This window comes from Haladaptatus sp. AB643, from assembly GCF_024136975.1.
Classification (GTDB): domain Archaea; phylum Halobacteriota; class Halobacteria; order Halobacteriales; family Haladaptataceae; genus Haladaptatus.
This window is the reverse complement of record NZ_JAMYJW010000015.1, coordinates 1-57,671: the sequence shown is the minus strand read 5'-3', so window position 1 is coordinate 57,671 and position 57,671 is coordinate 1. Positions and strand designations below refer to the sequence as shown.

The 57,671-nt window shown below is 58.8% G+C and carries 52 protein-coding genes and 1 pseudogene (1 of these 53 running past the window's edge); 28 read left to right on the top strand and 25 right to left on the bottom strand.

Going from position 1 to position 57,671, the window contains the following annotated elements:
• The 3 genes from NKF25_RS21870 to NKF25_RS21860 form a co-directional block, all read left to right on the top strand.
• A protein-coding gene (locus NKF25_RS21870; RefSeq protein WP_253228755.1) for an O-antigen ligase family protein crosses the window boundary here: on the top strand, positions 1–181 show its final stretch. Its footprint begins 1,247 nt before the window's first position; 181 of the gene's 1,428 nt are visible here — the last part of the coding sequence; the start codon falls outside the window, past its left edge; its stop codon occupies positions 179–181.
• 390 nt (positions 182–571) lie between these two features.
• Complete coding sequence (locus tag NKF25_RS21865) at positions 572–1,396, top strand: undecaprenyl-diphosphate phosphatase (protein ID WP_253228754.1); 825 nt, start codon at positions 572–574, stop codon at positions 1,394–1,396.
• Positions 1,397–1,959: 563 nt separating this feature from the next.
• Positions 1,960–3,405 carry a sugar transferase gene (locus NKF25_RS21860; RefSeq protein WP_253228753.1) on the top strand — a complete coding sequence of 482 codons (1,446 nt, stop codon included), beginning with the start codon at positions 1,960–1,962 and terminating at the stop codon, positions 3,403–3,405.
• A gap of 282 nt (positions 3,406–3,687) precedes the next feature.
• Here the strand turns inward: NKF25_RS21860 and NKF25_RS21855 are convergent, their stop codons facing one another.
• Positions 3,688–5,238 carry an aryl-sulfate sulfotransferase gene (locus NKF25_RS21855; protein WP_253228752.1) on the bottom strand — a complete coding sequence of 517 codons (1,551 nt, stop codon included), beginning with the start codon at positions 5,236–5,238 and terminating at the stop codon, positions 3,688–3,690.
• A gap of 310 nt (positions 5,239–5,548) precedes the next feature.
• Positions 5,549–6,841 (bottom strand): UDP-glucose 6-dehydrogenase AglM, encoded by a 1,293-nt coding sequence (gene aglM, locus NKF25_RS21850; protein WP_253228751.1) that lies wholly within the window; start codon positions 6,839–6,841, stop codon positions 5,549–5,551.
• An 86-nt stretch (positions 6,842–6,927) separates the two neighbouring features.
• Between aglM and aglF the strand changes: the two genes are divergently transcribed.
• Both aglF and NKF25_RS21840 read left to right on the top strand, forming a co-directional pair.
• Positions 6,928–7,662 carry a UTP--glucose-1-phosphate uridylyltransferase AglF gene (aglF, locus tag NKF25_RS21845; protein ID WP_253228750.1) on the top strand — a complete coding sequence of 245 codons (735 nt, stop codon included), beginning with the start codon at positions 6,928–6,930 and terminating at the stop codon, positions 7,660–7,662.
• Between the two features lie 127 nt (positions 7,663–7,789).
• The gene (locus NKF25_RS21840; protein WP_253228749.1) at positions 7,790–8,704 is read left to right on the top strand and encodes an NAD-dependent epimerase/dehydratase family protein; all 915 of its coding nucleotides are present in this window, start codon (positions 7,790–7,792) and stop codon (positions 8,702–8,704) included.
• A 17-nt stretch (positions 8,705–8,721) separates the two neighbouring features.
• Here NKF25_RS21840 and NKF25_RS21835 read toward each other — a convergent pair whose 3' ends face one another.
• The 3 genes from NKF25_RS21835 to NKF25_RS21825 all read right to left on the bottom strand — a co-directional run bounded on the left by NKF25_RS21835 (position 8,722) and on the right by NKF25_RS21825 (position 12,296).
• Positions 8,722–9,873 (bottom strand): glycosyltransferase family 2 protein, encoded by a 1,152-nt coding sequence (locus NKF25_RS21835; RefSeq protein ID WP_253228748.1) that lies wholly within the window; start codon positions 9,871–9,873, stop codon positions 8,722–8,724.
• A gap of 53 nt (positions 9,874–9,926) precedes the next feature.
• Positions 9,927–11,069 carry a glycosyltransferase family 1 protein gene (locus NKF25_RS21830; protein WP_342766350.1) on the bottom strand — a complete coding sequence of 381 codons (1,143 nt, stop codon included), beginning with the start codon at positions 11,067–11,069 and terminating at the stop codon, positions 9,927–9,929.
• A gap of 87 nt (positions 11,070–11,156) precedes the next feature.
• Positions 11,157–12,296 (bottom strand): glycosyltransferase, encoded by a 1,140-nt coding sequence (locus tag NKF25_RS21825; RefSeq protein WP_256487789.1) that lies wholly within the window; start codon positions 12,294–12,296, stop codon positions 11,157–11,159.
• Positions 12,297–12,612: 316 nt separating this feature from the next.
• On the opposite strand from NKF25_RS21825, the gene NKF25_RS21820 reads away from it, so the two are divergent.
• From NKF25_RS21820 to NKF25_RS21805, 4 genes are all read left to right on the top strand, one after another.
• Positions 12,613–13,926 carry a sulfatase-like hydrolase/transferase gene (locus tag NKF25_RS21820; RefSeq protein ID WP_253228747.1) on the top strand — a complete coding sequence of 438 codons (1,314 nt, stop codon included), beginning with the start codon at positions 12,613–12,615 and terminating at the stop codon, positions 13,924–13,926.
• Positions 13,927–14,227: 301 nt separating this feature from the next.
• A complete protein-coding gene (locus NKF25_RS21815) occupies positions 14,228–16,018 on the top strand; it encodes an O-antigen ligase family protein (RefSeq protein ID WP_253228746.1) in 1,791 nt (596 codons plus the stop codon).
• Positions 16,019–16,260: 242 nt separating this feature from the next.
• On the top strand, positions 16,261–17,094 hold the full coding sequence (locus NKF25_RS21810) for a hypothetical protein (protein ID WP_253228745.1): 834 nt from the start codon (positions 16,261–16,263) through the stop codon (positions 17,092–17,094).
• Between the two features lie 138 nt (positions 17,095–17,232).
• Positions 17,233–18,774 carry a flippase gene (locus NKF25_RS21805; RefSeq protein WP_253228744.1) on the top strand — a complete coding sequence of 514 codons (1,542 nt, stop codon included), beginning with the start codon at positions 17,233–17,235 and terminating at the stop codon, positions 18,772–18,774.
• Between the two features lie 141 nt (positions 18,775–18,915).
• Here NKF25_RS21805 and NKF25_RS21800 read toward each other — a convergent pair whose 3' ends face one another.
• Positions 18,916–19,827: a hypothetical protein gene (locus NKF25_RS21800; protein ID WP_253228743.1), complete on the bottom strand. Its 912-nt coding sequence runs from the start codon at positions 19,825–19,827 to the stop codon at positions 18,916–18,918.
• 224 nt (positions 19,828–20,051) lie between these two features.
• Between NKF25_RS21800 and NKF25_RS21795 the strand changes: the two genes are divergently transcribed.
• From NKF25_RS21795 to NKF25_RS21780, 4 genes are all read left to right on the top strand, one after another.
• Positions 20,052–20,975, top strand: coding sequence for an NAD-dependent epimerase/dehydratase family protein (locus NKF25_RS21795; RefSeq protein ID WP_253228742.1), 924 nt, complete (start codon positions 20,052–20,054; stop codon positions 20,973–20,975).
• A gap of 280 nt (positions 20,976–21,255) precedes the next feature.
• Positions 21,256–21,561, top strand: coding sequence for a hypothetical protein (locus NKF25_RS21790; RefSeq protein WP_253228741.1), 306 nt, complete (start codon positions 21,256–21,258; stop codon positions 21,559–21,561).
• Positions 21,562–21,630: 69 nt separating this feature from the next.
• Entirely contained in the window at positions 21,631–22,167 is a 537-nt protein-coding gene (locus tag NKF25_RS21785; RefSeq protein ID WP_253228740.1) for a metal-dependent hydrolase, read from the top strand.
• A 135-nt stretch (positions 22,168–22,302) separates the two neighbouring features.
• The gene (locus NKF25_RS21780; RefSeq protein WP_253228739.1) at positions 22,303–23,298 is read left to right on the top strand and encodes a DUF1616 domain-containing protein; all 996 of its coding nucleotides are present in this window, start codon (positions 22,303–22,305) and stop codon (positions 23,296–23,298) included.
• A gap of 8 nt (positions 23,299–23,306) precedes the next feature.
• Here the strand turns inward: NKF25_RS21780 and NKF25_RS21775 are convergent, their stop codons facing one another.
• The 4 genes from NKF25_RS21775 to NKF25_RS21760 are packed head-to-tail and all read right to left on the bottom strand — an operon-like array spanning position 23,307 to position 26,995.
• Positions 23,307–24,275, bottom strand: coding sequence for an NAD(P)-dependent oxidoreductase (locus tag NKF25_RS21775; protein WP_253228738.1), 969 nt, complete (start codon positions 24,273–24,275; stop codon positions 23,307–23,309).
• A gap of 6 nt (positions 24,276–24,281) precedes the next feature.
• On the bottom strand, positions 24,282–25,280 hold the full coding sequence (locus NKF25_RS21770; protein ID WP_253228737.1) for an NAD-dependent epimerase/dehydratase family protein: 999 nt from the start codon (positions 25,278–25,280) through the stop codon (positions 24,282–24,284).
• Complete coding sequence (locus tag NKF25_RS21765) at positions 25,277–26,449, bottom strand: DegT/DnrJ/EryC1/StrS family aminotransferase (RefSeq protein ID WP_253228736.1); 1,173 nt, start codon at positions 26,447–26,449, stop codon at positions 25,277–25,279. Before NKF25_RS21765 ends, NKF25_RS21770 begins: the two co-directional genes overlap by 4 nt.
• Before the next feature lie 60 nt (positions 26,450–26,509).
• Positions 26,510–26,995 carry a DapH/DapD/GlmU-related protein gene (locus NKF25_RS21760; RefSeq protein ID WP_253228735.1) on the bottom strand — a complete coding sequence of 162 codons (486 nt, stop codon included), beginning with the start codon at positions 26,993–26,995 and terminating at the stop codon, positions 26,510–26,512.
• A 142-nt stretch (positions 26,996–27,137) separates the two neighbouring features.
• On the opposite strand from NKF25_RS21760, the gene NKF25_RS21755 reads away from it, so the two are divergent.
• From NKF25_RS21755 to NKF25_RS21740, 4 genes are all read left to right on the top strand, one after another.
• Entirely contained in the window at positions 27,138–28,139 is a 1,002-nt protein-coding gene (locus tag NKF25_RS21755) for a glycosyltransferase (protein WP_253228734.1), read from the top strand.
• A 20-nt stretch (positions 28,140–28,159) separates the two neighbouring features.
• Positions 28,160–29,200 (top strand): lysylphosphatidylglycerol synthase transmembrane domain-containing protein, encoded by a 1,041-nt coding sequence (locus tag NKF25_RS21750; RefSeq protein ID WP_253228733.1) that lies wholly within the window; start codon positions 28,160–28,162, stop codon positions 29,198–29,200.
• A gap of 64 nt (positions 29,201–29,264) precedes the next feature.
• On the top strand, positions 29,265–30,599 hold the full coding sequence (locus NKF25_RS21745; RefSeq protein ID WP_253228732.1) for a glycosyltransferase family 4 protein: 1,335 nt from the start codon (positions 29,265–29,267) through the stop codon (positions 30,597–30,599).
• Positions 30,600–30,682: 83 nt separating this feature from the next.
• On the top strand, positions 30,683–31,723 hold the full coding sequence (locus NKF25_RS21740; protein WP_253228731.1) for an SDR family NAD(P)-dependent oxidoreductase: 1,041 nt from the start codon (positions 30,683–30,685) through the stop codon (positions 31,721–31,723).
• Between the two features lie 37 nt (positions 31,724–31,760).
• On the opposite strand, the gene NKF25_RS21735 is transcribed toward NKF25_RS21740, so the two are convergent.
• Positions 31,761–33,443 carry a hypothetical protein gene (locus NKF25_RS21735; protein WP_253228730.1) on the bottom strand — a complete coding sequence of 561 codons (1,683 nt, stop codon included), beginning with the start codon at positions 33,441–33,443 and terminating at the stop codon, positions 31,761–31,763.
• Between the two features lie 197 nt (positions 33,444–33,640).
• Here NKF25_RS21735 and NKF25_RS21730 point away from each other — a divergent pair, with 197 nt between their 5' ends.
• The 3 genes from NKF25_RS21730 (at position 33,641) to NKF25_RS21720 (ending at position 36,573) form a co-directional block, all read left to right on the top strand.
• Complete coding sequence (locus NKF25_RS21730) at positions 33,641–34,744, top strand: glycosyltransferase (protein WP_253228729.1); 1,104 nt, start codon at positions 33,641–33,643, stop codon at positions 34,742–34,744.
• A 100-nt stretch (positions 34,745–34,844) separates the two neighbouring features.
• Positions 34,845–35,783: a polysaccharide deacetylase family protein gene (locus tag NKF25_RS21725; RefSeq protein WP_253228728.1), complete on the top strand. Its 939-nt coding sequence runs from the start codon at positions 34,845–34,847 to the stop codon at positions 35,781–35,783.
• 1 nt (position 35,784) lies between these two features.
• Positions 35,785–36,573, top strand: a complete 789-nt coding sequence (locus NKF25_RS21720) for a formyltransferase family protein (RefSeq protein WP_253228727.1) — start codon at positions 35,785–35,787, stop codon at positions 36,571–36,573.
• 16 nt (positions 36,574–36,589) lie between these two features.
• Here the strand turns inward: NKF25_RS21720 and NKF25_RS21715 are convergent, their stop codons facing one another.
• The 4 genes from NKF25_RS21715 to NKF25_RS21700 form a co-directional block, all read right to left on the bottom strand.
• The gene (locus NKF25_RS21715; RefSeq protein WP_253228726.1) at positions 36,590–36,850 is read right to left on the bottom strand and encodes a hypothetical protein; all 261 of its coding nucleotides are present in this window, start codon (positions 36,848–36,850) and stop codon (positions 36,590–36,592) included.
• Positions 36,851–36,927: 77 nt separating this feature from the next.
• Positions 36,928–38,151, bottom strand: a complete 1,224-nt coding sequence (locus tag NKF25_RS21710) for an NAD-dependent epimerase/dehydratase family protein (RefSeq protein ID WP_253228725.1) — start codon at positions 38,149–38,151, stop codon at positions 36,928–36,930.
• Complete coding sequence (locus NKF25_RS21705; protein ID WP_253228724.1) at positions 38,148–38,303, bottom strand: hypothetical protein; 156 nt, start codon at positions 38,301–38,303, stop codon at positions 38,148–38,150. Before NKF25_RS21705 ends, NKF25_RS21710 begins: the two co-directional genes overlap by 4 nt.
• Before the next feature lie 196 nt (positions 38,304–38,499).
• Positions 38,500–40,632, bottom strand: coding sequence for a hypothetical protein (locus NKF25_RS21700; RefSeq protein WP_253228723.1), 2,133 nt, complete (start codon positions 40,630–40,632; stop codon positions 38,500–38,502).
• Between NKF25_RS21700 and NKF25_RS21695 the strand changes: the two genes are divergently transcribed.
• The 4 genes from NKF25_RS21695 (at position 40,619) to NKF25_RS21680 (ending at position 43,733) form a co-directional block, all read left to right on the top strand.
• Positions 40,619–40,798: a hypothetical protein gene (locus NKF25_RS21695; protein ID WP_253228722.1), complete on the top strand. Its 180-nt coding sequence runs from the start codon at positions 40,619–40,621 to the stop codon at positions 40,796–40,798. The genes NKF25_RS21700 and NKF25_RS21695 overlap by 14 nt on opposite strands.
• Positions 40,799–40,978: 180 nt before the next feature.
• Positions 40,979–42,424 (top strand): DUF58 domain-containing protein, encoded by a 1,446-nt coding sequence (locus tag NKF25_RS21690; protein ID WP_253228721.1) that lies wholly within the window; start codon positions 40,979–40,981, stop codon positions 42,422–42,424.
• Positions 42,424–42,870: a hypothetical protein gene (locus NKF25_RS21685; RefSeq protein WP_253228720.1), complete on the top strand. Its 447-nt coding sequence runs from the start codon at positions 42,424–42,426 to the stop codon at positions 42,868–42,870. Before NKF25_RS21690 ends, NKF25_RS21685 begins: the two co-directional genes overlap by 1 nt.
• Positions 42,867–43,733 carry a hypothetical protein gene (locus NKF25_RS21680; protein ID WP_253228719.1) on the top strand — a complete coding sequence of 289 codons (867 nt, stop codon included), beginning with the start codon at positions 42,867–42,869 and terminating at the stop codon, positions 43,731–43,733. The genes NKF25_RS21685 and NKF25_RS21680 overlap by 4 nt, the downstream gene beginning before the upstream one ends.
• A 1-nt stretch (position 43,734) precedes the next feature.
• On the opposite strand, the gene NKF25_RS21675 is transcribed toward NKF25_RS21680, so the two are convergent.
• Positions 43,735–44,748, bottom strand: coding sequence for a MoxR family ATPase (locus tag NKF25_RS21675; protein WP_253228718.1), 1,014 nt, complete (start codon positions 44,746–44,748; stop codon positions 43,735–43,737).
• The gene (locus NKF25_RS21670) at positions 44,741–45,817 is read right to left on the bottom strand and encodes a DUF4350 domain-containing protein (protein WP_253228717.1); all 1,077 of its coding nucleotides are present in this window, start codon (positions 45,815–45,817) and stop codon (positions 44,741–44,743) included. Before NKF25_RS21670 ends, NKF25_RS21675 begins: the two co-directional genes overlap by 8 nt.
• A 766-nt stretch (positions 45,818–46,583) precedes the next feature.
• Between NKF25_RS21670 and glmS the strand changes: the two genes are divergently transcribed.
• A complete protein-coding gene (gene glmS, locus NKF25_RS21665; RefSeq protein ID WP_253228716.1) occupies positions 46,584–48,383 on the top strand; it encodes a glutamine--fructose-6-phosphate transaminase (isomerizing) in 1,800 nt (599 codons plus the stop codon).
• Between the two features lie 98 nt (positions 48,384–48,481).
• Positions 48,482–48,865 carry a hypothetical protein gene (locus tag NKF25_RS21660; protein ID WP_253228715.1) on the top strand — a complete coding sequence of 128 codons (384 nt, stop codon included), beginning with the start codon at positions 48,482–48,484 and terminating at the stop codon, positions 48,863–48,865.
• 10 nt (positions 48,866–48,875) lie between these two features.
• On the opposite strand, the gene NKF25_RS21655 is transcribed toward NKF25_RS21660, so the two are convergent.
• From NKF25_RS21655 to NKF25_RS21635, 5 genes and pseudogenes are all read right to left on the bottom strand, one after another.
• A complete protein-coding gene (locus NKF25_RS21655; protein WP_253228714.1) occupies positions 48,876–50,072 on the bottom strand; it encodes an MFS transporter in 1,197 nt (398 codons plus the stop codon).
• Positions 50,073–50,233: 161 nt separating this feature from the next.
• A complete protein-coding gene (locus NKF25_RS21650; RefSeq protein ID WP_253228713.1) occupies positions 50,234–51,316 on the bottom strand; it encodes an outer membrane lipoprotein-sorting protein in 1,083 nt (360 codons plus the stop codon).
• Positions 51,317–51,611: 295 nt separating this feature from the next.
• Positions 51,612–52,394 carry an IclR family transcriptional regulator gene (locus NKF25_RS21645; protein ID WP_253228712.1) on the bottom strand — a complete coding sequence of 261 codons (783 nt, stop codon included), beginning with the start codon at positions 52,392–52,394 and terminating at the stop codon, positions 51,612–51,614.
• A 78-nt stretch (positions 52,395–52,472) separates the two neighbouring features.
• Entirely contained in the window at positions 52,473–52,865 is a 393-nt protein-coding gene (locus tag NKF25_RS21640) for a Gfo/Idh/MocA family oxidoreductase (protein ID WP_253228711.1), read from the bottom strand.
• A 130-nt stretch (positions 52,866–52,995) separates the two neighbouring features.
• Positions 52,996–53,544, bottom strand: a pseudogene (locus NKF25_RS21635) (Gfo/Idh/MocA family oxidoreductase); the annotation flags it as partial.
• A gap of 153 nt (positions 53,545–53,697) precedes the next feature.
• Between NKF25_RS21635 and NKF25_RS21630 the strand changes: the two are divergent.
• Positions 53,698–54,429: a sugar phosphate isomerase/epimerase gene (locus NKF25_RS21630; RefSeq protein ID WP_253228710.1), complete on the top strand. Its 732-nt coding sequence runs from the start codon at positions 53,698–53,700 to the stop codon at positions 54,427–54,429.
• 25 nt (positions 54,430–54,454) lie between these two features.
• Here the strand turns inward: NKF25_RS21630 and NKF25_RS21625 are convergent, their stop codons facing one another.
• Positions 54,455–54,913 carry a universal stress protein gene (locus NKF25_RS21625; RefSeq protein WP_253228709.1) on the bottom strand — a complete coding sequence of 153 codons (459 nt, stop codon included), beginning with the start codon at positions 54,911–54,913 and terminating at the stop codon, positions 54,455–54,457.
• 132 nt (positions 54,914–55,045) lie between these two features.
• Between NKF25_RS21625 and NKF25_RS21620 the strand changes: the two genes are divergently transcribed.
• Positions 55,046–56,152: a Gfo/Idh/MocA family oxidoreductase gene (locus tag NKF25_RS21620; protein ID WP_253228708.1), complete on the top strand. Its 1,107-nt coding sequence runs from the start codon at positions 55,046–55,048 to the stop codon at positions 56,150–56,152.
• Positions 56,153–56,191: 39 nt separating this feature from the next.
• Here the strand turns inward: NKF25_RS21620 and NKF25_RS21615 are convergent, their stop codons facing one another.
• Together NKF25_RS21615 and NKF25_RS21610 are read right to left on the bottom strand one after the other, a co-directional pair.
• Complete coding sequence (locus tag NKF25_RS21615) at positions 56,192–57,325, bottom strand: oligopeptide/dipeptide ABC transporter ATP-binding protein (protein ID WP_253228707.1); 1,134 nt, start codon at positions 57,323–57,325, stop codon at positions 56,192–56,194.
• Positions 57,322–57,671: oligopeptide/dipeptide ABC transporter ATP-binding protein (locus NKF25_RS21610; RefSeq protein WP_342766349.1), on the bottom strand; the 350-nt coding region annotated here is incomplete at its 5' end. The genes NKF25_RS21610 and NKF25_RS21615, both read right to left, overlap by 4 nt.

Sequence of the window (57,671 nt, the reverse complement as noted above, 5' to 3'; positions counted from 1 at the left end):
CGGGGGAAGCATCCTCGAAGGAATCGTCCGGCGGGACAGCGTCGACGTTGCGATGCTCGCGTTCGCGTTCGGATTCGCGGTCCATCAGATGTTCGAAGCGTACACGCTATTCAACACCGAGATCGGGTCGGTCCTCTCGGCGCTCGTGTTCGGCTATCTCATCTGCGGCTATCGAGACTGAGCGAATTCAAACCACGATCTTGTTTATTCGATACTTCTCCGAAACCAACACCAATTCAAGATTGGTAAAAGGATTAGAGTAATCGAAATATTACGGCCCACAGGAACAGGGAAACGAGTACCGAAAGGAGGAATGCGGTCCAGAAACCGGCGGATTCTGGGAGTTCTAACTTAGGGCCTGCGATCGCCATCTATAGTACCAATTTACGTTCACAGACTTATCTCTTGTAGGGTTAACATGGACAGTCATTAAGTAGACAGATGGCACGCTCGACCCACACTGAAGTTTTAATCGAACAGGTAATCAGTATATCATTGTGTATCTTCGTCGAACTAACGGGAAACGACAGAAACCGAATCGCCTATAGTCCTCGACAAATATTCCCACGTAATGGTCGATACCTCCCTCGTAATTGCATTTGTAACGGGTATTCTGCAGGGAATTTTCGAATGGCTACCAATATCGAGCGAGGGTAATATCACTCTGTTTCTCCGTGCGATGGGAAAACAACCGGAAGCGGCCCTTCAGTTTTCGCTCTTTCTGCACCTCGGAACGGCTATCGCGGCGACCGTGTACTATCGCGGCGAGATACAACGCGTCCTCGAATCGCTTCCGACGTGGCGTCCGCGTTCGGCGTTCGATGAACGGCAAGCCGAACTGTCGTTTATCGTCGTCGGAACGTTCGCGTCGGGTATCGTCGGCATCCTCGCGTACGCAACCCTCGACGCAGTCGTCTCGGACCTCGCTGGCGGCGGATTCGTGGCGCTCATCGGCGTCCTGCTGATCGGAACCGGTATTCTGCTTCGCACCGCCGACCGATTCGAACTGGGGAACCGAGAAACGCCAACGCTGCGGGATGCAGTGCTCGTCGGAAGTATGCAAGGCCTGTCCATCCTTCCGGGCGTTTCACGGTCGGGGACGACCGCCGGAACGCTCCTCTTCCGGGGATACGACGGCGTGAACGCATTTCGCCTCTCGTTTCTGCTGAGCATTCCGGCGGCGGCGGGTGCCGGAATGTTGATAGTCCTCAAGACGGGGGCGCTCCCGACCGTTTCACTGAAAGCCGCGGTCATCGCTATCGGAACCAGTGCCGTTATCGGCTACCTCACCATCGATGCCCTACTACGGGTCGTCGAACGAGTGTCCTTCTGGGCCGTGTGCGTCGGTATCGGAACGCTCGCAGTCCTCGGTGGCGTGTTCCTCTTTACCCTGTGATTCTCAAATTCCGATTATCGTATACCCGAGTCCGAACACGCCGAGAATGATTCCGATGGCAATCAACGCTTCATCCCTCGTCATCGTTTCGTTGTAGTATCTCGGTTCATCCAAGATAGTATTTATGTAATATCTAAATCACGATTTTCGTCCGACGGTCCACCCGCTTCCACGCCCCTAGAGAACGAGGAGACCAATGAAGGGAAGCCACAAAACGATTGACAAGATCCCTGCAAGGAGGTATCCCTTCCAGAACGGGTAATACCCCGAAGACCGAGTAGTATCCACGTTCGCGTTCATGTCTTAATTATGATGAACGCTGATGATCACTATTGTAATGATTCCTCTACGGATGTGTAGGGAGAGATTACCGAGTACATCCGACCTCCCGTTTCGTGACGCTGATAAAGCCGACGAGAGTCAACCCGTCCAATCATAACGAAGAATAACATATGAATATCTATCAAATAACTACTCTATTTATTATAATAGATCCAAAAATGATTACAAGCGTTAATTGGACGTAGCATTTATGACTTTGTAATACCTACGTCAGTTAAATAATGCCCTCCGGATTTCGTTATCGTTTCACGAGTATCACGGGAACGATCCTTTTCGTCTCCGTTGCGGTCATCGTCGCCAATAGCTCCTCGATACAGGGGTTCGTAACGACCACGTTCCCGATAATCGACCAGCTCCAGGCGGTGCAACTGCCACCGACGCAGATCGGTATCGCCGGGGTCCTCACGGTCTTCGTCGTTACGGCGTGCCTTGCCCCGATGTACAAGCCGCGTCCGCGGCGGATACTCGACACCCTTTTCGTCACCGAAAAACGGCTCCTCATCGCAGTTCTCGGGCTCGCAACGATAGGCTACTTCGACTATACGTATCGGCTCCCGCGCTCGACGCTCATCATCGTCGCCGCGTTACTCTGCGTTCTCCTCCCGCTTCTGTTCGTTACCATCCGCCGACGACCAGCCATTAAAACCGACTGTCCCATCATCATCGGGGACGACATCCGCTACATTCGGGACGTTCTCACTGTTATCAACACACCCGTGTTGGGGTACGTTTCGCCGTTGAGCGGGGCCGAAATCACGGAGCGGGAACGAGAGCAAGTCGCCCCGGACGGCGGCACGGAACAACCGTTGGCGGGCGTGGAACGGCTCGGCGGACTTTCCCGGTTGGAGGACGTCCTGCTCGAAAACAGCGTCGATACCGCCATCCTGGCGTTCTCGACCACCGACCGAGCTGAGTTCTTCGGCGCGCTCGACACGTGTTACAAACACGGCGTCACCGCTAAGGCACCCCGCAGACAGATAGACAGCGTTCTCACCAAGGCGGAGGCGACGGAAGACGACGAATTCATCGAAATCGCACTCGAACCGTGGGACTGGCAGGATTACCTCCTGAAGCGGTCGTTCGACATTCTGTTCGCAGCCAGCAGTCTCCTCCTGTTCGCCCCGCTCCTCGGACTCATCGCGCTGGCGGTCAAACTCGACAGCTCCGGTCCCGTGTTCTACAGCCAGGCACGAACCGCGGAGTTCGGCGGCACGTTTCAGGTGTACAAGTTCCGGAGTATGGTTACCGACGCGGAAGCCGGAACGGGCGCAAAATTAAGCGAAGAGGACAAGGGGGAAGTCGACCCTCGCGTCACGCGTGTGGGGAAAATCCTCCGACGGACTCACTTGGACGAGATTCCACAACTGTGGTCGATTCTGGCGGGAGATATGAGCGTCGTCGGTCCCCGGCCGGAGCGACCGGAACTGGACACCGATATCGAAACGGGCGTCGTCGAATGGAGAAAACGATGGTTCATCAAGCCCGGTTTGACCGGTCTCGCACAGATCAGCGACGCAACTGGGCACGAACCGGCCAAGAAACTCCGATACGACATCGAATACATCCGACGGCAGTCGTTCTGGTTCGACGTACAAATCGTGGTTCGACAGCTGTGGGGAGTGGTCAGGGACGTTGGAGACCTCGTCAGTGGCGAAGACGAGCAGTAGTTCGACGACAAGTCGCCACTTCTCGTGTCGTTTCCACGAGTCTTTATCACCGCTCATTCCCCGGTGCAGTCTTTTTCGCGTGAACTCCGCATCAGCTCTGTTAGCGTGAACTCCGCACCGGTTACGACGGCGTCACCCCCTTTCGTTCGTCGCTCGTCGTTCGCCGATGACGCCACGTACCACTGGACGTGTCACGCGCTCGTTTTCCGGAGGGCGGAACACACGATTCAGTGGACGAAGGAAGCGTATTTCGAAAAAGACGGGTCGAAAAGGGTCCGTTCGTTATCTCGCTCGATTCACGGTCGCCAACAGGAGGAGCGCCGCGAAGCCCGCATACACCAAGCCGGAATCGGGGCGGGTGACCGCGAGCGCGATGAACCCGACCGCACCGAGGAGGGAACACAGATACGCACCGACTGCTACCGCCGCTCTGATCCTTCGGGGGATTACCTCGTCAAACGGTGTCGGCGTTCCGATTCCCCGTGTCAGCAACAGCAGTCCGAGACCGAGATAGAGGGTCGTCTGCCCGCCGGAAACCGGAAGAAGGACGATCAGACTGAGACCCATCAGTACAGCAGCGGCCGCGACACCCGTCGCGAGTCGAGCGGTTGGAAGCCGGGTTGTACTCGCAGCGAATCGATCGACGACAGTGGCGTCCCGAAGTCGCGATAGCGGAACGGCGTACAGCGATTCGGTGGCGACCCAACCGAGGGCCAACATCGTCGCGGAGAGGAGGAACCCGTACTCGCGGATGGTCACCCAGTCCGGGAGCACCCACGTGAGTATTTGGAACGACTTTCGATACGACTTTTCGAACGACGACAGGAAGGCCAACTTGGAATCCTCCTTCGACGGCATGACCTCGTCAAACCTGTCACGCTGGCTCGCCATGGTCGGCCCGGTCGGTTCGTCACCGTACTGGAGCCGTTCCACGTCGTAGACGGAGCGCTCGACGTGATACTCCCAGACTATCTTTCGATCCGGGGTGACCTCGATGGCTCGGTCGTTGAGCGTGTCGCCGATGAGCGTGTTTCCGTTCGGAAGTCGATCCGCATCGCGCGGCCAAAGGAGGTCGCCTCGATAGCCCCAGGTAAGCTTCCACTCTCCGTCCGACCGCTGGTACTCGACGATCCGGTTGTTCTCGCTGTCCGCGACGAGCACCGTCAGCGGGTCACGCGTGAGGACGAGCGGATTGTGTTGCTCGTAGAGAATGTCGTAATCGTCCTCGTGTCCCAGCGTCCAGTCCGTCTTCTTCGTTTTTTTATCGACCTGAATGACTCGGTCGTAGTTGCGAGGGCTGAGAACGACGGACGTACCGTTGTTGCCCAGCGCGATGTTGTTCAAATGAGTCCTGCCGCCACCTGCGCTCTTCGGGTAGTGATTTTTGAATTTGTATTCCCACGTCGTCCGGTTCGTTCGGGAATTGTAGATATACGCTCGGTCGTGTCTCTTATCAGCGATTGCATAACGGTGGCCCCCCAGATAATCGATATCGTGCGTATCGAACGGAACATCGAACTTCTCCAACTCGGTGCCGTTGCGCCAGTTCATCAGTACGGCAACGCGCTGAAACTGGTTCGGGCCGGTTTGTTCACCGGCGACGAACAAAATACGATCCCGTCCGATCGGATCGATATCCATGTACCGGCGATACTTGTCGTGCTTCCAGATGAGCCGTTTCGTATCGGTTTGGACGGCCACGAGTTTACCGGCGTGTTTGTAGACGTGCGTCGACCCTCCTTGCGTGGAGATGAACGTGACGTTCTGTGCGTTCTCCCGTAGTTCCCCGTCCGTTGCGAGCGCCTTATTCGTCGTGAGGGCTGTAAACGCCACTGGGACCAAGAGGGTGATGATCAACAGAACGGCTACGATACGAAGCGTATTTTTCGTTGAGACTGGCATCCCGTACGATCTCATGGGTATTCATTACAACACCGATAGAAGTAGTTTTCTCCAAGAATACTGGAATTGTGTTAAACATGCGTGTCACGAGACAGAATTTCGAATATTTAAATTGATACTGGAATATAGAATCGGGAGAGACGATTCCCCTGCAATAACGGTGACGACACCGAACGTCCGAGATTCGAAAAAAGCGTTCGTCAGTAACTGATTCCGACAGCGAAACGAACCCCGTTCGGGATCACCAGGTGAGACCCTCGTAGACGATTCCCTCGCGGCGCTGAACGATACGACGGCCGTCCACGACGACCTGATCCCGCATCGAATCGAACTCGTCGTCCAACGCGGCGAACTCGTCCCAATCGGTAACGACGAGCGCCCCGTCCGCCCCATCGAGCACCGTCCGCGCGGAATCGACGTACTCGATATCGGGGAAGTGTTCGCGCATGTTTTCGGTCGCCACGGGGTCGTACGCCACGACGGTCGCGCCGCCGTCCTGTAACCCTTCGATGATCGGAATCGCACGGGAGTTACGAACGTCGTCGGTTCCCGGTTTGAACGCGAGTCCGAGCACCGCAATGTGCTTGCCCTGAAGCGGGACGTGGTCTTCGAGCAGTTCGAGCAACCGCTTGGGCTGTTTCTCGTTCACTTCGATGGCCGCTTCGACGAGGGACGGTTCGTATCCCTTCTCGTGGGCGGCGGCGACCAACGCGGCCGTGTCCTTCGGGAAACAGCTTCCACCCCATCCGACGCCGCTGCGAAGGAATCGCTCGCCGATACGGTCGTCCAATCCGATCGCGTCCATGACCTCGTAGGCGTCAACGTCGTACTCCTTGCAGATGTTTCCGAGTTCGTTGACGAGGCTAACCTTCGTGGCGAGGAACGCGTTGTTCGCGTACTTGATCATCTCCGCCTCGCGGATACCGGTTTCGACCACAGCGGGATCGGACGATACGATAAGCGGTTCGAAAACCGCCGACAACCGTTCGTTCGCACGTTCGTTCTCCGTTCCGAGGACCACTTTGTCCGGACCGAGGAAATCATCCACCGCACACCCCTCACGGAGGAATTCGGGGTTCATCGCCACGTCGAAGTCCTCCCCTCGGGTCTTGCCCGAGGCGTCCTCGATGATGGACCCGAGTACGTCCTCGGTCGTTCCGGGAACGACGGTACTCTTGGCGACGACGAGGTGATAGTCGTCTTTCGACTCCAACGCCTCGCCGAGCGAACGCGCTCCCGCCTCGATGATCGACGTGTCGATACTGCCGTCCGGTCGGGACGGAGTCGGTAGCGCGAGGAACGTCGCGTCGGTTTCGCGGACTGCACCGTAGTCCGTCGTCGCCGTGAGTCGGGTTCCACCGTGCTCGGCGACGAGGTCGTCCAATCCGGGTTCGTGGATGGGGGCCCGTCCGTCGTTGAGCCGTTCGACGATGTCCTCGTCGATGTCGATGTTGGTGACCGAGTGTCCGAGGTGGGCGAAACAGGCGGCGACGGTCGTTCCCACGTACCCGCTCCCCACGATGCTAAGTTCCATTAACAAGGGTACTAACTCCAGCTTCCTTGAAACTTAGTGTATTATTCGTCTAAAGGTATTTATGTCTTGAATTCAGCTTAAGAAGTATGAAAGCTGTCGTCCTGGCGGCTGGCAAGGGTACCCGTCTTCGACCCCTCACGAACGACAAGCCGAAGGGCTTGGTCGAGGTGAACGGCAAACCGATCGTCACTCACTGCTTCGAGCGACTCGCCGAACTCGGCGCCGAGGAGTTCATCGTCGTCGTCGGCTATCGCAAAGAAGACATCATCAGCTACTACGACGACGAGTTCGATGGGATTCCGATCACCTACACCCATCAGCGGGAACAGAAGGGACTCGCACACGCGCTGTTGACCGTCGAGGAACACATCGACGACGACTTCATGCTGATTCTGGGCGACAACATCTTCGACGCGAACCTCGAAGACGTGGTTCGTCGGCAGCAAGAGGACCGAGCGGATGCCGCGTTCCTCACCGAAGAGGTACCGTACGAGGAGGCAAGTCGATTCGGCGTCTGTGACACCAACGACTACGGCGAAATCACGGACGTCGTCGAAAAGCCCGAGGACCCACCATCGAACCTCGTGATGACCGGGTTCTACACGTTCTCCCCGGCGATTTTCCACGCCTGCCATCTCGTCCAACCGTCGAACCGCGGCGAGTACGAGATCAGCGAGGCCATCGACCTCCTCATCAGGAGCGGTCGTACCATCGATGCGATTCGCATGGATGGATGGCGCATCGACGTCGGCTATCCCGAGGACCGCGACGAGGCGGAGAAGCGACTCTCGGACGAAGAAGCGGTTAGTTCGTCCGCGTAGGCCACTTCGTACCGTCGTTGCTATGTCGATTAGCCACCGATCCGTCGAACCGGTACCACCACAGAGATCGTGAAAACTATCCGACATAGGAAACGGATTTAAAAGAGGGAGATTCATACAAAGGTGAATGGTCCATACACCAGCCTCTAAAACCGTCCTCGTCACCGGCGGTGCGGGATTCGTCGGCAGCCATCTCGTCGATGCACTCGTTCGGGAGAACGACGTCCGAATCCTCGATGACTTCAGCACCGGGAAGCGCTCCAACGTAAACGACGACGCGACACTCATCGAAGGCGATATCCGCGATTCCGAGACCCTCCGACGTGCAACGGAAGATGTCGACCTGATATTCCACGAAGCGGGTGTCGTGAGCGTTCAGCAGTCCGTCGAGGACCCGATATCGGCGAACGAAGTGAACCTCGACGCGACGCTCGCGCTGCTCGAACGCGCGCGCGAACACGACGCCCGCGTCGTCCTGGCTTCGAGTTGTGCGATTTACGGGCAGCCGACCGAGATTCCGGTTTCGGAGGACGAACCGTTCTCCCCCTCGTCGCCCTACGGTTTGCAGAAATCCGCGCTCGACCACTACGCCCGCCTCTACGAGGAACTGTACGGATTGGAGACCGTCGCGCTCAGGTATTTCAACATCTACGGCCCTCGCCAGTCGAGCGGGGATTACAGCGGTGTCATCAGCATCTTCAAGCGCCAAGCGACGAACGGCGAACCGATTACCGTCGATGGCGACGGCGAGCAAACGCGCGATTTCGTCCACATTGACGACGTCGTACGGGCCAATCTACTGGCCGCGACGACCGACCACGTCGGCGAAGCGTACAACGTCGGCACCGGCACGAGCGTCACGATAAACGAACTCGCCGAGACGATTCGGGACGTCTCCGGGTCGTCGTCCGACATCGTCCACACGGACCCCCGTCCGGGGGACATCCAGGAGAGCGAAGCTGACATCTCGAATGCGAGTGAAAAGCTGGGATACGAGGCAACCGTCCCTCTGTCCGTTGGTTTGGAATCGATCATCGACTGACGAATGCGGACGGATGGTCAGTTGACATCCCTGGTCGATGTCCAAATATCGATGGAAGTGCCCGACAAGAACTGAATGAACCCGGACGCGAAAGCGAGGTTCATACTGAGAAAGTACGCCGGAATTCCGAACAGCGTCGAAGACCGTGCGCGCGGACTCGTCATTCCGACGGCTGCCGCTCCGTAGCAAACTAATTGTCCCGCCAGTAGCGTAATCACGGGCAAGGACGGAACGAGTAATGCGAGGGCGGCGTTCGACAGCAGGACGAGCAATAACACCGCAGGCAAACACCATCTGAGAACTTTATGCGAGAAAAACTCGAACGCGACGAGACCGTGGCGAGGGGAGAGTAGCGTTCGATACCAAACGAGGGACTGGTAGTTACCGGCACCAATCCTGATCCGTCGTCTGTACTCCTGCCATAAGTCTCCCGTCGTCCGTTCGGTCGCCTTCGCCGCATCGACGAATACGATCCGACGACCGTTTTTCGCCTGCTGTAGGACCACGATAAAATCGTCCGTGAGCGCTGCCTCCGGAATTCGTTCGAAATCATCCCGCCGTAGCGCGAGCATACCACCATTGGCACTCACCGTCGTTCCCAGTTTTGATTCGAGTTTTCGAATCCCGAGTTCGTATTTCCAATACGAGCTCTCCGTACTCTCCCCCTCGGCGTCAACCAACCGAAGGGACCCTGTCGTCAGTCCCACATCGTCGTCAGCGAGTGGTGCAACTAATTCGGTTACGGCATCGGAATCGTACATCGTATTGGCGTCGGAGAACACTAGAACGTCCCCGGTCGCCTCAGCAACTGCTCTGTTGAGAGCATAACTTTTCCCACGTCGTTCTTCCAAAGGGAGGAGTCTCGTCCGAGACCCGGTGTGCTGTTCGACGATAGCGTCCGTCCTATCGGTTGAATCCGAGACGATAATACAGTCAAACCCACCGGCATACTCGATGGCCTGTGTATTCTCGATTTTTTCTCGTATAACTGCTTCTTCGTTGTGAGCAGCGACGATCATAGTAACAGACGGACGGACGGTTCTATCCCTCTGATCGTTTCGGTCCACGAACCTCGATAAAACGATGAGGACGAGTGGATACCCGACATAGGTGTAAAGTATCGTTAATATGCCGAGAATAAAGACGAGTGACACTAAAAGTGCGATCATCGTTCGATTGTTGTTGAGAGCATAAGTTAAGAGTTGGCGATAGTGATGCCGATTCAGAAAATCGAGTCCCAAGTTTGTTCGATCTTTTTTGCCGATTGTTGCCACGAAAATTGGGTCGCCCGTTCCCGGCCGAGTTCTCGATACTCCTCTCGTGCGCCCTTATCCTCCCACAGATCGTGGATCGCTTGGCTGATCGTAGCGGAGTCCCGAGGATCGACGGTGATCGCTGCATCCCCCACTACCTCCGGAAGCGACGAGGTATTCGACGTGATGACCGGTGTACCGGATTGTATCGCCTCCAAGACCGGGAGCCCGAACCCTTCGTAAAGTGAAGGGAAGACGAAAATTTGTGCCATGTTATACAGGAGGGGCAAATCTTCTTCCGCGACGTAACCGGTAAAGGTGATTTGATCCTTGAATCCACACCGTTGGTACACCGCTTTGAACTCTTCGTCTGCGAGTTGCTCTTTGCCGACGATCACGAGAGGAGGGCGCTCTTCGTCGTCCATCATTGATAGCGCGTCGATAACCGTGACCAGATTCTTCCGTGGTTCGATGTTTCCGACATACAGGAGAAACCGGTCGGGTAGTTCGTACTTCCGTTGGAGGCGATCGCACGTTTCCGACGATAGATCACGTGGTCGATATCGGTCGTTCGCTGCCCCCGGTGCTACAGAGATCCGTTCAGGTGAGATATCCCGATACTTCCGGAGATCTCGTTCGGAGTGGTGTGAAACCGTGATGACACGATCCGCCTTTTTCACTGCTCTGCCAAGAAATGCTTGGAGGTAAATACGATACAACCGGGGGTGTGCGTCCGGATAGGTCCGGTGAATCATGTCATGGACGACGATAGCGCTCGGTCCGTCGAATAGGATGGGCTGGACGAAGTTAGGTCCGAAGAACGCGTCTATTCGATCCTGCTTGAGTGCTCGTAACAACGTTACGTTCACCCACCAGGCGGGAGCGGCAGGACCTAATAAATCATCCGCCAGACGAGGGGCACTGATCGGTCGCCAAACGAGCGTGGTATCCTCCGGCGTTTCGATGGATACCGGGGATTCGTCCGTCCGGTCGTTGTAATATGCATACAGTGTCTGTCCCGCGAAGGCACCGGACTCAATGATGTTAACGAGATAGTTGCCAACTCCCGAGATGTTCCCGACGAGTGTTCGCGCGTCAATGCCGATCTTCATCGATCCCTATTTTCTGATGTGGCTCCATAATAGATTCTACCTTCGAACTGGAACGTCAGTCGTTTACTAAGGTTCATCTCGTGGTGATCAGCTGTGAGTACTATCGAGTTCTTCTTCGACGACCTCCCGCATATCGTTACGAAAACGAGTTCGACCGAATCGCTCGGTAGCCGATGGAAGATTCGCTCGAAGGTCCCGTTCGAGATCCGAATTCGAGAGGACGGTATCGATCTTTTCCACGGCTTCCGTGACGGTGCCGTAGAGGAGAGTGGATTGATTGTTTACGATTTCACGCTGACCGCCACTATCGGGGACGAACGGGAGAACGTCACCTGCAACCATCTCTGCGACGACCATCCCGAAATGTTCGTTGTCCTTTCCGTGTAGTCCGTATCGGTGTGTGTTGATCAGGTGGACTAGTTCCTCCCGACTCACCTCGTTCTCTATATGAATAAAATCGTATTCCCCAGCCTTCGCTTCTATTCGTTGCTGATAGTCCGACATGTGGGGAGGACCGATCAGGTGAAGATGAACGTCGTGACCACGTTCGTGGAGACGAACGATGATTTCGATGTTTCGAAGGATGTTCTTGTCGGGTGCGAATCGACCGATCGAAACGAAACCGGTCTCCTGGTCATCGAACGGAAGCGATTCGAACTCTTCCGTATCTACGGGGGGATACACCGTCCTCGGCCGAATATCGTACTCCTCTTTCACAAGTTCGGCCATCCAATCTGAATTTGCGAGCGCCATCGAATCCCTCATCCGTCCGTCGGTTACACCAGCGATATACTGACAGATCTCCTTGTAAAAATCCCGTGAGCCGCTTCGATCCCTCGCATCGAGCGCAACTTTCGGCTGTGAGTAAACCGGATGATGGAAGTAGAGGATCGGTCCGGTGTCCGTTCCTAACTCGTTGAAGGTTCCAATCACGAGGTCGAACGAGTGCAACGATTCCCGAACGGCGCGGTTCAGAACCGCATATTTTAACAGACCGAGACGGGAGCCAATCGTCCGGCTCAGCAATACACTGGAAGTGGGTACCCGTACCGTGATATCCCCAACATCCGCATTGTAGTAGGGATTCAATTCATCGAAATCCGGAGCATGTGTAGTAAAGAGGGTAACGTCATGCGATTCTTGCAATGATTCTAATACGTTCATGCAAACGGCTTCCGCGCCGCCCTTTACCGAGAAGTCCGGGTGGATCACAGCGATAGTAGCCATGTGAATTATGTACTCACCAATTGTTGTCGTGCTACCCGTTTCGCGGGTGTGACCATCAGACTTGTGACCGGGAGATGAGTTGTGTTTAATTTACACACATGAAAACGACACATTTCAATATTCCAAACAGAGAGAAACGTCCCCGATTTAGCCGATTTGGCCCTCTGTGAGACGGTGTGAGGCGGTTTTACCCTCTTGATTCAAAAACCAGTTTTTAATTTGATGTAGTGTATGTAGATAACTAACGCCCGTTGGAGATGGAAAGCTAAACGGTGGATCAGAGAGTAGGGTGATTTAATCGATATCCGAGGTAGAAATGACAAACATTGCACTTGTAGTTCTCGATACCCTCCGGAAAGACGCGTTTGACAAACACTTCGACTGGCTTCCCGGAAAACGATTCGAACGAGCGTATTCCACGGCCAACTGGACCGTTCCCGCTCATGCTTCGTTATTCGCCGGGTTGTATTCGAGCGAAGTCGGGGTTCACGCGAAGAATATGTATTTCGACGCGGACGAACCCACAATCGCTGAACAGCTACAGGAAGCAGGATACGAAACGCGCGCGTTCAGCGCGAACACAAACGTTTCGGGTCACTTCGACTTCGATCGTGGTTTCACCGAATTCGGTGCACCTGCAAAGATGGAGCATCTCAACGACGATGACCAGTTCGATTGGCGAAATTACAATCGAAATACGGACGATGCAGGTGCCAAGAAATACCTGAAGGCGTTGTACGCCTGCATTCAGGACGATTCCGCAACGATCCCCTCCCTGGTGACCGGAATCAACCTCCTTCGTTATGGTGGAAATCCCACCGAGTACGGAGGTTCGTTAGAAGCGTTGGAATGGCTCAAGGAGACGCAGTTTGCAGACCGAGAGTTTCTCTTCCTCAATCTCATGGAAGCACACGAACCCTATCGTGTCCCGTCCGAGTACCAAACCGTCGAAGAGCCCGATCTGACCGGCTCCGTCGGTGATATCAGCATCGATGAGGTCGACGCTAGCCAAACGAAGCAAGCGTACGACGACTGTGCCACCTACCTCTCCGACATATATGAGGAAATATTCGATCTTCTCTCCTCCGAGTTCGATTACGTGATTACGTTAGCCGACCACGGCGAACTCCTCGGTGAACACGATTCGTGGGGGCACGAATACGGAGTGTACCCGGAACTGACGCATGTACCGCTGGTTATCTCGGGAAACGACCTCTCCGGGAGCGAGGCCCGTGCCGTGAGCATCCTCGACGTTCATCGAACGGTTCAAACGCTCGCCGGTATCGAAGGTGAGTCACGTGGACGAAACCTTCTCGATGATCTCCCCGAGGAGTCGTTTTTAACGGAGTATCACGGACTCACTTCGTGGAGCGAAAAGAAATTGGAGGAAAACGGCTATGCAGACGACGTCGAGCGGTATAACGAGGACCTTCGCGGATACGCCGCTCACCGAGATTACTATGGGTATGAAACACAATCCGGGATCAACGTAACCGGTACGGATCAAACACCGGACGTCAGCGCGGAAATACAACGACTGTGCGAAGAGTTGGACATCCGTGACGTTGAGAAGAACAACGACGTCCCGGACGAAATCAAAGATCGCTTAGAGGATTTGGGATACGCTTAACTTTTATTTTCGCCGCCGTTCTTCATCGGTTATTCCGCTTTAGTCGACGTTAGAACCGCTGTTTCGAGATTATTGCTGAACAATAGTGTATAGATACCCTATGCATAGTGATTAGAGCATCCACGAGACAGCAGATGAGCCAGTTCCGACTGGACAATATCTCTGTCGAATTTTAAAATAATCAATTTAATGTTGTATATTCACTATGATTCACCATCACGGTTTTATAGTATGATTTGTTTTTGAACATATTCGGATATCCTGGAATATATTTATAGACTCGCTTTGTCTGTGAGACAATATGGGGCTACTTGGATCTCGGAACAAAACGACTATTTCCAATGATTGGTTTCAAATAATTTTCCTCACTTGCACTCTCATTATTGGACTCTTGTTGGGTGCGCCACTTTTCCAGTTTGTCATTAAATCCTCCGGCATACCACTCCCACTTCCGCTGCTTGTCGGAGTCGGAATCGTCGGCATGGTGTTTGCAGCCGTGGTGGTAACACGAGACGCTTGGCTACTTGGTGGCTTCATTTCGCTTATCGTCCTAGCCACGTTTAATGCGGATATCCCATTTTTGCCAGCTGCAAATAAATATCCAACCGCCATTGTCGGACGATTTCTGTTAGTTCACTTTCCGCTCATATTTCTCTGTTTGCTCGCTGTAGCAGCTGGTTGGTATCACGATTCACCGGGAGTACCAGTATATCTTCTCGGAGGGTTTGTCGTAGCCACCGTACTTTCAGCAATCTTTGGTGTTCGAGCGAAATTCATACCGACTGGCTTTTTCGTCCTATACGCAGTTGAAATCGTTGCGGTCGTATGGTTGGTTGAAATGGCGATACGGAAGGATATTCTCACGATTAAGCAACTCGTGACTATTTTTATATTCATCGTTATCGGCCAGGCGTTTGTCGGGGTCGCCCAACTACTTCATCAGGGCTCTTTTGGTCTGTCTTATCTCGGAGAGGGAGGTGCGTACAAACGCGTTTGGATGTCACTCCCACTGGTGGGTAGCTTTAGCATAGGACCATACGTAGCCGGATTTACGGGTATGTCGTTCACACTCTCGATCTTCTGTGCAACAGCCATCCCAATTGTCGCGAGCCTGGCGATGAGAGAAGATGGTGCACGGCGCAACCTTCTCCTCCTCAGTCTCGTCTTATTAGTCTCTGTAATCCGATTCTCCGCAGCGGATTCGGTACGAGGTGCTCTCATACTTTCCTCGCTCAGTTATGGTGCTTTGCTTTTCTACCTTCGTTCTAAAGATGTGTTGACGATTTCACTCCCGAAGAGAACAAAAACTAAAGGAGCATGTTTAGTTCTTCTCCTCTTGTTAATCGTTCTCATTCCCTCGCACGTGACTGGTAACTCGTTCTCTACTCCGATGAGTTCTAATTCATCACCGATAGAGATCGCTTCTCACTCGACGACGCACAATTTGGCTAGTGGTGAATCAGTTGGCGTAACGTCGCAGAAAACATCAAAAGGTAGTAAATCAGCATCGGCTGAGATGAAGACGGCGTTAAAAATTGGCAAAGTATCATCGTATGAGAGGAATGCGATGTCAGAAGGTGGTAAAACAGCGCCGGTTAAGCCGGAGGAGTCGGTCACAACTGCAAACAACACCACAAAGAAAGTTTCAATCCCATTCTTTTCGACTGCAAACTTAGGAACTCGATTCCAACAGTACGGTGTGGCTTTCGATGTGTTTGCCGATCACCCTATCTTCGGAATCGGCGGTATTAATTTCGTACATATCGCCGAGGATTATGGACTTCCGGTCCCCAATGGATATAGTCATCCTCGACTCATACACAATACCTATTTTGCGTTATTGACTGAAACCGGATTGGTAGGGTTCAGTCTGTATATGGGTGCATTAATCTGTATCGGCTATTACGGTTGGAAGCTTCTAAATATGAACTCAACCGACCCATTGTTAATCTCCGGCGTTCTCGCTGGACTGGTCGGTATCGCAGCGTTCGGGTTTTGGAACCCCCAGATATACAATATGAAAATCACGTTCATCTTTTGGATATTAGGAGGCGCGATCTTCGGAGAGTATCAGAAAGGAAAGAGGCAATAAAATAGATCCCATAGGATCAGTCTTCTACGAGGACTCAACGCATTAACAGGGATTATATACCGTCACGCCGTCATAAGTATTATACACCTCCTGTGTTTATCTGTGATTGAATTCCGATTTCGCACCTTTACTTGGAAAACATGAATAAAGTAAAAAAAGTAATCGATAATCCTGAGAAACTATTGTATAAGGCTCGCCAACACATTGGCCGAGTAGAAAATAGGGTACTCGGATGCGATGTGATGGCCGAAGATTGGGATAATCTCCTTATTCTAGACGCTTGCCGATATGACATGTTTGAGCGATTGGTGGATTTCCCTGGAGAATTACATTCGCGGCGTTCAGCGGGATCCGCAACACGCGAATTTATCGCTAACAACTATACGGGACGAACGTTTCTCGATACGGTATACATAACGGGGAATCCGTTCGTGTCCATGGACGCGGGGGATTCCTTCCATGCACTAGAAGAGACTTGGAAGAAGCATTGGAATGAAGAACATGGTACAGTTCTTCCGGAGAGTATTCAAGAAGCAACGCTAGAAATGGCGGATCAGTATCCGGACAAACGGGTTGTTTCCCACTTTATGCAGCCGCACCACCCCTTCATCGGGCCGTTTGCACGAGAAGAAATCGGTACCTTAAGCGGAAACAGTCACGCCCGAGAGCGTGCTCTCGGAAAGGAATCGAGTGATGAAACCGGTCAACGAGTCTGGTTCAAGGTGAGAAACGGGGAACTATCGCTTGAGACGTTGAAGCGCGCGTACGATGAGAATTTGAAGACAATTCTTCCGGTTATTAAGGATCTTTGCGAACGGCTCGATGGGAAAACCGTCATAACCTCCGATCACGGAAATCTGCTAGACGAATCGGCATATCGAGTACTTTCGGCAAGTCCACATCGATATGCTCATCCGAAATTTGCAACTGCCGAATCCTTGGTAACTGTACCGTGGTTCGAATATCCGTTCCAATCCCGCAAAACGATTACTAGCGAACCACCCATTAATCAAGATCAGCAAGACGTAACGGACGATACGATCGACGATCGGTTAGAGGCGCTGGGATACAAATAGTATCGCAACAACATTGATACTTGATGCAGCGAAAAACGTAACGAGGTCCTCTGTAAAATCTAGAATCGGATGAATACTGTGAACCGACTACTCCGATTCCTACTTCCACAGATATAAACCACTTATCCTCCACACACAATGACAGAGAAAGTCAAAAAGATCTCACAAACTCTCGCATCGTCCGGAGCGATACTCTTCGGTGGAATGATTCTCCAATTGAGTATCAATTTCGGTTCGAAGCTCCTCATTGCCCGAACATTCGGGAAGGTCGATTATGGAGGGGTTTCGCTCGGAATCACGCTAATGACAATGGTAACTGTCCTCACTCTTGCGGGGACTGATACAGGCATTGGTCGATATCTCCCGCGGTTCGAGGATGACGGACGCAGACGCGGTGTGCTCCTATCCGGCTTTCAGATCGTTCTTCCGTTCGCTTTCATAGCCGGTTGTCTGATTTTCCTGTTCTCCAGCACGATAGCAGGTACCGTATTTAACGATTCAAACCTGAGTCCAATCATTCGTGCGTTTGGCTTCGCCGTTCCGTTCATGGCCTTCGTGAAGCTTACAATCGGGAGCGTGCGCGGTCTGGAAGATTCACTCCCGAAGGTGTATCTTCAGAACATCGCCGTTCCTGTCTCGCGTTTCGGGATGATAATTGGAGCGATACTCCTGGGACTCGGAGCCGTCGGTATCGCGTGGTCGTATGCACTTTCCTACGGTATTGCGGCGATGCTCTGTCTATACTACCTATATCGTCGAACGCCATTACTGGCCGATATCAAGCCAGTTGGAATGCACAAGGAGCTACTCGTTTTTTCAGCGCCGATCATGATCACCGCTACGATGAACATGATTTTGTCAAATATTGATATATTCATGTTGGGAGTATTTTCATCCGGGACGGGAGACATCGGAATCTACAACTCGGTGTACCCAATCGCGGCAATGCTTGCCGTGGTTCTGACCTCCTTTGGCTTTATTTTCATGCCGATAATTTCAAAACTGCATTCGAACGGTGATTTCACCGAGATGAGGAGAATGTATCAAGTCGTCTCCAAATGGGTTTTCCTAGCTACAGTTCCGTTATTCCTCGTTCTCGTACTGTATCCGGATGTCGTGATTCGTAACACATTCGGTGCGGAGTACTCACCGGGAGCTTTAACCCTCGCACTCCTTTCGATCGGATTCCTCGCTCACGCCGTCGCCGGTCCAGCTGGAAACGCGTTGACTTCCATCGGGAAAACGAAATTGATAATGGTCGATAATATCACGGTTGCGATGGTGAATGTCGCACTCAATCTCGTTCTGATACCCAAATATTCGTACTTCGGAGCAGCAATCGCAACTACCGCTGGTTATCTGATGATGAACAGTCTCTATCTCATACAACTGTATCGTACTATCGGAATCCATCCCTTCGGACGATCATTGTTTCGAACAACGATCGCTGCTTTAGTAGCAGCTGGAATCGCGTATGGCGGTTCCTGGATCCTTCTTGGAGACGTCACGCTCGTTCAACTCATCGGTGCATTTGTACTCTTCTGTGCCATTTATCTCCTGCTAATAGTTGTCCTCGGAGGGATTGAGGAGGAAGAACTGGCGCTTGTGGAAGGCTTTGAAAACCGATTCGGTGTCAATCTCACGGGAGCAAAACAACTGGCACGACGCGTCGCAAAATAATCCGTTCGTACCGAGTAATTCCCCGATGACGTTTGTAGTGAGAAACCGATGAACGACTCGGAATTGAGATGAGGTATCGTTCATGAATACCGATGTAGTGGGACCGCGTTTCCGCTACGTAACCGACCGCGAGATCGTTGTTTATATCACGTAACCTAGGTCTTGTAGCTGCTGTTCAATTCCGGATTCATCGTATTCTTCGACCGCTGTCGGTGGTTCTGAGGTGATCTCTTTTCGATTGTCGCCGTGAACGATGAACCACGGGATTTTGACGAGTTCGTCCATATAAACACCGTCAGGATGACCATAGATTCGAATTGGTGTCGGGAATACCCGTTCACCAAGCAATTCGCCGTGGTCAGCTGAGATCACAGTTTTCCCTTCAAGTTCCGGAAGTAGGGTTTTCACATCCTCGACTACGATCTCTAGGTTTTCCTCATAGGCTCGCTGAACGAGCCCGTTTTGTAACCCATATTTTTTGGGTATCTCGTTCAATTCGTCAGTAGCGTTGAAGTGATCACGTCCAAACGGGCCGATGAACGGGTAGTGTGGCTGAACATAGTGAATAAGGAGTCGCTTATTCGGATATTCGTTGGCCGCCTCAAGAGCGACTTCTGTCAGCGTCTCAGGTCGGGCTATCGTGTTTTCATCGCCTTCACGGAACTCGCTTTGCCAAACGCCTTTGTGCGCATGAAGCTCGGAATTGATCTCATCGCGTATATGTGCATAATTTCCGTTTGCAGTTACATAGACGACATCATGTAGGTCGCGGTCGGAAAAATTTGCCCGAACCCACTCTCGTGTCATACTCCCTCGTGAAATCCTGGATTCTAATACCCCATCCAAATCGTTTGCATGTGGTTTAAAAGAGTCGTAACGACAGGCGTCGAGGATAATGAGATTATCCCAGTCTTCGGCAAACACGTCGATGCCCCCCGTATTATATTCGTTATTGTTTTCGTATTGATAATAGGTGCGACTGATCTGTCTCCCTATTGCATACCTATCTGGAATGTTCCCCCGTTTAATGCGCCGAATGACACGATCAATCATTCTCAGAAGATATCTTTCGGGTCTACTTAGCTATTACGTCCAAATATACAAATATTTCCATATTAAAAAAAGAGTACAAGGTTAGACATGGTAGTATTTATTGACGAAAGACGGGAACGTTTCGTAGATCGCATTTCAGGATGTCAGTAATGACGCGCCTCCGAACTCCAATATCCGTTTATTATAAGTAACGCCTCTGAGTGAACTCAATTAGCGCTCCACAAATGCAACTTACTGATAAACGCGTCCTCGTTACCGGTGGTGCGGGATTCATCGGCTCGAACCTCGCAAACAGCCTCGCTGAAGAGAACGACGTCGTCGTCGTCGACGACGGCTACCTCGGAACGCCCGAAAACCTCGACGACGGTGTCGAATTTCACGAACGGAGCGTCCTCGAAGACGACCTTCCAACGGACGTAGACGTGGTGTTCCACATCGCCGCACTCTCCTCGTACAAGATGCACGAGGAGAACCCGACGAAAGGCGCGCGGGTGAACGTCGAGGGCTTCGTCAATACCGTCGAACAGGCGCGGGACGACGGCTGTGACACGGTCGTGTACGCCTCCACCTCGTCCATCTACGGGAACAGGACGGAACCGTCACCCGTCACCATGGACGTGACCGTCAACACCGGCTACGAAGCGTCGAAACTCGCGCGCGAGAAGTACGCCGAGTACTTCGCGAACCATTACGACATGAACATGGCCGGAATGCGGTTCTTTTCGGTGTACCAGGGCTACGGCGGTGCGGAAGAACACAAGGAGAACTACGCGAACGTCATCGCGCAGTTCGCCGACGACATGGCGGACGGCGAGCGCCCCGTTCTGTTCGGCGACGGGACGCAGACGCGTGACTTCACCCACGTGGACGACATCGTTCGCGGCCTCGTCCTCGCGGCGGAGAACCAACTCACTGGCGTCTACAACCTCGGAACCGGCGAGCAGGTCTCGTTTAACGACCTCGTCGAACTGCTTAACGAGGCGCTCGGAACCGATATCGAACCCGAGTACGTCGAGAATCCGATTCCGGATTCGGTGTACGTCCACGATACGATGGCGGACTACTCCGAAATACACGCGGAGACGGGTTGGGAGCCAGAAATCGCTCTCGACGAAGGGGTAAAATCCGTCTGCCAGCAGTATCGATAGCCTACCTCACCTGGATACCGATACCCGCATGCTGAACCGGCGGAACCGCCGCGACGTTTCGGCGCGTTTCCACCGTTTCGACGCCGGTACTCGACGCTTCATAGCAGTTGTTCTCCGTACGTTCGCGTGTGTTTCGTTTCCGACAAGTGGCCGGTCGGCGTCGACGGGCGAAACCCTCGTTACGTCGATGAAAACGGAATGGCGGCGAACGAACGATGGCGTGGGTTGATGTACGGATTCCGTGACGCCCTCGTGAGGGAGTTCCGACTCCCGTTATATCATGAAAACAGCACTGAAACACACGCTCGTCGTCCTGCTCGCTACCGGCCTACTCGTCGCCGGGATGGCCGGAACGACCGTCGGGCAGGCACCGTCGGCGAACGGAGCACAGACGGGAACGTTCATGCAGACCGGACAGCTTTCGCAATCGCAACTCGATTCGATGTCCTGTAGCGAACTTCAATCGACCTACGAGCGAAGCCTGGACCGGATCAAATCGAGCGACCTGCCGTCCCAGAAAAAGCAGAGCCTCGAACAGCGGGCGACGACGCTCTACAAGATGTACAGCTTCAAGAAAGGTTGTTAGACGACTCCGTTTTTCCGGATTCACACCCACCCCAGAGCGGTTAAGCGACTTCCCGCCGAGTCACCCAGTATGTGGCCATGGGGACATCTGGCGGTGGGGTATCTGGCCTACTCGGGGGTTCGACGGACGCGGACGGACCGTCCACCGACCGGCCTCGAAGTGGTCGTGCTCGCCGTCGGAACGCAGTTTCCTGACATCGTGGACAAACCGCTCGCGTGGTGGTTCGGCGTCCTCCCGACCGGGCGGTCGCTCGCACACTCGCTGGTGACCGCGAGTCTGGTGCTCGCCGTCGCATACTGGGTCTGTCGCCGGACGAAAACCCGGAACCTCTGGGCGGCGTTCGCCGTCGGCTACCTCTCGCATCCGTTCGCCGACGTGCTCCAACCCGTGCTGGCAGGTCAGTACGGACAGGCCTCGTTCCTCCTGTGGCCCGCACTCTCGCTCCCGCAGTCACACCCCGTGGCACTTTCGACGGGCGGCGTGTCCAGCGACTTCGTGCTCGAACTGCCGTTCGTCGTCGCCGCCACCGTCCTTTGGCTGGCGGACGGCGCACCCGGCGTCAGCCAGTTCCTCCCGTCCACTGTGAGCCTGCATCGTAAGCAGTAGTCCGACGACCCAAATCTTTAGTTACCTCGTCATCGTACATCGTTCTTCCACGGACGAACGTCGCCGGGAACGAACCGTCGAGCGACGTTCACGGTACGGAATCGACGTGACGATTCGATACGAACGGAGCCAATAATGGACAGGTCCGACCTCAGACTGCTCGTTCCACGGCGAATACGGCGCGTTCCCGCAGACCTCGTGGTCGTCGTGGCGCTCGTGTTCCTCACCGCCGTCGTGGTCCTCGCCGGACGCGGGTTCTGGACGCTCGCCCGGTGGGGAATCGGCTTTTGCTTCCTGTTTTTCCTGCCGGGATACGCCGTGATTGCGGCCCTGTTTCCGGAATCCGCCGGGAGCGACGAGGATTCGAGCGACGGTATCATCCCACGGCGAATCGACGGCGTCGAGCGCTTCGTCCTGTCCATCGCGGCCAGTTTGGCCGTCGTCCCGCTCATCGGCTACCTCGTCAGCTATTCGCCGTGGGGACTGGACGTCGTGCCCGCCCTCGTGAGCATCGGCGGGTTCACGGTCGGTTGTGCCATCGTCGCCGCCATTCGTCGCCGGTCGGTTCCGGAATCCGAGCGGTTCTCGGTTCCGTTCGGAGCGTTCTACGAAACGGTCTCGACGGGGAGGACGTGGACGCGACCGTTGAACCTCGTTCTCGTCGTCAGCCTCGTCGTCGCTTCGGCAGGAATCGTCTACACGACGACGACCCCCCGCCCCGACGAGCGGTTCACCGAACTCTACATCGGCACGAAAAACGGGACGGGCGAGACGGTCGCGGACGCGTATCCGCGGAACTTCACCGCGGGGGAGTCACAATCGCTCCGAGTAGGTATCGGGAACCACGAGTACGAGCGGACGAATTACACGGTCGTGGTCCTGCTACAGCGGGTGAACGGTAACGAGGGAGCGCGCGGAGGGTCACGCGTCACCGCCCAACGGCAACTCGACCGGTTTCACGTCTCCGTCGCGGGCGGGAAAACGGCCGTCGAAAACCGCTCCATCTCGCCGACGATGACCGGCGAGCGATTGCGACTTCAGTTCCTCCTGTATCGCGGCGCGCCGCCAGCGTCACCAACGCCGAAGAACGCCTACCGACGGACGCATCTCTGGATAAACGTCACCGGTTGATCACGCTCCTACGACGTTTTTCGACGGACGAGGGATTCGACGGCGTCCCGCACCGAACGGGTCGGCCTCCATCCCAGTTCCGCTTCGGCGGTGGACGTATCCACGGGGAATTCCGTGGCGAGCGTCTCGTTGCCGCGCGGGTTCTCGACCAGTTCGATGTCGGGGGCAGTACCCGTTTCGTCCGCGACCGTCTCCTGCACGAGTTCGGCTATTTCGTGCACCCCCATCTGTTCTCCACTCGCGATTTCGTATCCTTCCGTGCCCGTTCGTCCCGTCGCACGCTCCGCCAGCAACCGCTCCACGCTCCGGCGGTACGCGTCCCCGACGTCGTGGACGTGAACGTAATCTCGCGCTTGCGTTCCGGGTTCGTAGACGGGAATCGAGTCGCCGGAGATCGCCCGATCCACGAAGAAATTGATGACCGTCGGTTTGGAGATTCGGTTTCCGTCAACCACGTGTTCACCGTACACGTTCGATTTCAGGAAGAGGTGGGCCGGAAACGCGTCCGGAGCGAACGTCTCGACGGCACGCTCCCCGATAACCTTCGTTCTGCCGTACCAGTTCATCGGTGTCCGTGGCGACTCGACGGTTATCGGGAACTCCTCCGGCGTTCCGAGCACGGCCATACTGAACGGAAAGACGAGCGCCGTTTCGTGCCGTCGGCAGAACCACGCGACGTGGTTCGTCCCCTGTACGTTGACCTCGTAGGCGAGCGTCGGATTCTCCTCGCAGTTTTGCACGCCGCTTACCGCCGCGAGGTGGACGACCACGTCGGCACCGTCGAGGGCCGTATCCACTTGTGATCTGTCTCGGACATCGACGGTCGTATCGACGCCGTACCCGTTCCCTCCGTGATGAGTGAGCGCGCGAACCTCCCATTCCGGATGGGCCGTTCGGAGCGTTTCGACCACCCGACTCCCGATGTACCCTGCAGCGCCGGTGACCGCAACCGTCGCCGACTCGTAATTCTCGGTCATCGGCTTTCACTCGCCCCGCCGAACGAGGGTTCGAACGGTGTCCCGCATCGAATGGCTCGGTTCCCATCCCAGTTCCCGCTCCGCGGCGGAAATGTCCACCGAGAACTCCGCGACGAGCGTCTCGTCGCCGCGCGGATTCTCGATCAGTTCGATGTCGGGGTCCCTCTCGGTCTCGTCAGCGACCGACTCCCGAACCAATTCGGCCAGTTCCATCACCGTCCACTCCTCGTCGCTCGCTATCTCGTACTTCGAAACCCCGGTTCCCCCGTTTTCGAGGGCGGTCAACAACCGCTCGACGCTCCGCCGATACGCTTCCGCCACGTCCATCACGTGGACGAAGTTTCGCGCTTGAGTCCCCGGTTCGTAGACCGTCAGCGGTTCGTCGGCGAACGCGCGCCCGACGAAGAAATCGACGACCATCCCGCGTGAGATACGACGGTCCCCCACCGCGTGCTCGCCGTACACGTTGGCTTTGAGGAAGAGGTGTGCAGGAAACGACCCGGCCGCGAGCGATTCGATGGTTCGTTCCCCGACCAGTTTCGTCTCGCCGTACCAGTTCATCGGCCGCCGCGTCGTGTCCACGGTTATCGGGAACTCCTCGGGGTCGCCGAGGACGGCCATGCTGAACGGGAACACCAGTCCGGCACCCGAATTGCGGCAGAACCACGCGACGTTGGTCGTCCCGTGAACGTTCGACTCCAGCGCGAACTCGGCGTCGTCCCGGCACGAGTCCACATCGCTCGCGGCGGCGAGATGGATCACGACGTCCGACCCGGCCAACGCCGATTCGAGTCGTTCCCGGTGTCGAACGTCGAGATACTCCACCTCGATATCCCCGATTCGATGAACCTCGCCGCGATAGAAGTTGTCGAACGCGCGGAGTTCCCAGTCGGGATGATGGTCCCGAAGCGTCGTCACGACGCGACTGCCGACGTAGCCACCCGCACCCGTGATGCTGACCGTCGGATTTCCCTCGGAATCCGGCTTTCGAGCGTCCGCGCTCATCGTCCCACCGCGTAGTCCTCGGGGAAGTTCCGGACGGTTTCGACCACGCGGTCTATTTCGTCGTCGGTCAGGTTCGGGTGGTTCGGTAGGCCGATGACGTTCCCGGCGACCGCTTCGACGGCCGGAAGCGACTGGTCGTACTCGTGTTCGTGTTCGTTTTCCGACCACGGAAACTCGCTGTTGAACCCGCGATGTTCACGGAACACGGGTTGTTCGTACAGCGGTTTCGTGTAGCGATGGCGCGTTTCGACGCCCGCCGCCCTCAATTCCCGCCAGACCTCCTTTCCCGACATGTCGATCTCGTCCGTCTGCACCTCGAACGGTGCCCAGAAGTACGCGTGGTCCACGTATTCCCGAATCGTCGCCGGGCGGAGCCATTCGACGTCCGCGAGTTCGTCGCGCAGGCGCTCCGAAATTCGAGTGCGTCGAGCGTTGAGTTCGGGCAGGCGCTCGACCTGTGCGACGCCGAGCGCGCCGTTGAGTTCGCTCATCCGATAGTTGTAGCCGAGCATCTCGTGTTCGTCCCGCGACTTCATTCCGTGACTTCGCAGCAGACGAAGCCGTTCCGCGAGTTCGGCGTCGTCGGTCGTGACGACCCCACCCTCGCCGGTCGTGATGTTCTTCGTCGCGTAGAACGAGAAACAGCCAGCGTCACCGATACTGCCTACGACGTCCCCTCTGTAGCGAGCGCCGTGTGCCTGCGCGGCGTCCTCGACCACTGCGAGGTCGTACTCCTCGGCGAGTTCGAGCAAGTCGTCCATCTCCGCCGGATGGCCGTACAGGTGGACCGGAAGCAGTGCCCGCGTTCGGTCGCTGATGTGGCGTTCCACGTCCGCCGGGTCCAGCGTGTAGATGTCGCGCTCGATGTCGGCAAACACGGGCACCCCGCCTTGGTGGACGACGGCCGTCGCCGTGGAACCGAACGTCAAACTCGGCACGACGACCTCGTCACCGGGTTCCAATCCGAGCGCGTTCAGCGTCAATTGAATCGCGGCGGTCCCGCTGTTCATCGCGACCGCGTGGTCGGTTCCGACGTAGTCGGCCCACGCTTCCTCGAAAGATGCCACGAACGGGCCTTGTAGAAACCGACCGGATTCGAGCACCTGTTCGATGTTTTCCCGTTCTTTCTCCCCCAGGATTGGCTCCGCAACCGAAATCTTCCCCCCCATTCTGCGTCAGTTGTCAACGAGGAGTAACATTACCCTTGCGGCGGAACGGCCCTCCGACGGTCAGTAGGGTTCGAACTGCGGACGAGCCATCTCAGTGCCATCCGGATAGCGAATCGTCCACGGCGGCACGTCCTCGTCCACGTACGAGAGTGCGCCCACGACGGCCCCCTCGCCGAGCGTCACGTCGGGCATGACGACCGACCCCGAACCGACGAACACCTCGTCCTCGATGCGTATCGTCCCCTGAACCCGGTCCTTTTCGTCGGCTGGAACGCCGGAACTCATGTGCGAGGTGAATTTCGGGTACCCGGTCACGAGGACGCAGTTGTACGTGACGACGGAATTCCTTCCCATGTAAAACTCGCCGCCGCCGATGAGTTTCGTCCCGGAGTGGAGACACGAGTTGTCGCCGATATACGTCCCGTCGCCGGCGTTCACCAGCACGAAGTCGTCGATTTCCACGTTCTCCCCCAGTTCGAGATTGTCGGTGTTGACGAGTCGCGCCCACTCGAACACCTTGTCACGTGATTCGATGTCGTTGACCATCTCCGCCCGCTACGACGGTTCGTCGCTTAACGGTTTGGCAGAAACCGGATCTTTCTGCCGGGCGGGAATTTTGGAATTACCGCGCCGAAATGGTTAGATAATTGTCAATGGTTATGGGGAGGTACGTGGTTGGTGGTGAACGATGATTCCTCGGGTAGTCTATCTCGTCCTCTTCGTCGGGGTGCTCGGTGTGGGTTTCGAACGCTACCGAACCCGCTTCGAGCGATACGAACTCGGAGCGGCGCTACTCGGCGCATTCGTCATCCTCGTCGTCGCAGTCGCACCGCAGATCGGTACGCTTCTGCGTGGTGTGGGTGCCGCGGAACTGGTGGCCGTTCTCGCCCTCGTCGTCACGCTCGGTTTCGCCGTCCTGCTTCGGCGCAGGAGCGTCCGGACCGAGCGGAAGTTCAACTCGCTGATTCGAGAGCGGGCGATTCGAGACGTTTCCGACGACACGGACGAGAACTCGATCTACGTCGTCATTCCGGCCTACAACGAGGCGGAAACGGTCGGCGCGGTGGTCGAATCGCTCCCCGAATCGCTCTTCGACCACGACATCGTCCCGCTCGTTGTTTCGGACGGGTCGATGGACGGGACCGCCCGCGCGGCCCGCAGCGCGGGCGCGTTGGTGGTCGAACACACGGTCAACACGGGACAGTGTGGTGCGCTGAAAACCGGCTTCGAAATCGCCAGACGACGACGGGCGGACATCGTCGTCGGGATGGACGCGGACGGTCAGCACCGCGGCGACGAGGTGGAACGCCTCGTCGCTCCCGTCCTCGCCGACGAGGCGGATTACGTCATCGGATCACGCTATCTCGGAACCGACTCCTCCGAAAACGGTCCGGTTCGCCGCGGCGGCATCTGGGCGTTCACGACGCTCATCAACGTCCTCACGAAGTCCTCCATCACCGACTCGACCAACGGCTTTCGAGCGGTCACCATCGATACCCTCGACCGGATTTCGTGGGTCGAAGAGCGCTTCTGTGCGGTCGAGTTGTTGGTCGAAGTACGGAAGAACGGGTTTCGGTTGGAGGAGGTTCCGGTGACTGTCGAACGGCGGCAGGCGAGCACGACGAAGAAACCGAAACTCGGGTACGGCATCGGCATCGCCCGAACGCTCGTGGGGTCGTATCTCCGATGATTTCCGGAGGAACGTGATTCATGAACGAGGAAGGACCCGACGCGAGAAAACTCGACGAGGGAAGACACGGCGACGAGCACCCCGACGAGGAGCGGGATACCGATGCGTCCGACGACGACACGGATTCGCGGTGGAGCGTCGTCATCACGGTCCTGAAGGTGCTGGTTTCGGTCGGATCGTTCGGGTACCTGCTGTGGAAGTTCCCCGTCGAACAGGCCTTCGAAACGATGTTCCAGATGAAGGCGATTTATCTGGTGCTGCTCGTCCCTATCGTCGTGCTCCCAATCTTCCTCACGTCTCGGTCGTTGCAGTTGCTGTACGAGGAGTACGAGAAGATACGGTTCCTGCCGATATTCAAGGTCGATACGGTGGATTTCGTCGTCAACTCGTTTCTGCCGACGCGACTCGGGACGCTCGCCACGACGCCGCTCATCCTGAACAAGTACACGGGAATCAAACTACGGCGGGCGTTCGTCATCAAGGGCGTCCAACTGCAGATGATCGCCGCGATAAACGGCCTCGTCGCACTGGCCGGGTTGTTCCTGCTGGTTCAGTACCTCGAACGCGGACTGGCCCTCGTCCTGCTCGTCAGCGCCGGGGCGTACCTCTCGATTCCCGTCGGCGTGTTCCTGCTGGCGTGGGTCGACCTCCCGTCGTTCATCTCCGACCGCGCGCCGAAACTGTTGTCGTCGGCCGCCGAGATGCAACACGACATCCTTTCGCCGAACAAGGTCAAGTCGGCGGGGTTGCTGTTTCTGTCGTTCGTCGTGCTCTCGGGGGTTCGGTTCGGCGTCATCGGCACGAGTCAAGGATTGGAGTTGTCGCCGCTGCTCTACCTACTCATCCCGACGCTGGTGTACTCGGTCACCGTGCTCCCCATCTCCATCGGCGGCATCGGAATCACGGAGGTGACGGGGACGACGGTGCTCGTGGCGTTGGGAGTTCCACCCGGCTTGGCCGCGAGCGTCGTCGTCCTCGACAGGATTTTCGCCGCCTATCTGCCGCTCGTGCTCCTCTACGTCTACGCGAATTACGTTATCCACTCGGACGTGAGCGTCTAATCCAACGGAGACGAGCGTGCACCGACGCCCTAGCGTTTTGTACCGAACCGCCGTCGTCCGTGGTATGGTTCAGTGGGGGGAGGACGGCGGTAGTGAAAGCGACGGCGATAGTGACGGCGGAAACGAGTTCGTGCTCGTCAATCCGGCGAAGACGCCGCGGCCGGAGACGAAGATGCTGACCCAGCAGTTGGCCGACGACGGCAACCGGGTCTCCGTCGTCATCCCGAAGGAAGCCGCGGACAGGATGGAGACGGTGGACGACGCGGACTACGTGTTCTACGACGCGTGGTTCGTTCCTGGCGTCCGGTATCCGATCCCGTTGCCGTCGTTTTTCACCCAACTGTTCTCGCTGATCGGCCGGGCCGACGTGGCGTTCGTGACGAGCTACATCTACCTGCCGTGTCTCGTCACGACGCTCTTCACCGCCCTGCTCCGCACTCCCTGTATCGTCAGTGTGGACGTGCTCGTCGGCGTTCGCTGGTCGTACGGACAGTCCGTCGTCGATTCCATCGCGGCGATTTACACCCACACCGTCGGCCGGTGTACGTTCGCACTCAGCGACCACCTCGTCGTCCCGGGCGAGTACATGCGAACGGAACTGACGCGGTTCGCGCCCGCCGAAAAGATCACCGTGATTCCGAACGGCATCGACGTGGACCATTTCACGGCCGCCGAGGAAACAGCCGACGGCCGCGAGCGGGAGCGAGCGAACGTGGGCGAACAGGGGGATGCGGGCGGGCGAGCGGGAGTGAACGAACAGGATGCGGACAGGCGAGCGGGCGTGAACGAACGTGAGCGAGCGAACGGGGGTGGGAACGCGGATGCGAACGACCGAACGAAGGTGGGTGGTCGAACGCACGCGGACGAACGGGTAAACCTGCTGTTCGTCGGGCGGTTGGCCCCCGTGAAAAACATCCCGCTGCTCCTTCGGAGCGTGAAGCGATTACGGGACGAGACGGGTACCGACTACGACCTCACCATCGTCGGTGACGGCGAGGAGCGGGAACGATACGAGACGCTGGCGAAGGAGTTGGAGTTGAGCGACGCCGTCCGATTCGAGGGCTTTCGGTCGAACGTCCGGGAGTACTACCGCGACGCCGACGTGCTCGTACTCACGTCGGTTTCGGAAGGGTTCCCGACGGTATTGATGGAGGCACAGGCCTGTGGACTGCCCGTCGTCACCACCGATGTCGGCGGCGCACGCGAAATCGTCGCCGCCGGAAGCGTCGTCTCGCGGGACGAACCGGGTGAAGTCGCCGAAGCGATCACGTCCGTCGTCACCAGCGATTCCGAGGAACTTCGATCGACGGCGAGACGACACGTCGAACAGCAGTACTCGCAGACGGAATTGTATGTTCGATACAGAGACATATTTCAAGAACAGATCGGTAGTAATTAGACAAATCGGAGCCTGAACGCGGTCTCGGGCATGGGCACAATCGATAAGTTAGTGTGAGTGGTTTGACAATCGGGAGAGAAAATATGACAACACTGAGTAGCAAGCGAGTGCTCATTACCGGTGGGTGTGGCTCGATCGGTTCGGCACTGGTTCGACGGGTGTTGCAGGATGGCCCGGAACTGGTTCGTGTCATCGACAACGACGAGGGACGACTCCACTGGATGGAGACGAAACTCGGACGTCAGTATCCACGCCAACTGAAAACGTCGTACAAGGACGTGCGTGAGTTCCACGAGATGGTGGAAGCGATGGACGGTATCGACGTCGTCTTTCACACCGCGGCGCTCAAACACGTCGGAATCGTGGAACGCGATCCGTTTCAGGCGGTCAAAACGAACGTCGAGGGAACCGAGAACGTCATTCACGCCGCGATGGAAACGGACGTGGAAGCCGTCATCGCCGTCAGTACGGACAAGGCATCGAACCCCGTCTCGGCGATGGGCGCAACGAAGTTGCTCTCCGAGCGACTGAGCGTCGCAGCGAACGAGAACAGTCGAGACACTCGATTCGGCTGTGTCCGGTTCGGAAACGTGCTCGGGACGCGTGGCTCCGTGGTACCGGTGTTTATCGAACAGATTCGAGCGGGCGGACCGATCACCGTCACCGACGCCGAAATGACCCGGTTCGTCATGCGACCGGAAGACGCGGCCGAGTTCGTCGTGGAAACCTACGGAACGACCGACGGGGGCGAAGTCGTCGTCCGCAAGATGCCCGCGTTCAAACTGGGGACGTTAGCCGATGCGCTTCGGGAGAAGTACGCGACCCAATTCGGCCATCGCCCGGAGGAGATTCCGACGAGAATCGTCGGCTCCGGACCGACCGAGCGCTACCACGAGAAACTCGTCTCGGAGGACGAGGTGAAACACGCGGTCGAGGAGGACACCCGCTTCATCCTCTACCCGAACGAGGGATCGATGCCCGACGATGACGCGGGACGTTCGCTCGCGGGCGAGTACACGTCCGAGGACGCACGACAGCTCTCGAAAACGGAACTGTTGGCGATGCTCGACGGGATGGATGGAAAGCTACAGACGGTCGGAGCACCTGTGGAACGTCGATCGTAAGTATCGACGGCGTATTTCGATCGGAGACGCCGCCCGTTCAATCGTAGATGACGACGCCGCCGTTCGCATAGACGCGGTCGCGGTGGCGGTCCAATCCGACCTCGGGATCGTACGTGAGCGACCACCTGCCTTTCATCTTGCCGTATAGTCGATACACGCGAGCCTTCTCACGGTAGGCGACGTAGGCTCTGCTGGGAAACGCCGTGTCGTTCATCAAGTTCTCGTCCGCGGCCACGTACACCCGTTGGTCACCCGGATTTCGAAGGTTCACGGACTCCTGTGCGTAGTACTGGTCGGTGGCGATCTGTGCAGGGACGTGCGAACTGAACCGCTTCGCGGCGACCTCCTCGGCCGTGAGGTACTGTCGGTCGCTCTGTGGACTGTCGGGGACGATCAACGGCGAAACGAGTTGTGACATCAGCAACAGCACGAGGACGGCGGCCGCGAGCGTTCGCCGTCGCCGCCCGGTTGCGTATCGCGTGAGGAGGGTTATCGAGACGAGGACGCACAACAACAGTTCCACGTAGAAGTACATCCGTGACGGGTTCACTGCGGAAACACTCACGGAACCGACTCCGGTAAGTACGATACAGACCGCGATACCGGCCAGCAGCGTCCACTCGTCGTCCGACTCCGCTTTGCGGGCCAGCAGGAGCCAGGCGATTCCAGCGAGGGGAACCAACGAAAGTCCGTACGCCCGGCGAAGCAGGAAGTACATCGTCCCGGCCGCGACCGGTCTCGCCGCCTTCGGAACGGCGTGAACCGTCGTCACGGACGCGACTTGTAGTGCCAGCAACAGTCGGCCGATGACGCCCGTGATGAAGTCCGTGATGACGGTGAGTTGAACGAGAACGAGCACGCCCGAAAGGAGCGTGAGGACGAACAGGGTCGAGGGCGTCGTCGCCCGACGAACTGGCTGGTCCCGCCAATCGCCCGATTTGAGCAGGATGAGCGCGCCGCTGCCGACGACCGCCCCGAAGACGAGGAGCGTCGTGATCTTGTGCGTGTACACCAGCGTGATGGTGAAGAGGAACGCCAGCGCGAGGTCGCGTCCGCGCTTGTGCTGGAGATACTGCCCGAGGACGTAGAGGAACGGGAGCCACAACCCGACCGCGAGCGTCTGTGCCAGTGGCATCACGGCGTACATTACGGAGGTCGCGCCGACCGTGACCAACAGCGCCGCGTAGATTCCGGCGCGGTCAGTCCACAGTCGGCGCGCGATGACGTAGGCGAGAAGCGGGAAGAAAATCCCGAAGACGTAGGCGTACACGTCCAAAATTCGGAGGTCCCCCACGCCCAGTATCTTCCCGGTCAGCGCACCCGACAGCAGAAACGTGGGCGCTTTCCCGTAGAACTGAAAGTCGAGCCCCGCGACCCGCCCCGTCTCCATCAGGGAGACCATGACCGTGGCGAACTTGTCTGGGTCCATCCCGAGGTAGCTACTCGGAAACGAGACGATGGAGGCACGGTAGTAGACGCCCAACGCCACTATCGCCGCGAGAAGGGGTCGGATCGCCGGGAACGACGGCCGTGACGGGGCCCAAACCGCGTACGCGGCCAACGACAGAACGACGATTCCGACACCGGCTTGGAGATACGGTGACAGTCTGCCGCCGAAATGAGACACGAGCGTCGTCGCCAACAGCACCCAGCACGCGACGATGACGACGACTTTGAGCACGTCTCCTGGGTGACGGGCAACGGCGGGACGAGGATTCATCGACAGTCCGTTCAGTACGCGACGGAGACACTTACGAATCTATCGGCCCGCACGGGGAATTCGTGAGGTTTCGAGACGTGTTCGGATCGGGAGGAATCAATACGATGTTCGGATGGTGCGGCCATTTTCTATTCGTCCTGGTAGTGAAACTTTCAGCGAACCTATTTGCCGGTCGACACCGCCGATTAGGGGGACAGATGAAGATCGGACTGCTGAATCCGACGGTGCTGGTCAGACCGGACCCGCAACTGCTCGCGCCGCGGTTGGCAGCGGCGGGACACGACGTGGTGTTCTACCATCCGGAGAAGGGTCGCGGAAACCCGCCCGAGGGACCGAACATCACGGTGAAGTACTATCCCGCGCGGTTCGTCCCGGAACTGCGCTACACCCTTCCGACGCCGGGATTCTATCGCCTGCTGAAGGAGGATATTCCGACGCTGGACGAACTCGTCATCGGCGATTATCTCTACCCGGTCTGTTCGATCGGCGCGCTGCTCGGCCGTCGATTCGGCGTCGATACCACCGTCGTCGTGAGCAACCTCGTCGGCGTCGAGTGGTTCTACGGAAACCGGTTCGTGGACTGGGTGGCGAAACTGTACACCCACTCGGTCGGGCGACTGACGTTCGCGGCCGCGGACCACGTCGTCGGACAGGGTGAGTACGTCCGCAACGGACTGGTTCGGTTCGCGTCCGAGGGAAAGACGTCGGTCATCCCGACGGGAATCGACCTCGATTACTATTCGCCGGACGCGACGGCACCGGCCGATTTCGACCGCGAGGATACCGTCGAACTCGTCTACGTCGGTCGCCTCGACCCGGTGAAAGGCGTCGATAACCTGCTGGAAGCCGTGGCCGAACTGGACGCGAGGGAGGGTCGAACGTACCACCTCACGCTCGTCGGCGACGGGACGAAACGGGCCGAATACGAACGGTTCGTCGCGGAACGGGGAATCACGGGAAGCGTCACGTTCGCGGGCTACCAGGACGACGTGCGACCGTTTCTCATCGCGGCGGACGTGTTCGTCCTCGCGTCGCTGGCGGAGGGACCACCGGCGGTGATACGGGAGGCACAAGCGTGCGAGACGCCGGTCGTGAGCACCGACGTTGGCGGCGTCTCGGATCTGGTTCGCGGTGGTCGAGTCGTTCGGCCGAACGACCCGTCCGCGCTCGCGGACGGTATCGAATCGTTGGCCGGGACCGACCTCGCCGAACGGGGACGAATCGCTCGGGAGTACATGATCGACGGGTTCGATATCGAGTCGATGATGGCGGAGTACACGTCGATTTTCGTGGACGAATAGGAATTTCCGTCGGCAATTCGAGTGGCTGCGACCAGTTTCAAGACTGAAACGTTCGATGAGCCAGAATCTCTTTTCCAGTGGATGCCGTGTATCTCCTTTCATGACGGCAACAGTAAGCATGAGTATCGAACTGGAACTAAAATGGGGGGAACAGGGACTCGAAACCGACCCCGGATACATCAGCGAAAGGCGCTCGCACGAGACGCAGGCTTTGCGGCGACTCCTGTCCGCGTGTGACGAATACGACGTACCCATTTCGTTCGACGTGGTCGGTTACCTCCTCCATCCAGAGTACATCCCACCCGAAGACGACCCGTACGATGACGACTGGTGGCCCGTCGGACCGGAGTCATCCGTCGACACCCACCCGAGGTACTACGCCCCGGATCTGGTCGAGGAAATCGTGGACACGGAGGTGGACCACGAGATTTGCACGCACACGTACTCGCACTTGTTGGCCGAACAGTTCGACGACGACCACCTCGACTGGGAACTCGACCGAGTCGAGGACCTGTACGAACGAAACGACCTACAGAAACCGGTCTCGTTCGTGGCACCACGCCACCACACCGTCGAGCGTGACGTACTGTCAAAGCACGGAATTCGGACGATTCGGATTCCGATCGCCGGACTGCCCGACCACGCCCCGGGCAAGGCGTGGTACATGCTACGCCGTGAACATCCGGTCGCCGAACCGCGGGAACGAAACGGAATCGTCGAGGTGCCGAGTACGAAGGCGCCATCGCTGACGACGGCGCTCCTGCCGGAGGGTCGTCATCCGACCCATCCCGGCTTTCGCCCGATTCCGAAGCCGGTTCGACGGCGGATTCACCAGCGCTACCTGCAATCGGCGCTGGATCGTGCGCTCGTCGAGGATTCGCACGTTCATCTGTGGACTCACCTGTTCAACATGTCGAACGACGACCAGTGGCTGTTGATACGGGAATTTCTGCGACGAGCGGGTCAGTTCCAGCGACGAGGCGGCATCGACGTCGTGACCCTTCAGGAGTGTGCCGACCGCTACGCGGGGGGTGTCTGAGATGCGGGTCGGACTTCTGCTCGACGGGCAGATGCTGGAGGAGTGGATGGCGCGCCCCATCGAACGGATGGAAGCGGAAACGGATGCGACCGTTACGACGATCATCGAGAACGCCGACCCGCCGGGGTACAGACGGTATCTCGAAATCGCGCGGCGTGACGGTATCTGGACGTCGATGCAGGGCGTGAAGATGATCCGCCGCACGCTCGACCCACCGGAATACAGGAAACGCCGACACGTTTCGGAGGTTATCGACGCGAACGACGTGACGTACCACCGATGTCAGCCCGTGGAGACGAACGGGTTGGGGAACGAACTCCCGCCCGAAGCGGTTTCGCTCCTCGACGAACACACGGACCTCGCCATCCGCTACGGGTTCGACATTCTCGTCGGCGACGCCCTGACCGCTCCCGACCACGGTGTGCTGAGTTATCATCACGGGAATTTTCGGCGGTATCGCGGCCGCCCGGCCGGGTTCTGGGAATTCCTGCACGACGAAGAGACGGCGGGCGTGACGCTTCAACGGATAACTGACGAACTCGACGCGGGGCACATCGTCGTGGAGGACGAGGTCACCATCAGCGACTGCACGATGTGGGGCGACGTGTTGGAGCGTCTCTACTGGGCGTCCGGCCCGATGCTGACCGAGGCAGTTCGCCGCCTCGACGAACCGACGTTCGAACCGAAAACGGTGAATGAACTCGGGACGCTCTACACCCGTCCGGATCCCGCCGAATTCGCCCGCTTCCTCGGCAAGTCGCTGTACAACCGCGTCGATGAAACCGTCTGATCGGGACCGACCGCGACTAGAATGTCCGCAAAACGTGTATCGCGACGACGTACCCGAATGCCACCAGTCCGGCGAGCAGTATCCAGCGAAGTCGTAACTGCCACCGTGGCCGGACGTGTGCGGGTGACGTGAGTTCCAGCAACATCAACAGGCCGACGAGCGAGACGAGGAAGAACGTCTCGACCGTGAGCACCCCGAGAATCGACAGGCAGGCCGCCGCGATGAGCATCAATCCGAGTTGCCCGTAGATGAACTGCCGTCGATGTTCGAGCGTCATCGGGACGACACTCGACGGAAACACGTACAACTCTGTCGGCTCCCGTGGGCAGTCAGGGGAACGTTAAAAACGGTTATTCAGTCCGACTCGGCCGGAACCGAGTCCGATTCGCCGTTCGCTTCGGCCGTCCCGTCGCTCAGCAGCACGTCGGGAACGAAGCGGTCCTCGTGCGATTCGATCCGGTCGCTGTGGCGAGCGAGCGTCTCCAACACGTCCCGAACACCTTCCTCGAACGTCTGTCGCTGGTCGCCGATGAGACTCATATAGCGGTCGTTTTCGATCTCCATCGCGTGCGTCTCGTCCTCCTCGCGCGGGTTTTCGAAGTGTTCGACGGACGTATCGAAATCGAACTCCGCGGCGACCGAGTCGATGGTTTCGGCGATTTCCACGATGCTGATGGCTCGCGTCACTTGGTTGTACACCGCGAAATCGTCGGATCGGTCGGCCGAGTCGGCGAGCGCGAGGCGCGCGAGTCCCTCCACGGTGTCTTCGAGGCTGGCGAACGGTTTCCGTTGCTCGCCCTTCCCGTACACCGTCAGCGGGTAGCCCTCGGCCGCTTGTGCACAGAAGCGGTGGACGACGGTGCCGAAGTAGTAGTCAAAGTCGAACCGCGTCTTCAACGCGTCGGACGCCCTCGTCTCCTCGGTTTCGGTGCCGTAGATGATGGCCGTCCGAACGTCGCTGATCGGAACCCCGAACTGCTTGTGTGCCAACCGCAGGTTGGCCGCGTCGTGTGATTTGGTCAGGTGATACCAGCTTCCCGCCATCGCCGGGAACGGAACTTCGTCACGCTTCCCCTCGTTCTCCATCGTCGCGCCCCCCTCCGGAATCGGGAAGTCGGGCGCGCCGTAGACGCCGGTCGTCGTCGTCTCGATGAAGTGGGTGTCGGTCATCCCGTGTTCCTTCAACCCCCACAGGAGGTTTCGCGTCGATTGCAGGTTGTTGTGCTGCGTGTAGTTCGCCCGGTCGCCGTTTATCTGCGAGTAGGGCGCGGATGGCTGTGCGGCCACGTGAACGATCGTCTCGGGTTCGTGGATGGACAGAAGTTCGTCCACGAACGAACGGTCCACGAGGTCGCCACGGACGAACGAGAGGTTCGTGATCCCCAACTGGTCGCTCGCGGCGACCACTCGCTCCTCCGGGGTCGTGATCGGAACCGCGCTCTGGCTGCCGATCTCCTCGACCCAACGACGCCGCCCGTAGTTGTCGACGCTGATGACGCGCTCGTCGGTTCGGTCGGCGATCCGGAGCGCCGTCGGCCACCCGATATAACCGTCGCCTCCGGTGACGAGAATCGTCATCGCTCGGCCCCCTTCCCGGCCGCGTCCGTATCTTCGTTTGCTTCCGCGTCTGCCTCCATCCGACGGTCACTCAGATGCTCCCAGATCTCGGTACACCCGATGCCGTCCCCGATGTCACTGAGATGTTCAACGTAATCGTTCGAGTCTCTCATTAGAGTGTCAGTCCACTATCCCTTTTGACTTCAAGATTTCGGGCGTAATGGATCTGAAAACGTCGAAATGGAACAGTACGGCGCGTAAAAATTCGTTTCTCTATATCGATCGTCACGCAATCGAGGTATACTCGGTCGGGGCGTACTTGCGACCGTGCTAGCTACGGGCCGATACCGATCGTAATTCGTCGAATCGTCAGTCCTCGGTTCGTCCATCGTCCTGCGTCCCCCCTTCGTCATCGTCGGCCTCCTCGTCGTGCTCGCGCGGAACGACGTCGCCAACGTCGTCGAGCAGCCCCGAAATGGAGTCCGCCGAAGCCGCTTCCGAGGCGAAGACGACGCGCTCGTAGTACGCAGTCAGGTCGTCCAGTACTCGATATTCGCGGTCGGAAACGGTCGTCATCGCCTCCCGTCGGAACTCGCGCGGCGTCGCCGACGGGTCGAGGTCGTACCGACGAAGGATGGAGGTACGAACCGTCGCGTACCCCATCTCGACCGCCGGTTCGTACTCGCCGGACGCGAGGCGCGAGCGTGCGGCGTCGAGTTCGTCCTGCACGGTCCGTTCGTCATTAGCGTCCGCCTCGTCACCCACGTCCTCCTCGTCCGTCCCGTCTCGGTCCTCGGCTTCGGTAACCGATTCCTCCGTCATCGTCTCGCCACCGTCGCCCATCCATCGCTCCCTGACCAGAACGGTTCCGAACAGGAGGACGAGCGTCAGCAGCGCCGCACCCGCCCACGGCAGCGAGATCCAGTCGAGCAACCCGGCCGAACTCGACGTTCCTTCGAGTCGGGCACTCGCCCGTGCCCCGTCGAGGTTCGACGCGTTCGCGTTGAACACCGCGACGACGCTGGCGTCGTCGTCTCGTTTCACCGACGACGGCAGGCGCATCGTCGTCTCGTAACTTCCGTTCGGTTTCGTCTTCGTGTGCGCGACGCGGTTGCCGTTCACTCGGAGCGCAACCACGCGACCCTTCCCCGCCGTGCTGTTGTTGGCACGCAGTCGGCCGTGCACCGCGACGCGACTGCCGTTTCGCGTCGCGTGAATCGACAGCGACGTGTTCGTCCGCTCGACGAACACGCTCCGGGACGTGTTCGAACTCGACAGCGCCCGATGCGAGAGCGCGACCGTCGCCCTGAGTCGCTGTTTCCCGGTCGGAACCGCCGACGGAAGCCGCGTCTGGAATTTGAATCGCCCGCTGGGTCCCGTGGTTGCGGTGCCGATTCGCTGATTGCCGACACTGACGACGACCGGGACGCTCCCCGCCGTCCTGCCGCCCGCACCGACGACGCCCGAGACGGTCATCGGCTGTCCGAATCCCGTCCGATTCGGCGTTCGTCGCAGTCGTACCCGCGAATCGACCTGCCGTATTTCGGCGTTCACGGTGTCGGTCGCGCCGAGATACGAGGACTGGTTCAACGGTCGGTACTCGACCGGAATTTTCGTCGTATCGAGCGGAATCATCGTCGGGCGATAGGTAGCGTGGAACCGTCCGGCGTCGTTCGTTCGGGTGTGAATCGTTCGGTTTCCGACGTTGAACGTGACGTTCCGGTTCGAGATGGCACTCCCGTTTTCGGTCGTCAGCACGCCGGTCAGCGTCATCGGGTCGAGAAACGAAACCGTCTTGGATGCCGCGTGGACGTCCAGTTTCGTCCGCTCGAACACCGTCTCCTCGACGTGTTCCTGTGTCCGACTGACGTTACGGGAGATGGTCGTCACCTGCCGCGACGACCGATTCAGATCGACCGGTGTCGTCCGCGAGACGTTCCAATACGTCGATTTCAGCGACACGCTGGACTGATTCGTCCGTTCGGCCAACTGGTTGAGTTTGCGCGCGCGCTGTCGCGCACGCTTGGTGTTGCCGTTCTTTCGTGCTTTCCGATACTGACGGTAGGTCTTCCGATACTCCCGAACAGCGTCGATGAATTTGCGCTGGCTCTTCGCTCCCTGTCGAAATTGGTCGGTATCGTTTTCGCTCCCGTTCGAGCGCGTCGATCGCTGAACCTCGACGTACTGTCCGAGTTGCTTCGAGAACCGATCGCCGACGATGCCGTGTGCCTTCTCGTACTGACCCCGCTTAACCTGAACCATGCTCCCGCCCAATCGCCGCGCAAGCCGCGCTCTGAGCCACCGTTTGACCGCCTCGGAGTTCCCCTTCTGTCGAACCCGCTTCGGGTTTTCGTGGCGGGGAACGGTGACGTTCGTCGAGTTCGCGTTCGCATTCGAACCGTTCGCGGTGGAAACGGTAGAACCGCCGCGCTGTTCGGACTGGGCCGTGGTCAATCCCGTGCCGACCACGGCCGACGCCACGAGGAGTGTGGCAACTAGCACGACGAACAGAGTGTTTCTCGAACTGGTCATGGAGTATCGAGCGGTTTGCGGCGGCAGTTCGGCCAATTACGGCGGCAGTTCGACCGATCACGGCGACGGTTCGACGGCGGGGACCGAGCCATCCGACCGCTACGCTGGACGCGGAGTAAGCCGGACCGGGAGTTAAAACCGGTCGACCGTTGAGCGAAGTATGGTCGAACTATCCCATCGTGGGGTCAGTCGAACGAAGCCGTCAACTGGCGGTTCCCGCCGGGAGGGGGGCAGGCTACCACCACCCGATCGAAACGGGGGATTACCGCCGAAACGATCCCTCCCTGTTAACTGCCATCGTCGGCTTTTCCCACCGATGCATGCGACTCGTCGTCACTGGGCCGTCGTCACGTTCGGACTCTCCTTTTCGGCGTTGGCGATACTTCTCGACCGACCGGCGCTCGTCTTCGGGACGGTCGGCGTCGCGTGCTGGTTGCTGTATCAGTACGCCACGTTCACCTCGGAACTCCGGCGAGTCGTGACGGAAACGTCCGTCTCACAGTCGGTATCGCGCGCTCGACTCCCGACGGGAAGCGCGCTGACGGTAACGCTGGCCGTCGAGCGGCCGGATTCTTCCACGCTCGACCTCACGGTCGAATCACGGCCGCCGCTCTCGGGCCGGGGAACGACGGCGGCGAATCGAACCGTCGTCCTCGATGCGGACGAGGACAGCGGAAAAACGACGTACTCCGTCGAGTTCCCGACTGCCGGAACCGTCGCGTTCGAGAGACCGAGGCTCACCATCGACGACCGACTCGGGTTGTTCACCGCTCGCTGTGAGAACGGCGACGAACCGAGCATTACCGTCACCCAGCGAACCCCGGAAGACGTTCACGTCGGACGGGGAGGACAGCGGACACAGACGCAATACGGGAGTCAGTACGCGAAACGAAACACCAGCGGATTGCCGACGGTCGAGATACGCGAGTACACGACCGGTGACAGCCTCCGCCGCGTCGATTGGAACGCGACGGCGCGGTTCGACTACCCGCACGTCCGCGAGTACGAGAACGAAACCGACCGCAGACTCGCAGTCTTCATCGACAGTCGGCCGTCGGTCGGCAACGGACGGGAGGGGGAGACCCAGTTCGCGTATCTCCGTGAAGTGGCGCTCACGCTCGTCTCGGAAGCCAGCGAGCGTTCCGACGCGATGGCACTGTACGCGGTCGGACGCGACGGCGTGACCGTCCGTCACCCGTTCCGTTCGACGCCGACACATTACGCGGCGATCCGTGAGACGCTGTATTCGCTGTCGGTGGAAGAAGGGGAAAACGGCGAATTTGCCCACTCGAACGCTGATTTCGTCGCGTCGAGGCGACGAAACCGGCACGCAAACCTCCAAGCGGACGATTCGCAGTTCGCGGCGCGAATCCGTCCGTTCCTCTCGAATACAGGCGGCGCGGGGTCGGCCGTAGGTGTGGCAGCGGCCGACCCGCTGGACGCCGCGGTTCGAACTCAACTCGGCCGTCACACGGAAAACGTTCACGTCGCCCTGCTCACGTCGGACGCCAACCGGGGCGAGGTGGAAAACTGCGTTCGCTACGCGAGCGGTCACACCGTCGGAACACGGGCATTTCTCGCGCCGCATGCGTTGTTCGATCCGAAAGGACTCGCGGAGATCGACGAGACGTACAGTGAGTACGTCTCGTTCGAGCGATTCCGGCGGAAGATCGGGGCGTATCCGCGCGTTTCGGCGTTCGAGGTCGGACCGGGGGACCGTATCGAAACCGTTCTCTCCTCCGCACGGGAGGTGCGTGTCTGATGCTCGAATCCACGAATAGAACGCCGTTGGGCGGCATCGGTGTCGTCGCGACGGCGGGTGCGCTGGTATTCGCCCAGCGAGAACTCGGATTGCTCGCCGGTCTCACGCTGTTCGCTCTCTGGGCATTCCTCCCCGCAGTGTACGCGTTCGTCGGCGGCCAGGTCGCCGTCGTCGCCCTTTTCCCGCCACACGTGCTCGGGTGGACGGTTCTCGTCGCCGAGTTCGGATTGGCGGTCGTTCTGCTGTCGCCGTCGCTACAGGGGTCGAGGAGTCGAGAACGACTGGCGGTCGTGTCGCTCGTGGCGTGCTGTCTCGCCTTGACGTGGCTCGGGCTACTCGAATTCGGGATGCTCGTGGTCATCGCAGTTCTCCTGTTCGTGACGGGTGCGATAGCGATGATCGCCACCCAGTACGGGCGTGGTGTCGTCGGAGGTGCGTTCCGATGAGCGAGACGTCACGGCGCGCGGAATCCGAACCGAAGGAGTCCGATTCCTCGTCCGAAACGGACGACCGGTTTCGACTGAAAGCCGAAGTCGAAATCCTCCGCGAGGAGAACGAAACCCTCCGGGACGAGTACGCACGCGTCCGTCACGTCAGGAACCGAAACGCGGCACTCGGTCTCGCCGCCGTCGGTCTCGTCGCCCTCGGCGGCGCGGCGCTCCTACCGTCAGTGCGGACGGTTCTGCTCGTGCTCGGCGCGACGGGGCTGTTTACCGCGACGCTGGTCTACTCGCTGGAGCCGACACGGGTGCTCCCCGTGAGCGCCAGCGAAGCCGTCTACGACGCGTTGGCCGAAAACGAATCGGCGCTCGCGTCCGAACTCGGCTTGAAGTCGGGGCGGTACGTCCCGACGGACGCCTCGGGAACGCCATCGGTCGTGTTGTTCGTCACGGCGAACGATGACGGCCCGTCGCTCCCGGATTCGTCCTCGCTCCTCGTGGTTTCGAACGGGACGGACGGCCACGGCGTTGCGCTCTCCCCGACGGGGATGTCGCTCCTCGATTCGGTTCGGGGATCGATGCCCGACGGGTTCGGCGAGACGCCGGAGGACCTCGCCGGGAGCCTGTCGGATGCGGCCGAAGCCCTCGACATCGTGGAAGCGGCATCGGCCACGGTCGTCGCGGACGAAAATCGACTGGCCGTCGGCGTGTCGGGTTACGCGTACGGCTCCCTCGACCGATTCGATCATCCGGTCGTCTCCGTGTTCGCGGTCGGACTGGCAGCCGCGATGGACGAACCGGTTCGCGTCGAGAGCATCGAACCGTCCGACCGCGCCGACGCGGTCATCGACTATCGGTGGGGCGAGTAGGTTACTCGAAGTCGTCTTTGTCCTCGTCTTCGCGGCGACCGCCGTCGGCCGTCGCCGCGAATTCGTCCGTCGTACTGCCGGGCGGGTTCGTCGCGGTCTCGACGGCCGCGAGCACGTCCTCCACGGTCGTGTCGCTCAGCGCCGCATCGGCGTCGAGCACGAGTCGGTGGACGAGTATCGGACGGAGGTGGAACTTCACGTCGTCGGGAATCACGTAGGAACGACCGTGAATCGCCGCCCGCGCCTTCGCGGTCTGAAGGAACGCGATGGAGGCACGGGGCGAACCACCGTATTCGACCGCCTCGTGGGCGCGAACTGCCTCCACCAGTCGCTGGATGTACTCCTTTATCTCGGGTGCGACGTGGACCGTCGTGACCTGCTGGCGCGCCTCGTCGATGGCGTCGGTCGTCACGACCTGTTCGACGTCGTCCGGCCCCAGGTTCGGGTTCACGTCGATCCTGTCGAGCAGTTCGCGCTCTTCGGCCCCGGACGGGAGTTCGACCACGATTTTCTGCTGGAAACGGTCGCGCTGGGCTTCCGGCAGTTGGTAGGTTCCCTCCATGTCGATGGGGTTCTGCGTGGCGATGACCATGAACGGGTCGGGCAGCGAGAGCGTCTCCCCGTTGATGCTCACGTTGTCCTCCTCCATCGCTTCGAGGAAGGCGCTTTGGGTCTTCGGCGTCGCGCGATTGATCTCGTCGGCGACGACGAGGTTGGCGAAGATGGACCCCTTCTGAAGCGTGAACTCACCGGTGTTCTCGCGGTAGACGTGCGTCCCGGTGATGTCGGCCGGGAGCAGATCGGGTGTCATCTGAATTCGGTTGTGCGAGAGGCCGGTCGCGCCCGCAAAGAGGTTCGCGACCGTCGTCTTGGCGATACCGGGGACACCTTCGAGCAGGACGTGTCCGTCGGTCAACAGCGAAATCGTGAGATTCTCCACGAGTGTTTCCTTGCCGATGAGCACGCGAGCGATTTCCGTCCGGATGGACTCGTACAGCGCTTCGGCATCAGTCATCGGCGTCACCTCCCTCCCGCGCGGCTTGGATATCGGCGACGAGACGCTCGATGCGTTCGTGGGACCACGAGGGGTACCGTTCCTCGATGGCGACGACGAGTTCGTCGGTGTCGAGGGTCGGATGTGTGGGCTCCTCGGAGTCCACGCCGAATCGTTCGGTCAGTCGGCGAACGGCGGGTGAAACCGTCTCAGGGTGACGAATTCCGAGGGCGACGAGCACGAACGCTCCGACGAGCGCGAGTTGGGCGGCGAGCGAGCGGCGGACGACGATGAGAACGAGCGCGAACGGCGGTGGTCCCTCGACCTGTGTGTAATCGAAGACGGCGCGGTCGTGTGCGGCGATGAGGCCGCGAACGAACCGCTCGTTTCCGGGACGGGATAGCATCGAGTTGATGGCAACACTCGGATCACCGACGACGACGACGCGACCCTTGCTGACGTTTTCGGCGGTCACCACTGGGTAGCTGTCGAGGCTTTCGTCCGCGTCGAGCGTACCGTTGTCGTTGGAGTCCCGATAGGCGAAGTCAGAGGTGGAGACGAGCGGGGTCGCTCCGTGTGGTCGGACGGCGGTTCCGTAGTTGAGGGTCAGTCGATGGACGTTCCGCGTGAGCGGACCGTTCGAGACGTTGGTTGCAATTGGCATAGCTGGTGAGTGGTAGTTGTGGCGTTCGTCACGGAGGACGCTTCCGTCGGATCGAGCGCGCGCCCCGAGCGACGCGAGGAGCGCGTTGCTCGTGTTCGCACGGTCGTCCATCACGACGACGGTGCCGCCGCGATGGACGAAATTCCGTAGGGATGCGCTCGATTTCGACGAGCGGGGTGCGACGACGAACACCACCGTCCGATTCGCAGGGAGCGTGCGGTACGTCGCCGAATCGAGCACGACGTTCGGACCGCCGCCCGCATCGGCTATCCACCCTCTGAGGGTAGAGGTACCGTCCCACGTGGGATTGTACGCACCGAAATCGGTCGTCGATGTGACGCTGCCGACGGCGACCGTGACGAGGACGAGCGCCGCGAGGGCGAGGACGAGAACGGTCGGCGGACGAAATGGCGCTGATCGCGTCACCGTCGTCCCTCGGGTCGCCGCCGCTGTTCGGTTTTACCCCGGGGCACGGTGGCTCCCCCCGCGTCCCACGAACGAGTGCAACGCTCCGGTCATCACTGGGCATGCGACGATGTTCGTTACAAATCTATCGGCTGTCGTGACGGGTCAACGGATGATGAATTCGCTCCGTCCGGTCCGATCGGACCCTTGTTTTGTTGGAATACCCCCGTATTAGTACGGAATTCCAGTGAAAGTGGAGTAGTATACCACTACCACAAATGAAGACATATAAACTAGTTATAAGTAATGATTTCTACTCGGTAACTTATTTCCGAGGATATGATAACGGTTCGAACTGAAGCGGTTTGCTACCGAATAATGTCGATACGAGCGGTCTACTTCGATTCCGTGAGTTTTTCCTGATCCAACAGGGGCACTCACAGTACCAACCGGCCGCTTACTCATCCGTCGATAGCGTGTCTGTCATCGTCACTAGTTGTTGTTGGAGTACCTGAGATTCTTTTGGAATACTAGCAAAAAATCTGGATTAGCACCCAGTAATATCCTAAATAACAAATATAGGTGGTATCATAGTAGATGCGTGAGAATTATGTCAGCGCTATTGATCGAAAGCGGGGTCGTAACCCATGGCAATACTCGAAATGAGGGATGGATAAAACGAAGCAAAAACGTGTGGGGGGCCAGGAGAACGGCACGCGGAACGACCAACTGCTCCGAGAGTTCTGGAGCGACCAACTGCTTCGAGAGTTACGGAGGATAGTTTCTCATGTGTGGCATCATCGGGTGTACGGGCGGAACGGATCTCGTACCGACACTACTGAACGGGTTGGCGAAGTTGGAATATCGTGGATACGATTCGGCAGGGTTAGCCGTAAGCAACTCCCGGATTCACGTTCTCAAGCGTGAAGGGGAACTGGACGAACTGGTCGGAGCGGTTCGAGACGAAAACGACCTCGGTGGAACGGTCGGGATCGGCCATACCCGCTGGAGCACGCACGGCAAGCCGTCGGACGAGAACGCACATCCGCATACGGACTGTGAAAACAGGGTCGCGGTCGTCCACAACGGCATCATCGAGAACAATCATTCCCTGCGCGACGAACTGCACGGGTTGGGTCACGAATTCGAGAGCGAGACTGACACGGAAGTCATTCCGCACCTCATCGGCAACTATCTCGATAGGGGAGCGACACCGAAGGAGGCGTTTCGACTCGCGGTCGAAAAATTGGAGGGGAGCTACGCCATCGCGGCGGTGTTCGAGTCGTGTGACGAAGTGATGGCGACGCGGAAGGATTCGTCGCTCGTCCTCGGCGTCGGCGACGGGGTGTACATCGCGAGCGACGTGACCGCGCTGGTCGAGCGAACCGACACCGTCGTTCATCTCCACGACGGTGAGTTCGCCTACCTCTCGGAGGACGGATACACCATCGTCGATGAAAGCGGAAACCCACAACCGAAGACGGGGACGGCGATCGAGTGGGACGCGGAAGCGATGGCCAAAGGTCATCACGACCACTACATGATAAAGGAGATTTACGAACAGTCGAGCGCGCTCCGCGAGTGTCTGCGTGACCGATTTGCCGGGAATTTCGTCTCGCTAGACGCTGCCGCCGATCATCGAGCAGTGGATTCCGTCCACCTCGTCGCCTGTGGAACCAGCTATCACGCGGCGCTCTACGGCGCGAAACTGTTGTGTGAGCGGGGGATTCCGGCACAGGCCCATCTGGCGAGCGAGTACGCGATGTCCCCGCCACCGATTCGGGACGGAACGCTCGTCGTCGGCGTCACCCAGAGCGGCGAAACGGCGGACACCCTCTCGGCGCTTCGCGTCGCCAACGAACGCGATGCGTACACGCTCGCGCTGACGAACGTCATCGGAAGCACCGCGACACGGGAATGTGACGATGCGCTGTACATCCGGTCGGGTCCCGAAATCAGCGTCGCCGCGACCAAGACGTTCGCGAGCCAACTCGTCACGCTCGTGCTGTTCGTCCTTCAGCTATCGGCGGACGAGTCGTCCCGCGACGAAACGCGACGACTCGCTTCGGCGCTGACCGAGTTGCCCGAACAGATACAAGCGGTACTCGATACGAGCAACGCCGAGGCGATTGCGCGTCGGTTCGTGGACAGTTCCGGCAATTTCTTCATCGGGCGAGGGATGCAGTATCCCGTCGCGTTGGAAGGCGCACTCAAGATGAAGGAGATAACCTACCAACACGCGGAAGGGTTCGCGGCTGGCGAACTCAAACACGGCCCGCTCGCGCTGGTGACGGAGGAAACGCCGGTGTTCGTCTCGATCGTCGGGGACGACGAAATAGCCCGAAAAACCGTCTCGAACGCGAAGGAAGTAAAGGCGCGCGATGCACCACTCGTCGTCGTCACCGACGGTCAATCGTCCGTCGAGGAGTTCGCCGACGAGATACTGTCCATCCCGCCGACGAATCCGACGCTCGCACCGATACTCGTCAACGTCCAGTATCAACTACTCGCGTATCACACGGCACGACTCCTCGGCCGCGATATCGACAAACCGCGAAACCTCGCAAAGAGCGTCACGGTCGAGTAGCGGGCGATTCCCCTTCGACCGCCAGTCGTCCCACGAGCGACGTCGTGGCTGCTGACGCGCACAATAGTTATGCTTTCGTGGTAGAATAGTTATACGAAATGGACGAAAGCAATCGTAAAATCGTCGCGTTCGGGCTGTTGTCCGCGCTGTCGAGTATTACGGTTGGCGTATCGGTGTTAGGGGTTCGTTCTGCCGCGGTCGAACGATGGTGGGTCGGTATCGTCGCGGTGTTCGTCACGTTCGTTCTGACGTTCGCAGCGGACAGAAGCCGCACCGGTCTCCGGGCGTTGGTGGCCATCGGACTCCTCACGATAGCGCTCATCGTGACTCGAACGATTCCCATCGCCGTTCTCCCGTTCGTGATGATCGGAATGGGTGCCGGAACGGGAGTCAATCGGTTCCTATTCGGTGTCGTGCGGGCAGTGCCGCCGCTCCGCCGACAGCGCGAGAAAGCACCGGCACCCGACTGGTACCCGTTCTGAGACTCTTTTTTCAATTGGAAACAACTGCTCGTTCGGGTCGTGCGCTTCGGAGCAACAGCCATCCGATTCCGATGACCAACGCGGCGACGCCGCAGACGAGGAGCGTTTCCCCGTAGTCGAAGACGGCCGAAAGACCGACACAAAGCGGCGGGCCGACGGTCGTCCCGAGTCGGAGAACGGTGGTCCGGACGCTCATGATACTGCCGCGGAACTCGTCGGGCGCGAGTTCGTTGAGCGCCGTGTCAGTGATGGGTTCGGCGAGGCCCTGTCCGAGGCCGAACAGCAACAGCGCCACGGCGACGACAGCGAGCGAGTCGGTCAGGGCGAGCAGGACGAGGCCGACGCCGTAACTCGTGAACCCGAGCGCGATGGATTGGAAACTGGAGAGCCACCCCAACAGCCGGTCGCCCTGCATCGCCGTGGTCCCCATCGCCACCGCCGGGAGACCGAGCAGTAACCCGATTCCACCCGACGAGAGTCCGTACGATCCGTCGAGGATGAACGGAACCACGGTGAGTTGGGCACCGTACAGGAGCACGAAGATGCCGAAGATGGCGACGTACAGCACGGCGAACGGCCGCATGGAGGTCGGCCCGGTGACGAACTCCCGGATCGTCCCGCCGGAGTTCGCGTCGTGACGGGGCGGTTCTTCGAGGAACGCGAGGCCGAACGGCGCGACGACGACCCCGAGTAGGAAACAGAGGAACGGAGCCGTCCACGAGAGCGTCGCGAGCGCCCCGCCGAGGAGCGGGTACCCCGCTGCACCGACCGCGAGAATTGCGGCGTTCATTCCGATGAGCGTGCGGCGTTTCTCCCCGGCGAAGCAGTCGCCGATGAGCGTGACCGTCATGGTAGCGATAGCGCTGCTGGCCGCGCCCTGTATCGCGCGGAGGAGGAGGATAGAGGTGAAGTGGCCCTTGAGCAGGACGACCGCGGACCCGCTCAGGCCGAAGACGATGAGCGAGGGGACGAGGATACGTTTGCGACCGATTCGGTCGGCGAGCAGTCCGATCGGAACCGTGAGAACGACACCGGGAAGCGTGAACGCGGAGAGCAACAGACTCGCTTGCGTTTCGGAGATACCCCACGCTTCCTGCACAGCGGGGAGGGCGGGACTTATCAGGGAGACACCCATGACGGCGACGAGCGTACTGGCGAAGATGACGGCCGTCATCGGAGAATCTCGAATCGCTTGGAGGCGTTTCATTCTTGCTAGCGAAGCGTTCGAGACGAACCGCGGAGAGAGTTTCGATACGAAAGCCGATTCGGGAAGTCGATTCGGAAACCACGAACACACTCTCGGTCGTGTCGACTTCACGAAGCCAGTGAAAAAATCGAGCCGTCGTAACCGCGGCGGCTATCGGGTGGTTAGCAGTAGAGCGATTCCGCGAAGTCGACGAGTTCCTCTTCGGAGAGCGACCCGACGACCGAGTAGCTGTGATCCCCGTCGGACCACTGAACGATGCCTCGGTCGCCGACGTTGGAGTAGCTTCCGTCGTGCCCGGCAATCGAGACGGTCCCGTCGCCGTCAACCGTGCGGGTCGCGGGCGTCTGGGAGACGGCCAACGTATCCGAACCGTTCGTGTACTCCAGGGACACGGAGGCGTTTCCGTTCGAGGTCGTCACCGTCACGTTTTCGAGCGAGTAGCCGTCGGGAACCGACGACGGTTCACGGATGGTGTAGTCCACCGCTTTCTGTGCCGCATCGACCGATGAGTACGTCGTGGTCTGCGGGAGGGTGACGTCGATGACGTGTGCGTCCTCCGGCGGGGTGAACGTGAACCGGTCGTCCGGAATCGACGCGTTGTACGTCAGGTTGGAGTACGTCATCGTGGTCGTCGTGGATTCGTTGCCGACGTTCGTCGTGATCCGTTCCTTGACCGGGAACCAGTTCTTCTGGTCGAGCCACACCGTCGCGTTGCCCATCATAGCCTGCATCGATTCGTTTTTCGGCTGGAGCGAGACGACGTACGTCTCGTGGCCGGAGACCGTCGCGGTTCCCTGGTAGTTCGCCTCGAAACCGTCCGAAATCCCCTGGAGGGCGTTGCTCATGTTTTGGATGAGTCCGGCGTTCTCGCCGTCGAGACGCAGGTGTCGCGCGGTGTTCGTGGTGTCGTTATACATCCACAGGTCCGAACCGTTCGAGACCATCACGGTTCCGGCCTGCGGGCCGTCGGTGTACTCGTAGCGGACGTGGTCCGGCGTTCGCTGCCAGATGTCGGCTTCGACGGTCTGATTCCCGTCCGGCCCGTCCGTCGTGATCGTGACCGTCCCGGAGACGCTATCGACGGTCGTGTTGTTACCGAGGGCGTGCTGTTCGATCGTCGCTTCCGATGGTGTCGTATCCTCCTTTGCAGAGACCTGGTTCCCAACGCTGGCGTAGCCGACGAACGAGACGGCAACGACGAGGGTGAGGAGACCAACTGCAAGCAGGGACTTTCGTGCAACCATGCGCGCCGATGTTATCAACGTTCTATAAAGAAAGTTTTTGAATAATGTTGAAAAATGAGTGTTAGTAACACGGTTCGACGATGGGTAAAACGTGGGAGTCGTTCCAATCCGAGGAGATAGTTCTCCGATTTGGATAAACTAACAACTCATAATTAACGGATCTCAACGAAAGCATATAAATCATTCCGTGATCTCGTCGTGTTCCCATAGCCGTCCCTCACTGGAGGACGATTATCCGTGAAAAATGAACGTGTTTGATCTTGACGTGAATGTGGATGCCGGAGACGAGCAGCGACTACTCCATCCAATCGAGATACGCCGTGTTGACTTCGATGACGCCAGCTACGTTTCGGATCTCCTGTGGAATCTCCCTGCGGAACGTGTCGTCGTCGATACGCTCGACGGGACCGCTCACGCTGATCGCGCCGAGGAGTTCGTCCGTTTCCGTCACGAGCGCGGTGGCGACGCATCGGACGCCCTCGAACTGCTCCTCGTCGTCGAAAGCGATGCCGCGCGACCGAATGTCGTCGAGTTCCGCGCGAAGCGACGACTCCTCGACGATGGTCCTGTCCGTGTATCGGTGCAACGCGCCCCAGTCGAGAACCTCGTCGATTCTCGTCCCGTCCATCGCCGCGAGCATCGCCTTTCCGGCCGCCGTGCTGTGAAGGTCCTCCTGCGTGCCGAGATGGGTGTTGATGTCCGCGCGGTCGTGGCGGGTGGACTGATACAGCGTGATTCCGTACCCGTGTCGTTCGACCACGAGTCGAGCGGTTTCGCCGGTCGTCTTCGCGAGCCTGTCGACGCTCTCCTTGCCGATTTGGAAGACCGTCTCGCGCTCCCGCACCGCACCACCGTACGTGAGCGGACGAAGTCCGAGTTGGTACTCGCCGTCCGCCCGCTCCACGAAATCGTGTTCGAGAAGCGTCGCCAGGTAGTGGTGCACCGTTCCCTTCGAGAGTCCGACTTCGTCGGCGAGGGCCGTCACACCCATCCGCTCGTGTTCGTCCAGCGCGTCCAACACCCGAAACGCGTTGCCGACCGATTTGATGGTCTTGCTCCCGTTCCCGTCTCGTGCCATGGGCTGACGTGGGTCGCGAAACCATAAGAATCTGCCCTAATCGTTTGACGCTATCAAACTCCTCTCGTCGCCTCGGGTTTATCGGTCGTTGTCGGCGTAGACGCGGTCCACGAGTCGCTGGACGGCGAGCGCCTGCTCGACGGTGTTGGTGGTCGGCGGTTCGTCGTGTGCAACGGCGTCGATGAACGACCGTATTTGCTCACGATACGGGTCGTTGTGGTTCGCGGTGACGGACGTATCGAGGTAGTGATCCACGCCGCCGCTCCGGGTCTCGAAGAATTTGAGCATCTGAGAGACGTCCACATCGGTGTCCCGGATGTCTGTGATGTCCAACAGCGCACCGGCTTCGGTCCCGTGAATCCGGTAGGAGTGGACTGAGTCGGCGTTGACCGCCCACGCGGTTTCCACCGTCGCCGTTCGCTCGCCGTCGAACTCCAGAAACGCCGACGCCGAATCCTCCACGTCGAACATGTTCGCATCGTCGTCCTCCCCCCCACATCTTGAGATAGGCGTAGGAGTCCCGATTCCCGAAATCACATCGCGTCGTGGATTTCACGTCGACGATGTCCGGTTCGTCGAGGAAGTAAAACAGCAAATCCATCACGTGGATTCCGATGTCGATGAGCGCCCCGCCGCCCGCGAGTTCCTTCGACGTGTACCACGACCCCCTGCCGGGGACGCCACGGCGACGCATGTACGCCGCCTGAACGTGCGTGATTTCGCCGAAAAACCCCTTGTCGATGTACCATTTGAGTATCTTACAGACGTTCAGAAACCGGCTCTGGAAGCCGACCATACATGTTTGCCCTGTCTCCTCGGCGGTTGCCGCGATCCGTTCCGCGCTCTCCAACGTGTGGGCGAGCGGTTTCTCCATGAACACGTCGATTCCCTGTTCCATCGCCGTCGTCGCGACGGGTTCGTGGAACTTGTTTGGCGTCGTGATCACGACCGCGTCCAGGTCCTCCTCGAACAGTTCCGTCGGACTCTCGAAATGAGCGCCGTCGAACCGGCGTTCGAATCGCCGTCGCGCCTCCGAACTCGCGTCGGAACCGTACACCCGCTGGTCGAAATCGACGAGGGTCTGGGCGCGGTTCAGACCGTGCGTCCCGAGGCCGACCACCCCGATATCGAGCGTGATGTCGTTGCGCATGCTCGTGGCTCCGCAGGCGACGTTATTCAGCTTTGGCTTACCCCGGTCGAAAATTAGGTGGACGACACGCGACGTGTGATGTCCCCAATCCCGTTTCGAACTGAGGTTCCGCGAAAGCAACCGTTTTTACCCTCCTCTTCGTCGGGTACGAATATGGCCCGACCAGCCGTGCAGTTGTACTCGCTACGAGCAGTCGATGAACCGCTCCCCGAACTGATCACGAGCGCCGGAGACGCCGGATTCGAGGGCGTCGAATACGCGAACCGGATCGGCGACGCCGACACGGACGCCGTCATGGACGCCCTCGACGGTGCGGGAATGGAATCGGTCGCCGCACACGTCGGTATCGAGGAACTGGAAGACGACCTCGAAGGGACGGTCGAATTCTACGATTCGCTCGATTGTGACCGCCTCGTCGTTCCGTGGCTCGATCCCGAACATTTCGAGAGCGAGGACGCCATCGACGCGTCCGCGGATCGACTCACGTCGCTCGCGGACCGAGTCGCCGACCACGGCGTCGAACTTGGCTACCACAACCACGACCACGAGTTCGAGGCGGTCGACGGCCGTCCGGCGTTCGAACGGTTCGCCGAATCGTCCGGTGACTCGCTCGCGCTCGAAGTGGACCTCGGTTGGGCGTCGGCAGCGGGTGTCGACCCGACCGGCTTCCTCGAACGATGGGGCGACCGGATTCCGCTCGTGCACGTCTCGGACGCCGACGAGTCGCGGTCGCCGACGGAAGTCGGTGACGGCGTTCTCGACGTTGACGCCTGTGCGAGCGCGGTCGACGAAGCGGGCGTCGAGTGGGCGATTTACGAACACGACGAACCCGAAGACGCGATGGCGTCGCTCTCCCACGGCGGCGACGTGCTGCAAAAGTTCTGAACGGGACCGTTCTTTTTCTGACCGACTACCCCATCGTGAGCGTCACGTAGCCGTCGAAGTTGAGGACGACCCGCTGGGCGAAGTCGCCGAACAGCGCCTTTCCGGTCGGAGACCGAGATTTTCCGACGACGAACGCGTGGTCACAGTCGTACTTCTCCCCGGCTTCGATGACGCGGGTTCCCCGCTCCTTGTCATCGACGACGGCGACGACGGTCCTGAAATCGACGTCCATACCGTCGAGAACTTCGGCCGCGAACTCGGTGGCTTCGTTCGCCGCCGCCTCCGTCACGGCCCCGGTATCGTAGTTCACGTTCTCGACTTCCCCGACGGATTCGAGCGTTTCGACGTCGGCTTCGTACTCCGATTCGTCCAGAAACGCCAGAACTACCAGTTCGGCGTCGCTCGCAGCGGCATACGTTCCCGCTTCGCGGAGGAGGTCCCTGTGCGTGTCCGTCGTATCGATGGCTACTACACCACGTTCCATACCAGCGATAGACGAATGGAAGTATATAAAACGAGAGGATAGTTGCGACTCATAGCCCGGAAAATCGGGCGACCGACGCCGCATCAGGGGGAAATCACTATGACACTGGTCTGTGTTACGCTAGATGTTTCAATGAGTGAATACACTGTCGCTATCATCGGAACCGGACCGGACCCAGCCAACCCGACGGTCAAAGGATTCGCCATGGGCTATCGACACGCCGAAGCGTACCGAAACGACGACGACTGCCGCCTCGTCGGCTGTGCCGACATCGTCCCGGAGAACGCCGCCGCCTTCGCGGAGACGTTCGATATCCCGGAAGACGGCGTGTTCGAGGAGTACGTGGAGATGGTGGAAACCGTGGAACCGGACATCGTCAGCATCACCGTTCCACCCGCGATACACGAGGACATCGTCGTCGGGTGTGCCAAACGCGGTGTCGAGGCGATTCACTGCGAGAAGCCCATGGCGACCGAATGGGCCGACGCACAGCGAATGGTTCAGGAGTGTTATCGGCGGGACGTCCAACTCACGTTCAACCGACAGCGTCGCTTCGGCCGACCGTTCACGGAGGCGAAACGACTGCTCGACGACGGCGAAATCGGCGAGCTTCAGCGCGTCGAAATCGGCTGGGGCGACTTCTACGACACCGGCGCACACACGGTAGACCTCGCCGGGATGTTCAACGGCGACCGGTCGGCCGAATGGGTCATCGCAGGGCTCGACTACCGGGACGAGGACGTTCGGTTCGGCGTCCACCAGGAGAACCAGATGTGGGCACAGTGGCGCTACACGAACGGCGTGTACGGTCTCGTGTCCACGGAACCCGAATCGGAGTTCGTCGGCGCGGCGCTCCTCCTCCGCGGAAGCGATGGCGTCATCAGAATCGACGCCGCCGACGGCCCGATGCTCGAACTCGAACGCGACGGCACCCGAACCGAAATCGACGTCGATGGCGAGACGATGCACGCCACGGGCAAGGAGGAAGGACGGTACGGGTCGAAGTTCCACGACCGCGCAGTCGCGGAAATCATCGACTCGCTCGAAACGGGACGGGAACCCACCATCAGCGGCCGAATCGGGCTCAACACCGCGGAGGTCCTGTTCGCGGGCTACGAGTCGGTCCGGAGTCGCGGACGGGTGGACCTGCCGCTCGAAATCGACGACAACCCGCTCTCGTCGCTGGTCGAGTCGGGTGCGCTCACGCCGAAACCGCCGGTCGACGAAGACGGCGCGTAAAACAAAATCGAACTTTTTTCGACGGCGAGGGGAACAGCGTTAGTCCGACTCGACGCCTTCGCTCGTCGATCCCAATCCGGAGTCGGCATCCGAATCGTCATTTTCCATTTCTTCGATTGGCGGACTGTTCCAGTACTCGTGGGTCTCCTCGACGCGGAAGCAGGCGCAGACCGACGCGTCGCCGACGGCCATCGGTTCTGGCGTCTCGCGCGTACATACCTCACGCGCTTCCGGGCACCGCGTGTGGAACCGGCACCCGCTCGGCGGGTTCACCGGGTCCGGGATGTCGATTTTCCGCATCGGGAAGTCGCCCGTCACCGACATGTCCATGCCCAAGTCCGGCGTCGCCCATCGAAGTACCGAGGTGTACGGATGGTTCGGACTGCCGATCAACTGCTCGGCCGGACCGAGTTCCGCCAACCGACCCAGATACATCACGCCCACCTTTCCACCGCCGTGCTCGGTGAAGTACCGCGCGTTCGACAGGTCGTGGCTGATGAACACGTACGAAGTGTCGAACACGTCCTGCAATTCGAGCATCAAGTCCATCATCTCAACGCGCAGCGACACGTCCAGCGCGCTGATCGCCTCGTCCGCCAGGATCACGTCCGGATTCATCAACAGCGCCCGGCACAACACGACACGCTGTTTCTCCCCGCCCGACAACTGGTGCGGGTAGCGTTCGGCGAAATCAGCCGCCGGGTTCATTCCGACTCGTTCGAGGAGCGAATAAATCCGTTCCCGGCGTTCGCCCGTGCTCAAGCCCGGACTCACTTGCCGCAACGGTTCGGACAGAATCGCCACGATGCGGCGATTCGGATTCAACGAACTTCCCGGGTCCTGATGGATGATCTGCAGCGATTTGCGCACGTCCATCCACTCCAAGTCGCTGTCGCTGTTCCCATCGCGGATGTCCCAGATGTCGTGCCCGCGGTACTTCACGCTCCCCGCCGTCGGTCGCTGGAGACCGATGGCCGTCTTCCCGAGCGTCGTCTTTCCACACCCGGATTCGCCGACGAGCGAGATTACGTCGTTTTCCATGATGTCCAGCGAGACACCATCGACCGCCCGAACGGTCTGGGGTTCGTTGCCGAAATCGAGCGGTCCCGATTCCTTCTCGAAGTGTACTTCCACGTTCTCCAACGATAGGAGTGGTTCCTCGTTTGTGCTCATTGATTCTCACCTCGTTCGTCCGCGGGACTTTCGATTTGATTCGCTTGCAGTAGTTCTTCGTAATTCAATTCGATCTCCTCCTGGGCCTCTTGCCAGTGGTAGCACGCCACCGCGTGCTCGGGCGTCGGATGGTCGAACGGCGGGTCGGTCTGCACGCACTCGTCGGTCGCGAGCGGACAGCGCGGGTGATACGCACACCCCTTCGGCACGTTGATCGGCGCGGGACTCTGTCCTTCGATGGGACGCATCTCTTCGAGCGGCGCGTTCAGACTTGGCGTCGAATTCAACAGCGCTCGCGTGTACGGGTGCGCGGCATCGTTCACGATCTCCTCGGAAGGGCCGACCT

Excerpts from the sequence above, each read along its gene's own strand:
- NKF25_RS21865 (WP_253228754.1), top strand. The coding sequence starts at position 572 with ATGGTCGATACCTCCCTCGTAATTGCATTTGTAACGGGTATTCTGCAG.
- NKF25_RS21860 (WP_253228753.1), top strand. The coding sequence starts at position 1,960 with ATGCCCTCCGGATTTCGTTATCGTTTCACGAGTATCACGGGAACGATC.
- aglM (WP_253228751.1), bottom strand. The coding sequence starts at position 6,841 with ATGGAACTTAGCATCGTGGGGAGCGGGTACGTGGGAACGACCGTCGCC.
- aglF (WP_253228750.1), top strand. The coding sequence starts at position 6,928 with ATGAAAGCTGTCGTCCTGGCGGCTGGCAAGGGTACCCGTCTTCGACCC.
- NKF25_RS21840 (WP_253228749.1), top strand. The coding sequence starts at position 7,790 with ATGGTCCATACACCAGCCTCTAAAACCGTCCTCGTCACCGGCGGTGCG.
- NKF25_RS21835 (WP_253228748.1), bottom strand. The coding sequence starts at position 9,873 with ATGATCGCACTTTTAGTGTCACTCGTCTTTATTCTCGGCATATTAACG.
- NKF25_RS21830 (WP_342766350.1), bottom strand. The coding sequence starts at position 11,069 with ATGAAGATCGGCATTGACGCGCGAACACTCGTCGGGAACATCTCGGGA.
- NKF25_RS21825 (WP_256487789.1), bottom strand. The coding sequence starts at position 12,296 with ATGGCTACTATCGCTGTGATCCACCCGGACTTCTCGGTAAAGGGCGGC.
- NKF25_RS21820 (WP_253228747.1), top strand. The coding sequence starts at position 12,613 with ATGACAAACATTGCACTTGTAGTTCTCGATACCCTCCGGAAAGACGCG.
- NKF25_RS21815 (WP_253228746.1), top strand. The coding sequence starts at position 14,228 with ATGGGGCTACTTGGATCTCGGAACAAAACGACTATTTCCAATGATTGG.
- NKF25_RS21810 (WP_253228745.1), top strand. The coding sequence starts at position 16,261 with ATGGCCGAAGATTGGGATAATCTCCTTATTCTAGACGCTTGCCGATAT.
- NKF25_RS21805 (WP_253228744.1), top strand. The coding sequence starts at position 17,233 with ATGACAGAGAAAGTCAAAAAGATCTCACAAACTCTCGCATCGTCCGGA.
- NKF25_RS21800 (WP_253228743.1), bottom strand. The coding sequence starts at position 19,827 with ATGATTGATCGTGTCATTCGGCGCATTAAACGGGGGAACATTCCAGAT.
- NKF25_RS21795 (WP_253228742.1), top strand. The coding sequence starts at position 20,052 with ATGCAACTTACTGATAAACGCGTCCTCGTTACCGGTGGTGCGGGATTC.
- NKF25_RS21790 (WP_253228741.1), top strand. The coding sequence starts at position 21,256 with ATGAAAACAGCACTGAAACACACGCTCGTCGTCCTGCTCGCTACCGGC.
- NKF25_RS21785 (WP_253228740.1), top strand. The coding sequence starts at position 21,631 with ATGTGGCCATGGGGACATCTGGCGGTGGGGTATCTGGCCTACTCGGGG.
- NKF25_RS21780 (WP_253228739.1), top strand. The coding sequence starts at position 22,303 with ATGGACAGGTCCGACCTCAGACTGCTCGTTCCACGGCGAATACGGCGC.
- NKF25_RS21775 (WP_253228738.1), bottom strand. The coding sequence starts at position 24,275 with ATGACCGAGAATTACGAGTCGGCGACGGTTGCGGTCACCGGCGCTGCA.
- NKF25_RS21770 (WP_253228737.1), bottom strand. The coding sequence starts at position 25,280 with ATGAGCGCGGACGCTCGAAAGCCGGATTCCGAGGGAAATCCGACGGTC.
- NKF25_RS21765 (WP_253228736.1), bottom strand. The coding sequence starts at position 26,449 with ATGGGGGGGAAGATTTCGGTTGCGGAGCCAATCCTGGGGGAGAAAGAA.
- NKF25_RS21760 (WP_253228735.1), bottom strand. The coding sequence starts at position 26,995 with ATGGTCAACGACATCGAATCACGTGACAAGGTGTTCGAGTGGGCGCGA.
- NKF25_RS21755 (WP_253228734.1), top strand. The coding sequence starts at position 27,138 with ATGATTCCTCGGGTAGTCTATCTCGTCCTCTTCGTCGGGGTGCTCGGT.
- NKF25_RS21750 (WP_253228733.1), top strand. The coding sequence starts at position 28,160 with ATGAACGAGGAAGGACCCGACGCGAGAAAACTCGACGAGGGAAGACAC.
- NKF25_RS21745 (WP_253228732.1), top strand. The coding sequence starts at position 29,265 with ATGGTTCAGTGGGGGGAGGACGGCGGTAGTGAAAGCGACGGCGATAGT.
- NKF25_RS21740 (WP_253228731.1), top strand. The coding sequence starts at position 30,683 with ATGACAACACTGAGTAGCAAGCGAGTGCTCATTACCGGTGGGTGTGGC.
- NKF25_RS21735 (WP_253228730.1), bottom strand. The coding sequence starts at position 33,443 with ATGAATCCTCGTCCCGCCGTTGCCCGTCACCCAGGAGACGTGCTCAAA.
- NKF25_RS21730 (WP_253228729.1), top strand. The coding sequence starts at position 33,641 with ATGAAGATCGGACTGCTGAATCCGACGGTGCTGGTCAGACCGGACCCG.
- NKF25_RS21725 (WP_253228728.1), top strand. The coding sequence starts at position 34,845 with ATGACGGCAACAGTAAGCATGAGTATCGAACTGGAACTAAAATGGGGG.
- NKF25_RS21720 (WP_253228727.1), top strand. The coding sequence starts at position 35,785 with ATGCGGGTCGGACTTCTGCTCGACGGGCAGATGCTGGAGGAGTGGATG.
- NKF25_RS21715 (WP_253228726.1), bottom strand. The coding sequence starts at position 36,850 with ATGACGCTCGAACATCGACGGCAGTTCATCTACGGGCAACTCGGATTG.
- NKF25_RS21710 (WP_253228725.1), bottom strand. The coding sequence starts at position 38,151 with ATGACGATTCTCGTCACCGGAGGCGACGGTTATATCGGGTGGCCGACG.
- NKF25_RS21705 (WP_253228724.1), bottom strand. The coding sequence starts at position 38,303 with ATGAGAGACTCGAACGATTACGTTGAACATCTCAGTGACATCGGGGAC.
- NKF25_RS21690 (WP_253228721.1), top strand. The coding sequence starts at position 40,979 with ATGCATGCGACTCGTCGTCACTGGGCCGTCGTCACGTTCGGACTCTCC.
- NKF25_RS21685 (WP_253228720.1), top strand. The coding sequence starts at position 42,424 with ATGCTCGAATCCACGAATAGAACGCCGTTGGGCGGCATCGGTGTCGTC.
- NKF25_RS21680 (WP_253228719.1), top strand. The coding sequence starts at position 42,867 with ATGAGCGAGACGTCACGGCGCGCGGAATCCGAACCGAAGGAGTCCGAT.
- NKF25_RS21675 (WP_253228718.1), bottom strand. The coding sequence starts at position 44,748 with ATGACTGATGCCGAAGCGCTGTACGAGTCCATCCGGACGGAAATCGCT.
- glmS (WP_253228716.1), top strand. The coding sequence starts at position 46,584 with ATGTGTGGCATCATCGGGTGTACGGGCGGAACGGATCTCGTACCGACA.
- NKF25_RS21660 (WP_253228715.1), top strand. The coding sequence starts at position 48,482 with ATGGACGAAAGCAATCGTAAAATCGTCGCGTTCGGGCTGTTGTCCGCG.
- NKF25_RS21655 (WP_253228714.1), bottom strand. The coding sequence starts at position 50,072 with ATGAAACGCCTCCAAGCGATTCGAGATTCTCCGATGACGGCCGTCATC.
- NKF25_RS21650 (WP_253228713.1), bottom strand. The coding sequence starts at position 51,316 with ATGGTTGCACGAAAGTCCCTGCTTGCAGTTGGTCTCCTCACCCTCGTC.
- NKF25_RS21645 (WP_253228712.1), bottom strand. The coding sequence starts at position 52,394 with ATGGCACGAGACGGGAACGGGAGCAAGACCATCAAATCGGTCGGCAAC.
- NKF25_RS21640 (WP_253228711.1), bottom strand. The coding sequence starts at position 52,865 with ATGTTCGACGTGGAGGATTCGGCGTCGGCGTTTCTGGAGTTCGACGGC.
- NKF25_RS21630 (WP_253228710.1), top strand. The coding sequence starts at position 53,698 with ATGGCCCGACCAGCCGTGCAGTTGTACTCGCTACGAGCAGTCGATGAA.
- NKF25_RS21625 (WP_253228709.1), bottom strand. The coding sequence starts at position 54,913 with ATGGAACGTGGTGTAGTAGCCATCGATACGACGGACACGCACAGGGAC.
- NKF25_RS21620 (WP_253228708.1), top strand. The coding sequence starts at position 55,046 with ATGAGTGAATACACTGTCGCTATCATCGGAACCGGACCGGACCCAGCC.
- NKF25_RS21615 (WP_253228707.1), bottom strand. The coding sequence starts at position 57,325 with ATGAGCACAAACGAGGAACCACTCCTATCGTTGGAGAACGTGGAAGTA.